Below are 56,568 nucleotides of genomic sequence, written 5' to 3'. Positions count from 1 at the left end.
GACGTGACCGTCCGCCGCTCGGGCCATACCCTCGTCGGTCCGGTCACCTGGCAGGTCGAACTCGACGAACGCTGGGTGGTCCTCGGCCCCAACGGCGCGGGCAAGACCTCGCTGCTACGGATGGCCGCCGCCGAGATGCACCCCACCGCGGGCGTCGCCCATCTGCTCGGGGAGCGGATCGGGAAGGTGGACATCAACGAGTTGCGTCCGCGCATCGGCCTGTCCTCGGCCGCGGTGGCCAGCCGGGTTCCGATCGATGAGAAGGTCAGCGACCTGGTGGTGTCCGCGGGCTACGCGGTGCTCGGCCGCTGGCGGGAGCGCTACGACGAGGTGGACACCGACCGCGCCATCGACATGCTGGAAAGCCTCGGCGCCGAACATCTCTCGGACCGCACCTACGGCACGCTGTCGGAGGGCGAGCGCAAACGGGTGCTCATCGCCCGCGCGCTGATGACCGATCCCGAGCTGCTGCTGCTCGACGAACCGGCGGCGGGCCTGGACCTGGGCGGCCGCGAGGAACTGGTGGAGCGGCTCGGCGATCTCGCCGCCGACCCGGACGCCCCCGCGATCGTGCTCGTCACCCATCACGTGGAGGAGATTCCCCCCGGCTTCACCCACGGCCTGCTGCTCAACGAGGGCGAAGTGGTCGCGCAGGGACTGCTGTCCGACGTGCTCACCTCGGAGAACCTCAGCGACGCCTTCCGTCAATCGATCGCGCTGGATCGAGTCGACGGACGTTACTTCGCGCGCCGCTCGCGCCGCGCGGGCCGGCACCGCACCCGCTGACTCGGACGGTCTTCGTCGCTCACCAAGCGCGCGTTAGGGTGCAGGGGTGAGTGAGAAAGAACCGCAGGCAGACTCTCAGCAACCGATCAAAGACGCGTCGACGGTGATGCTGGTGCGCGACGGCGCCGACGGGCCCGAGATCTTCCTGCAGCGCCGAGTCGGCGCCATGGCGTTCGCCGCGGGCATGACCGTGTTCCCCGGCGGCGGCGTCGACCCGTCCGACGGGACCGCGGACATCGCCTGGTCCGGGCCCGAGCCCGCGTGGTGGGCCGAGCGGTTCGCCACCACCGAGGCCAGGGCCAAGGCGCTGGTCTGCGCGGCTGTCCGGGAGACGTTCGAGGAGTGCGGCGTGCTGCTGGCAGGCCCGACCGCCGACAGCGTCGTCTCCGACACCACCGGTTACCGGGACGCGCGCGGCAGGCTGGAGCGCAGGGAACTGTCGTTGGCATCCTTTCTCGCCGAGGAGGAACTCGTCCTGCGCGCCGATCTGTTACGGCCGTGGGCGAACTGGATTACCCCGGTCATCGAGCCGCGCCGCTACGACACCCGGTTCTTCGTCGCCATCCTCCCGGAGGGGCAACTCGCCGACGGCGCCACATCCGAGGCGGCCGAGGTGCGGTGGAGCACCCCCGCCGAAGCGCTGGCGCGCTGGCGTTCGGGCGCCGACGTGCTGCTGCCGCCGACCTGGACACAACTGGTCGAACTCGGCGAATTCCACTCCACCGCCGACATCCTGGCAGCGCAGCGGGCGATCGATCCGATTCTGCCGGTACTGGCCGATTCGGACGGCAGACGGTTGCTCTCCTTCCCGGACAACCACCGCTACTTCGCCGATCTCCCCGACGCCGGGCGCCTCAAGGGTTCCGCGCGGCCCTGACGGGCGGGGTGGGCGAATAAGTGCCCCTGCCCCATATGGAGGGTGGGCGCGTTCTTGCCTCCGGCGAATGCCGCGTGCCGCCGCTCGCCGTCGTCGGGCCTGACCGCTGGTGCCGGTGCGCACCCGGTAGCGTGGCCTGCCATGGCCGAATTCGTGACCCTGGAGCTGCCCGAGGGCGATGCCGCGCGCGGCGTGGCCGTCCTGCGGTTCGCCCGCCCGCCGATGAATCTGCTGAACGCGCAGCTGGTGCGGGAACTGGCCGAGGCGGCCGACGCCGTCGCCGCGGACCCGGGCGTTGCCGCGGTGGTCGTGTACGGCGACGAACGGGTGTTCTCAGCGGGTGACGACGTGGCCGAACTGTTCGGTCTCGGCAGTGATCAGGCCGCCGCGATGGCGGCCGACCTGCAGCAGGACCTCGGTTGCCTGGCCCGAATCCCGCAGCCCACGGTCGCGGCGATCAGCGGTTACTGCCTCGGCGGTGGGCTGGAGCTGGCGCTGGGCGCCGACCGCCGCGTCATCGGCGACAACGTCAAGCTGGGTCTGCCGCAGATCAAGACGGGCTTGATCCCGCTCGCGGGCATCCGTCGGCTCGCCCTGCTGATCGGACCGGGCCCGGCCAAGGACCTCGTCTACACCGGTCGTTTCGTCGAGCCGGACGAGGCGAAGGCGCTCGGCCTCGTCGACGAGGTCGTCGCGCCCGACGACGTGTACACCGCCGCGACGCGGTGGGCGCGCCAGTTCGCCGACGGTCCCGCCCGCGCGCTGGCCGCCGCCAAAGCGGTCTTCGAAGCAGGTCCGCACGGCCTCGATCGCGCCCGTGGCGAATGGTCGGCCCTGTTCACGACGGAAGATCGCCTGATAGGAACAGGTTCCTATCTGGCCGACGGTCCGGGGTCGGCGGAATTCGTGGGGCGATAGCAGGCGTCAACTGCGGATTTGGGTAGGCTTGCCGACCATGACGGTACGTCCCGACGACCCCGCGCCGAACCCGCACGCCACCGAGGCAGAGGTCGAAGCAGCGCTCAAGGATACGAAGCTGGCCCAGGTTCTCTACCACGACTGGGAGGCCGAGACCTACGACGACAAATGGTCCATCTCCTATGACGAGCGCTGTATCGAGTACGCGCGCGGCCGGTTCGACTTGGCCGTGGGTCCCGCGCCGCTGCCCTACGGCAAGGCGCTGGAACTGGGCTGCGGTACCGGCTTCTTCCTGCTGAACCTGATGCAGGCGGGCGTGGCGAAGTCCGGCTCGGTCACCGACCTGTCGCCGGGCATGGTCAAGGTCGCGCTGCGCAACGCGCAGCACCTCGGTCTCGACGTGGACGGCCGGGTCGCCGACGCGGAGACCATCCCCTACGACGACGACACCTTTGATCTCGTGGTCGGCCACGCGGTGCTGCACCACATCCCCGACGTCGAGCTGGCGCTCAAGGAGTGCCTGCGCGTGCTCAAGCCGGGCGGCCGCTTCGTCTTCGCCGGTGAGCCGACCACGGTCGGCAACTTCTACGCGCGCTGGCTGGGCCGGATCACCTGGAAGGCCACCACCACGGTCACCAAGCTGCCGATGCTCAGCGACTGGCGGCGTCCGCAGGAGGAGCTGGACGAGTCCTCGCGCGCGGCGGCCCTGGAGGCGGTTGTCGACCTGCACACCTTCGATCCGCGCGCCCTGGAGGCGATGGCCCGCTCGGCGGGCGCCGTCGAGGTGGCCGCCAAGACCGAGGAATTCGCGGCCGCGCTGTGGGGCTGGCCGGTGCGCACCTTCGAGGCGGCCGTGCCCGCCGAGAAGCTCACCTGGCGCTACCGGATGGCGATGTACCGCGCTTGGCTGGGGTTGAGCTGGGTGGACGAGAACGTCATGCGCCGTGTGGTGCCGCGCCAGTTCTTCTACAACGCCATGATCACCGGCGTGAAGCCGAGCTCCACCGGAAAGTAGTGGGCCGCGCTACCTGTCGCGACCGCGTCGCCGACCTGGGCAGCGACCATGTTGCCCAGGTGAAACGGCCCGCGTCTGCGCGTCGGAACCCGGAGATGGGGCGCCACCGCAACGGTGACCGGACCGAGGCTCACGGGATCGCCACAGAAATGCGGGAACAGGTCGCCGTTGAGATGACCCGCGCCGGAAACCCGAGCCGGGTCGTCGCGACAACTCGGGTGACGGTCCCGACACCCGGACCAAGGCTGGTCGGTACGGTGCGGACAACTGCGGGAGCTCGGTAGTGGGCTACCGCTTCACCCGTGATGATGTCGGGTACCTCGGTAGCGCGATCGGCCGGGACGCGCTGGCCGAGGCGGAGCGGCTGGCGCTCACGCCGGCGACGCACCTGCGGGATCTCGAGCTCGTGCGTCGCGCGCACGGCGACCGGGCGGCGGCCCTGATCGAGACCGTGCGATTGCGGCGCAGAGCCGCCGCGAAGCTCCTCGACGCCGGACAGTGGCTTTTCACCGACGACGCGCTTCAGCAGGCCACCCCGACGCTCGTGGCACGGCAGCGGGCCACCCGGCTGGCCGGGCGGACGGTGCACGACGTCACCTGCTCGATCGGAGCCGAACTCGTCGAGCTGGCCCGGGTGTGCCCGGCGGTGCTCGGCAGCGATCTCGACGAGGTGCGGCTGGCGATCGCCGCGCACAATCTGGGGGCGCACCGGCTCGCGGCGGGGGAGCGGGACTCGCTCGCCTCCGTCGCCGATCCCTCGGCGCGAACTCGAAATGTCCTGTTGCTAAGGGCGGATGCGCTGCGCCCGAGCAGTCGCGACACCGTGATCATCGCCGACCCGGCCCGGCGCGCCGACGGCCGCCGCACGCACGACCCGGCCAAGCTCCAACCGCCGCTGCCGGATCTGCTCGCGGCCTACGCCGCCCGTGATATCGCCGTGAAATGCGCTCCCGGTTTGGACTTCGACCGGCTCGACTGGTCCGGCGAGGTCGAGGTGGTCTCGCTCGACGGCTCGGTGCGTGAGGCGTGCCTGTGGTCTCCGGGGCTCGCCGAGGCCGGAGTAACCCGTCGTGCGAGGGTGCTCTCGTCCAAGGGCGGCGCGTGGACCATCACCGATGCCGAACCCGACGTCATCGAGGAGCGCCCGCCGGGGCAATGGATCATCGACCCGGACGGCGCCGTGGTGCGTGCCGGACTCGTCCGTCATTACGCCGCGAAACATCGCTTGTGGCAATTGGATCCGCGCATCGCCTACCTCACCGGCGACACCGTCCCCGAGGGGGTGCGTGGCTTCCGTATCCTCGACCGCATGGACTTCCGCGAGAAATCCCTCCGCGCCGAACTCCATCGCCGCGACTGCGGCCCACTCGAAATCCTCACGCGAGGCGTGGATATCGACCCCGACGCGCTCCGTTCGCGCCTCAAACTCCGTGGCACTCAACCGCACACGCTGGTGATCACACGCATCGGCCGCGCCGCGACGGTCTTTCTCTGTTCCACCCCGTGACGATCCGGCTGCGTCGCGCTACGCCGGGAGTTTCGCGACGGCGAGTCTCGCTGCGGCGGCCCACCTGTGAGAGAACCGACGGTGCTTACTTCTCCGGCGCGAACGCGAAGATCTCGCCGATGCGGGTGGCGACCACGACCTCGCCCTTCGCGCCGACCGACGTGCCGGTGGTGGTGCCCTTCGCGCCCGGCAGCACGTCGGAGTCGAGGGTGGCCCCGGTCTGCGTGTCGAAGGTGACGAGGTTCAGTCCGTCGCCGATCGCCGCGACGGCGTAGCCGGTGTCGCCCGCGGTCTGCGCCGCGGAGCCGCGCAACGCCAGATCCTTGCGCTCCCAGACGGTTTCCACCGCGTCGCCGTTGTCCCGCAGCCCGAGCAGGTAGCCGTCGTCGCCGGAGGGGATGATCAGGCCGTCGTCCGACACCGAGATGCCCCCGCGCGGCGTCCAGTCCAGCCGGTGGACCCACTTGGTTCGCCCGTCGGCGGTGTCCAGGGCGATCAGGCGGTTGTTGTTGTCGCCCACGTAGAGGGTGGCGCCGTCGGCGGACAGGGCCGGGCTGGTCGCGCTGCCGCCGAGCAGCAGTTCGGCGCTCCACTCCCGCACGATCTTCTCGCCGGTGTAGCGCAACGCGACCACGGCCGCCGCGGGCCGCCCCGGCTGCCAGAGCGTCACATAGAAGCGGCCACTGTCGGCGTCGACGGCGGAGATGGTCGCGACGGGGCACTGCGGCCCGCCGGTGGCGCACTCGTCCAGGCCCTGGCTCGCGTCGGGCCAGCTGAGGCCCGCGTGCACGAGGAAGTCCGGTTCGCCGAGCAACTGTACGGTCGGCACCGTCCGGTCGCCTGTCTGCCTCGACAGCACGTCGACCTGGCCGGATCGCGTGACGGTCAGCAGCTTTCCGTCACCGGTGAACTGCACCGAGGCCGGCGTTCCCGCGACGGGCGTGGCCCACCGTGGTTGCCCCAGGTAGTTGAACGAGATCACCCTGCTGTCGTCGCCGACGTAGACGTTGGTCATCCCGTCGACCGACGAGGGCGCGGAGATCGCGCTCGGGCCCAAGGCGTTGCAGAACCGTTTACGGCCGGTGGCCATCTGGAAGGAGAAGATCGAGCAGTTCTGCAGGCGGGTGGTGACGAACAGCTGGCTGTCGGGCCCCAGCGTGATCGGCTGGGCGATCGGGCCGCCGACCGGCCGCTGCCAACTCAGCTCCAGCTCCCGCGATCCGGTGACCGGACCGGTGCCGCTGTTGCGGCCGTCGTGATACGCGGCGGTCCAGCCCTTGCCGGTGCCGACGGTGATGTCGTCGTAATCGGTGCCGCATCCGGCCAATGCCAGCGCGCCGACCGCGGCCAGCGCGGCCAGCGCGGCCACGGCACGTTTCCGGGACGGTCGCCACATGGAAGTAGCCAGTACGCCGCCGCTTCGCACCTGCCGCACTCCTGTCGTCGTTGGCGTTCGCCGTCGCCCTCTCCGGCGCACGAGTCACTGTACGGGAGGCCCGCGCGCGGGTGCACGCGTCCCGGCGTTCTCGTCGCGGGTGCTCGTCGTGGCGCTCACCGCGGGCGATAGGCTCTACACGTCGCCGGTGAGGCGGGCGACGGCCGGTAGGACCACGACAGGAGAACCGTTCGTGACGAGCATGTGGGGCGCACCGTTGCGCTCGCGCTGGCGGGGATCGCGCCGCCGGGATCCGCAGCAGGCGCGTTTTCTGACGCCGGCGTCGCTGCGCTGGGTGCTCGCGAACCGGGCGTATACGCCCTGGTATCTGGTGCGCTACTACCGGCTGTTCAAGTTCCGCCTGGCGAACCCGCACATCGTGCTGCGCGGCATGGTCTTCCTCGGCCGTCGCGTGGAGATCCACGCCACCCCGGAACTGGCCCGCATGGAGATCGGCCGCTGGGTGCACATCGGCGACGGCAACGCGATCCGCTGCCACGAGGGTTCGCTGCGCATCGGTGACAAGGTGGTGTTCGGCAAGGACAACGTCGTGAACACCTATCTCGACATCGAGATCGGGGAATCGACCTTGGTCGCCGACTGGTGCTACATCTGCGACTTCGACCACAAGATGGACGACATCAACGTTCCGATCAAGGACCAGGGGATCGTGAAGAGCCCGGTGCGCATCGGCCCCGACACCTGGATCGCCGCCAAGGTGACCGTGCTGCGCGAGACCAGCGTCGGCCGCGGCTGCGTGCTCGGCGCGCACGCCGTGGTCAAGGGCGAGATCCCGGACTACAGCATCGCCGTCGGCGCACCGGCCAAGGTCGTCAAGAACCGCAAGGCGGCCTGGGAGGCGGGCGCCGAGCAGCGTGCCGAATACCTCGCCGCGCTCGAGGACATCGCGCGCAAGAAGAACGGCGCCACGCAGACCGCCTGACGGGTAGAGCTGGATGAGTGTCGCCTGCTCGGGTTCCCCACGCCCGCACCTCCGATCCGAGCGCAGACCTGAGGCTGCCCGGTCGAGGCCCGGATTCGTCGGTGCGGGCGAGTAGGTTCGGCGCTATGACTGCCTACGCCGCGCTGTTGCGCGGGATCATGCCGAGCAATCCGAACATGAGCAACGCCAAATTGCGCGGGGTTTTCGACTCGCTCGGCTTCGAAGGCGTCGGTTCGGTACTGGCCAGCGGCAATATCGTGTTCCACACCGCGGAGTCCGACGTGCCCGAGCTCGAGGATCGCATCCAGCAGGCGCTGATCCGGGAGCTGGGGATCGGCGGCGGCACGATCATCCGCAGCCACGACGAGCTGCGTGCGCTGCTCGACACCGACCCGTTCCACGGTCTGACCCACGGGCGAGGCACGTACCTGATCGCGACGTTCCTCAAGAACACCGCCGAGCCGCCGACCAGCCTGCCCGAGCACTCCGATCCGCTTACCCGGGTCGTCGGCTACGACGAGGCCGCGCGCGCCTTCCTGGCGATCATCGACAACAGCGAGCCGGGCAAGACGCCGGACTTCATGGCGTGGCTGGAGAAGACGTACGGCAAGGACATCACCACTCGCACCTGGCTCACCGTCGAGCGCATCGTCAAGAAGTTCGCGGCCTAGCCGGGCCGAGATTACTTCGGATCGCGTTCCGGCAGCGGACGTTCCACGATCGAGGGACGGCCCAGCGGGTTGCGCACCCGCCGCTTGGCCGAGTGATACACCTGGGCGGTCTCCGCGGCCACCACGTCCCACGCGAAATCGGCGGTGAGCCGTTCCCGGGCGGCGTAGGCCCGCTGCTGCGCGGCGGCCGGGTCGTCGAGGGTGGCGCGGACCGCCTCGACCAAGCCGTCGACGTCCGCGGGCGCGAACGAGGCGCCGGTGACGCCGTCGATCACCGCCTCGCCCAAGCCGCCCGCCGTCGAGGTGATCAGCGGGGTGCCCGCCGCGGCCGCCTCGAGCGCGACGATGCCGAAGGGTTCGTACCGGCTGGGCAGCACGATCGCGTCGGCGCCGTGCAGCCAGCCGAGCAGTTCGGAGTGGTCGAGCTGACCGGCGAAGGTCACCGCACGGGCCACGCGGTGCACTCGGGCGCGCTCGCGCAACCACTCGAACTGGGTGCCGACGCCCGCGACGGTCAGGGTGGTGCCGGGATGGGCGCGGCGGATGCGGGGCAGCGCGGCGATCGCGTCCTGAACGCCCTTCTCGTACTCGAGCCTGCCCACGTAGAGCAACCGAGGCGGACCGCTGCGCGGCGAGCGCGGGCGGAAAGTCCACGCGCCCACATCGATTCCGTTGCGGATCACCGTCATTGGGATCCGCTCCGGACCGTAGAGCCGTTCGACCTCGTCCTGCATGGACGACGAACAGGTGATCAGCGCGTCGGACTCGTTGGCGAGCCACCACTCCACCGAGTGCACCTGCTTGTTGACCTTGCCCGCGACCCAGCCGCTGTGCCGCCCCGCCTCGGTGGCGTGGATGGTCGACACCAGCGGCACGTCGTAGTACTCGGCCAGGGCGATGCCGGGGTGGGCGACCAGCCAATCGTGCGCGTGCACCACGTCGGGCGTCCAGCCGTCCCCGATGCCCGGCTTGCCGAGCGCGACGCCCGCGCGCACCATCGCGTGCCCCATGGCCAGCGTCCAGGCGAGCATGTCCTCGCCGAAGTCGAAGACCGGAGGGTCCTCCGCGACCGCCACCACCAGCACGCCCTCGGCGATGTAGGAGTGTGTGGGATGGGTCGCGGCGTCGGTGCCGGAGGGACGCCGGGACAGCACGACCACCTCGTGACCGGCCGCGGCCAGTTCGACGGCGAGGTGATGCACGTGCCTGCCGAGCCCGCCCACCACGACCGGCGGGTACTCCCACGACACCATCAAAATCTTCATGCAAGTCCTTCTGCGGCCGAGCCCGGGTCCGCCGGAACCGGCCCGTGGTCCGCGGTGGCGGAGCCCGGTCCTGGCACGGCGGCGGATACTGCCCCGGTGGCGCTGGGTACGGACCCCGCGGAGGTGAGTCGTCGCGCGTCCACGCCGGGGAAGAGTCCGTCAGCTGCCCCCCATCCTGCCGCCAACTGCCGTGCTTTCGCGAGTTGGCCCGCCCCGACGGCCGCGGCGATTTCCCGGACCGCGTGCGCGTGGCGGTGCGCCCGGTCGCGCGCGTAACCCGCGGCGGAGTCCTTGCTCACCATGAACGCCCAGTCGCTGGAGACGGTGAGGATCGCCTCGCGCAACAGCTGATCGGCGACGTGGTCGCGCAGCCCGGGTGCGCCGCCCTGCGCGGCGCGCATCTTATCGATGGTGTCCAGGGTCAGTCGCACGATGTCGTCGTTGAGTTCGACCAGATCACGCACCTGCTCGCCGGCCCACACCCGCCAGTCCTTGCCCGAACCCCAGGACGAGTCGGCCAGTGGTACCGGTTCGCCCAGGTAGCCGCGTGTTCGCGCGTCGGCGAGGGTGCCCACCGTGACGCCCGCTTCCGGCAGCGCGCGCAACACCTGCGCCAACCACTGCGGCCCCTCGTGCCACCAGTGGCCGAACAGTTCGGTGTCGAACGCCGCTACGACCAGGGCGGGCCGGCCGATCCGGTCGGACTCGGCGATCAACCGCTCGCGCACGGTCCGCACGAAGTCGTCCACGTCCCGCGCCACGGCCGCGGCGGCCAGTTCCGGATCGTAGGGAGCCTTGTCCGGGCCCGCCACGGTCTTGCCGGTGACCCGCGCTGGTTTGAGACCCGTCGCATGGTCGTAGTGATGAAAGTCACGGTAGGCGCCGTGGCCCGGGTAGCCGGATTTCGGGGACCAGACCCGGTAACTCACCTGCAGATCGCGGCCGAACGCGACCACGTCGGAATCCCGAACCGGACGACCGAGCGTCGTGTCGCCGCGCAGCGCGGGGCCATCGACCATGAAATGCGTCACACCGGCGGCGGCGTAGCCGACCTCCATGCCGGGCGTGTATCCGCATTCCGGCGCCCAGATGCCCGTCGGTGTGTGACCCCACCGGTGCCGCGCGTCGGCGAGGCCCTCGGTGAGCTGGAACCGGCGCATCCGCGGATCCAGCAGCGGCTGGAACGGGTGGGCCAGCGGGCCGCCGAGCAGTTCGATGGTCTCCGCATCGATGAGCGCCCGCCAGACCGGCGCCGCGCCGTGCCGCCAATGCTGCTCGAACTCGGCCAGGGCGGCGGCGGCCAAGCGGTGTTCGTGCCTGCCCAGCGCGACATTGCCCGCCATGGCGGCTTCGTCGGCGCGCAGCTGCCAGTTGCCCAGCCAGTGGTGCATGCCCGCCAGGCAGTGCGGGTCGTCCAGCTGGGCCGCGAGCACCGGCGTGATGCCGAGGCTGAGCAGATGCGAACGTCCTTCGGTCGCAAGGGTTCGCAGGACCTCGACGAGGGGCAGGTAGGACGCTGCCCAGGACTGGTAGAGCCATTCCTCGCCGACCGGCCAGCGGCCGTGGTGGGCCAGCCAGGGCAGGTGGGAGTGCAGGACCAAGGTGAACTGGCCCGGCACGGGGCTCACGGCGTGCCCGCCGGGCACGGTACTGCGATCGGTCAAGGCTTCACCGCGATGGCGACCAGATCCAGACTCGCGTCGATGTCCGCGGCGACCAGCACGAAATCGTCCACCGTGACGCTCGCGACGTCCGCGGTCAGTTGCGCGGGCCACGGTTCGCCCGCCAGCGCCCGTTCGATCTGGGCGTCGATGAACGACCCGCCGTGCTTGGCGTCCAACGCTTTCAGGCCGGGACCGTGGTGCACACCGACCATCTGCGCGACTTCGAAACCGGCGTCGACCAGCAATTCGGTCAGCTCGGCCGCGTTCAGTTCCCTGGTGTGGAACGGGTTGAGCGGAGTGTCGCGACCCGGGGAGAAGGTGATCCGGTTGGGCGTGCTGATCAGCAGCTCGCCGCCGGGGCGCAGCACCCGCAGGCACTCGCGCAGGAACTGGGACTGGTCCCAGAGATGCTCGATCACTTGGAAGTTCACCACGACGTCGACCGAGGCGTCCTCCAGGGGCAACTCGGCGAGGTTGCCCTGGATCATCTCCACGCGGGGGTAGCGCGCGCGCACGTGCTCGACGGCGCTGGTGTCGTAGTCCACGCCGATCACCTTGGTGGCCACGCTCGCGATCATGTCCGCGCCGTAGCCCTCGCCGGAACCAGCCTCCAGCACGGTCTTTGCGGCGCAGCGGTCCAGCAGGCGGGCGTAGGCGATCTCGTGCCTGCGGAACCAGTAGTTCTCCTCGGCGATGCCGGGAACAGTGCGCTCGCCGGTCAGCGGCAGTGGTTCGACGGCGCCGACGGCGGCCTCGGTGTCCACGGAGATGCCGGACGGGTCGCCCACTGCGGCAGGGATCACAGCCTCGCTCATCACTCCGACGTTACTGGCACCGCCTCCGCGGGAAACACCCCACCCGGTCGACCCGGAAGGGCGGCTCGGGCAGGCCGGACCCGGGGTCGCCGAACCGGGGCACTGTAACGCGTGGTACCCACTTGTGAGAGAGAAGCCACTAAGTTACCCACGGGTAACTTAACGTAAGGTAATGTCACGGCCTGAGCCACCCACCCGGGCGTACGGCGCAGCTCGTGCGACCACCATTTACGTGTAACCAGAACAGGAGGTCGACGAAGACCGATGCCGAACATCGTCGTACTCATCAAGCAGGTTCCCGACACTTGGTCGGAGCGCAAACTCACCGACGGTGACTACACGCTCGATCGCGAGGCCGCCGACGCCGTCCTCGACGAGATCAACGAGCGTGCGGTCGAAGAAGCGCTGCTGATCAAGGAAGCCCAGGGCGGTGAGGTCACCGTGCTGGCCGCCGGTCCCGACCGCGCCACCGAGGCCATCCGCAAGGCGCTGTCCATGGGCGCCGACAAGGCCATCCACATCAACGACCCGGCCATCCACGGCTCCGACGCCGTGCAGACGGCCTGGGTGCTGGCGAGTGCGCTCGGTCAGGTCGAGGGTGTCGAGTTGGTCATCGCGGGTAACGAGGCCACCGACGGTCGCGCGGGCGCCGTGCCCGCGATCATCGCCGAATACCTCGGCCTCCCGCAGCTGACCCACCTGCGCAAGCTGACCGTCGACGGTGACAAGGTCACCGGCGAGCGCGAGACCGACGAAGGCGTGTTCAAGCTGGAGGCGACCCTGCCGGCCATCGTCAGCGTCACCGAGAAGATCAACGAGCCGCGCTTCCCGTCCTTCAAGGGCATCATGGCCGCGAAGAAGAAGGAAGTGCAGACCTTCACGCTGGCCGACCTGGGCGTCGACCCGTCGACCGTGGGCGTCGCGAACGCGGGCTCCACCGTCACCGCGGCCACGCCGAAGCCTCCGCGCACCGCGGGCGAGAAGATCGCGGACGAGGGCGACGGCGGCACCAAGATCGCCCAGTACCTGATCGGCCAGAAGATCATCTGATCTCGGTAGCGCCTGCAGACTTCCTAGGAGAGAACAAATGGCTGAAGTACTCGTGCTCGTCGAGCACGCCGAGGGTGCGATCAAGAAGGTCAGCACCGAACTGCTCACCGCGGCTCGCGCTCTGGGCGAGCCCGCCGCCGTCGTGCTCGGCACGGCGGGCACCGGCGAGAAGCTGGCCGACGCGCTGGCCGCCGCGGGCGCCGAGAAGATCTACATCGCCGAGTCCGACGATGTGGAGAACTACCTGGTGACCCCGAAGGTCGACGTGCTGGCCGCGCTGACCGAGTCGGTCTCGCCCGCCGCCGTCATCGTCGCCGCCACCGCCGAAGGCAAGGAGGTGTCGGGTCGCCTGGCCGCCCGCATCGGCTCCGGCCTGCTGGTCGACGTCATCGACGTGAAGTCCGACGGCACCGCGGTGCACTCCATCTTCGGTGGCGCGTTCACCGTCGACGCCAAGGTGACCGGCGATGTTCCGGTGATCTCGGTCCGCCCGGGCGCCGTCGAGGCCTCGGCGCAGGCCGGTGCGGGCGAGAAGGTGACCGTCGAGGTGCCCGCGCAGGAAGACGGCGTGGTCAAGGTGACCTCGCGGGAGCCGGTCGTGGCCGGTGACCGTCCGGAACTCACCGAGGCGGGCATCGTGGTCTCCGGTGGCCGCGGCGTCGGCTCCGCCGACAACTTCTCGGTCGTCGAGGCGCTGGCCGACTCGCTCGGCGCGGCGGTCGGCGCTTCGCGCGCCGCCGTCGACTCGGGCTACTACCCGGGCCAGTTCCAGGTCGGCCAGACCGGTAAGACGGTCTCGCCGCAGCTGTACATCGCCCTCGGCATCTCCGGCGCGATCCAGCACCGCGCGGGCATGCAGACCTCGAAGACCATCGTCGCGGTCAACAAGGACGAAGAGGCGCCGATCTTCGAGATCGCCGACTACGGCATCGTGGGCGACCTGTTCAACGTCGCCCCGCAGCTGACCGAAGCGGTCAAGTCGCACAAGGGCTGACACGCTCGGAGCGATCGAAGTGGCCCCGACCGAATGGTCGGGGCCACTTTCGTTTTCTCATCCGAACATGAGCTCCGGCAACGGTTTTGAGCTACAGTTGGCGGGCGTTGCTGCACTGCAGGATGGGGGCAAGGGGGGCGATGAGCGACGTCGTGGACAGCGGCAGTGTTCAGTTAGCGACCAGCGTGGACGGCGGTCTGCCGATCACGGCGCGGCAGGAACAGTTCAGTATTGCCTTCGTGCGCATGGTCGCCGCCGCTGCGGGCTGTTCGATCAAAAGTCACGAGACGGACTACGACGGGGTCGACATCACGATCGTAGCTTCCGCGAGCTATGCGAGATACTACTGCCCTGAAATCGAAATGCAGCTCAAGTGCACGACGCAGCGGCGCTTGCTCAGAACGCGCTATATGGCATGGTCGCTGGAACGAGACCGATTTCTGAAGCTGGTGAATCCCAAGCGGTTCGTTCCGGCGTTGCTCGGCGTGTTGCTCATACCGGATGACCCGGACGAACTGCTCGACCTTTCCGAAGACGGGCTCAGAACTTCGAGCCGCATGTATTGGGAACATGCGGCGAACCTCGGTGAGATCGAGGACGATAAAGCAAGCAAGACGGTCCACCTACCCAGAAGTAATCTATTCGATGTGGGCGGGCTGCGGGGAATCATGCAGTCGATCGGCGAAGGAGGTCAGTGGTGAACAGTGCTCCGCTCGACAGCCTCCGGGAGGTCGCGTCCGTGCTATCACCCCCAGCTGTGTCCCAGTACCTCGCTACCCATGACTGGCAGCTCGAGGTTCGCGAGCAAGACGTCAGGGAGATTTGGCGGCTTCCGGGTGAGCACGGCCTTCTGGGCCGGATCATGTTGCCCTTGGCGACCGACTACGTCGACTTCTCCCGGCGTTTTCGGGACACACTTCAAGCTCTCGCCACTATCTATGACTGGGACCCGGCGCAACTGGTCGAACAAATAGCGGCTGCTCGGGCTGACTTGTTCTTCGTGCGACTCGACCAGGAAATGACTGACGGCACTATCCCGTTCCGGCAGGCCGAAACCACCTTGGAGGCCCTGTTCACGATGATGAAGGCCGCCGCGACCACCGCCGACGACCCAACCCACTCGCACCGGGGGCGCAGATCAGCCGTGGTCACGAACTTTCTCGAAGACGACATTCGTCTCGGACACACCAAGCGCGGCAGTTTCGTGTTCACCGTGGTCACTCGTCTCGGCGAAATGCCGTCATCGGAGACGATCGGGATGCCAGCGGTGCCTTTTCCGCGCAAGGTGATGACAACGCTGGCGACAGGTCTGCAGTCGGCGCGGCAACTCGCACTCGACTGGGACGAGCGCGCTCTCGATCATGCGGGGCAGTTGGGTCTGAGCGGCAGTTTGGTCGAGTCGGTGCTGGACCTGACGCAGCCCGAAGCCTTACGCGCACTCGATCTATCTTTCGACTGGGCAGCCGGCGAGCGGCCACCCGAGGTCGAGACCTCACGGATTGTGATCGACCGCAACGCGATGGCGGGATTGCCACGTGTCCGAGAGCGATTGGTTCGGCGTGAGGAGCCGCCGCGTCATCTGACCTTGATCGGTATGGTGCGCACCCTGAACCGGGATGACCTCGATGACGAGGATCAAGAAGCCACGAGCATCGTGCTGTCGACACATGTGGACGGACGTCTGCGCAAAGTGCACGTACCGCTCGTCGGCGAGGACTACCAGTGGGCTATCCGAGCCCACCAGGGCAAGCAGCCGATTGTGGTGTCCGGCGATCTGGTTTTCGAACGCGGTGCTTGGCGCTTGACCGGGATGATCAGCGTGGACACGAGTTATCTACACCGCGAACACTGACGTCGGGGTGTGAAGTACTCCGCCAGGTGCTGATCGATCGAACGTCGCGCCGCAGCTGACCGAAGCGGTCAAGGCGCAGCTGATCCGCGGCACGTCGTCGAACGGCCCCGGACTCGCCTCCGGGGTCGTTCGCATTCCTGGGCATCCCGTTGGCTGCGTGATTGTGGTGGTTCGGAAAATATCGCCGCGATGCTGGTGACAATTCTCGAGGCGAGTCGGACGGAATTCGTGATCGGTGCGAGTGAAATTCCGCCGCAATCCATTTCGCGTCGAAATCGCAGCATGCGGACGTACACTCGCCCGGTGAGCATCCCCACGGAACCGATCGGTAGCATCCCTCGACCTCACGATCTGCTGGCCGCCATGGCCGACGATTCCGGCGACGCCGCCGCGCTCGCCGAACTCCAGCGGCGCGCGGTCGCCGAGACCATCCGTCGTCTGGAGGAACTCGGCTCTCCCGTCGTCACCGACGGCGAGCAGTCCAAGCCGAGCTTCGCCACCTATCCGATCGCGGGCCTGGACAATTTGGCCCCGGACGGGGCGGTCATCCCGTTCGCCGACGGGCACCAAAGACAGTTGCCCCGGCTGGCCTCCGGCCCGTTCCGTTATGCCGCGCACGCGGCGGACTATCTGCGCGACGCGCGGCAGCACGCCACCGTTCCGGTGAAGCAGGCCGTCATCGCGCCGTCGGCGCTTAGTCTGCTGTATCCGGCCGACGGGATCGAGGGTTACCCCCGCGAGCAGTTCCTCGCAGACCTCGCCGACGCGGCCGAGGCCGACATCCGCGGCTGTTTGGAGGCGGGCGCGCACCTGGTGCAGCTGGACTTCACCGAGGGCCGGCTGTCGCTCAAACTCGATCCGAGCGGCGGCGTGCTCGACCAGTTCATCGAACTGAACAACACGGTGCTCGACCGGTTCTCGGACGAGGAGCGGGCCAGGATCGGCGTGCACACCTGCCCGGGCGGCGACCAGGATTCCACGCACAGCCTGGACGTGGACTACGTCGAATTGCTGCCGAAGCTGCTGCAATTAAGGGTGGGCGCGTTCTACCTCCAGTTCGCCAGCGAGCCGGACCCGGAGAAGGTGCTCGCCGTGGTGGCCGAGCACCTGCCCGCCGAGGCACGGGTGTTCATCGGCGTCACCGACCCGATCGACCCGCAGGTCGAGACACCCGAACAGGTGCGTGACCGGGTGCTGCTCGCCGCTCGCTTCCTGCCCGTCGAACGGTTGGGTACCTGCGACGACTGCGGTTTCTCGCCGTTCGCCGACGACACCTCCACCTCACGCGAGACCGCGTTCGCCAAGATCCGTGCGCGCATCGAGGGCACGGCACTGGCATCGATGGAATTGGGCGTCTGATTCGCGCAACGAGACTCGATCGAACGGCCCTGGCAACTCGGGGCCGTTCTCGATCGGGTCGGCACGCTCGGAATGAGATGCCGCCGACGCACAGCGGAGTCGTCGCGCTGTAGTGGTATTCGACGGTCGCAGCGGGAGCGGCCCCGCTCGCGGTCGTGTGGTGGGCGGGCGGGGCCGGTCGATTCGGTTACGGGTAGGACTTGCGATCAGGCGGGGTGATCGAATTCTCCGTCCTGCACGCCTGTGGTGAAGGCGTCCCACTCGCCTGGTGCGAACACCAACGCTGGACCGGTCGGGTTCTTGCTGTCGCGGACGCCGATCATGCCGCCGCCCAGCCACGCCACTTCGACGCACTGCGAACCACTGGCGCTGCGGCTGCTCTTGAACCAGTTCGCCTCGGATAGGTCACCGTTCACCGCTCGTAACTCCTTGCCACCCGCCGGAGCAGGTCTCGCGATTCCACTTCGCCCAGGCATGTATCCCGGATGGCCGAGGCGAGTTCGCTATAGAGCCGAATTTCCCCGGCCTTCTCAAGGTATACGTCCTGCGCCGGTCCGCCCTCCAAATAGACGATCGGCGGTTCGACCGGAACGCCTTTGGCGTTCGAGTCGAACTCCATGATGATGAACAGGCCGTGCGGCATGCCCCAGGCCAGCCCCGCGCTGAAGGGGTGTATCCGCAGTGTGACGTTCGGCAGCTTCGAGATCTCGGCCATGTGTCGGTGCTGGGTCGACATGATCTTCGGTCCGCCGATCATGCGGTGGAGCGCGGATTCGTGCAGCAGGACTTCCAAAGCGACCGGCTTGGTCTTGCGGGTGACGATGGCCTGCCGCCTCAGTCGGTGCTCCACACGCCGCTCGATGTCCTCGCTACTGAATCCCGGATATGCCCCGATCACCGCGCGTGCGTAGTCTGCGGTCTGAAACCAGCCAGGGACATGCTCGTGGTACGTGGTCAGTCGCCGCGCGGCCGCTTCCAGCCCGACGTACATATTGAAAGCGCCGCTGTACAGACCGCCATACGCGTGATACCAGCTCTTGGCTTTCGCCTGCACCGCAAGGTCTACCGCCGCCTTGGTGTCCGCGGCATCGACGCCGTACACCTCGCATAGCGCCTGTGCATCCTGTTTGCGGACTTTCTGGATCTGGCCGGTCTCCAGGCGCTGGAGTACCGCCCTGGACAAGTCGACGAGTTTGGCGGCCTCGGCGATGGTGAAGCCCGCCGCTTCGCGGCGGTCGCGCAGGAAGCGTCCCAGTTGGCGACGCGGCAGGGTCGATGAGGGGCCTTCTTCATCAGGGTTGGTCACGCAGGTCTCCTTGAAGTGAGTCGTGCGGGATTGCGAATCGATCTCGTTCGCTTCGAGAACCGAGCACCGTCCTGGGCAATTGAGCGGATCGGGAATGGGTGCTCGTTTTTGAGCGTATTCGCTGGTCACGGGTGGTGTGCTGAGTTTCGGCGTTCGAGGCGGAAACCCGCGAAGGCGGACGTCTCAGCGAAACGAATACGAAATACGCATGCTGTCACCATGATCCGGGAGCAACGATGCACACCCATGAGATCGGCACGACCGTCCGGCTCGCCACGCAAGGGAGGCGGCAGCCGAATGCCGTAGGACTGGTACGAACCGATGTATCCGGACCGCACGAACCTCGGCACGCAATCGAAATACGCTGCCACGCCGAGCAATTGGGATACAACCTGCTCTACACCGTCCGGCCTCCGGAAAGAGACCCCGATCCGGTCGGATACGCGCTGGCCATCGCGGTCGGCGTGCACGCTGCCGCCCTCGTCGTCCACGACCTGACCACCGTGGACAACACCCCCGCCCGCGTCTGCGAGACATTCGACCTCGAGACGGTGTGCCCCGCGATGACCTGGGCGCGCGCTCGGCCCGGTGCGATCGCTCCCGGTCACACCCACCCGGATTACGCCCTGACGATCGCCGAGTCGCAGCGCATCATGCAGCAGCACAGGGGATGTCGCGCCGCCAACTGTCCACGGAAGGCATCGGCGCTCAGCTGCCTGGTGCGGGCGGGCAAGCTCGTCCCGCCGGTCTCGAGCCCACGCGAACGTGCCGCCGCCCGTGGCCTGGCGTTCGATCCGCCTGCCGATCACCTTCCGGTATCGCCCGGCCCCGACCTGGAAACACTGCTGCATGTGCTGGACGCGCTCACCTCCTCCGGCGCGGATTCCCGCACCCCGGCATCCCGTCCGTTCGACGGCATGCGGAGCGAGCGGGACTGATGTGGAATGCGCGACATCCATCACACCGAAGCCGAGGGCTTCCAAGCGGTGTGGCGGCTGGAAGGCCACCGCATCGCGATCATGGTCGTGCGCGGCACCTCCGGCGTGACGCCGATCGCCTCGTACGGCCCCAGTTTCTACCCCGACCTCGCGCGAGCCCGCGAACTGCTGCCGCGATTGACCGGACTGTGGGATGCGGTACGCCACGACTTCTGGTCACAACTGCTCCCGCGCCATCGACCTACGTCGACGGCGAGGCGTGAGCGCGGGCCTCTCGACGGGTAGAGGTCCGCGACCCGGACAGATCATGTGCCACTCGGAGGGCCGCTGTATTGCCCCATGCCTGAATCAGCAGCGGTGCAGCGCCAAGAGCAGAGTGTCCAGGATCGGTGATCGCCGGGCGTCGGCGCGCAGGACCGCTGACACGGGGATGCGCAGTTTGGACTCGGCCAGCCGCAGCACCACCAGTCCCTCGGTGGTGCTCTCGGCGTACAGGACCGTCCACGCGTCGGGCCGGTTGATCAACTCCATCGTCGCCGTGTGATCGGGCGGGATCGGCGGTCCGAACGTGGGGCCGGTGGGCAGTTCGGCGAAGGCGTTGCGGATCACGGTGTGCAACAGCACCTGTTCCTGCTCCGGAGGCAGCAGCAGGGGATACGAACTCAGGTCCGCCAGGGTCACCGTGTCCTTGGACGCCAGCGGATGCGCGCTGGAGGTGGCGATGACGAGATCCTCGACCCAGAGTTGTTCCACCACGAGGCCCGGCTGGTCGACGCGGCCGCGGATCAGCGCCAGATCGCAGTCGCCGTCCGAGACCGCGGTGATGCGCTGGCGGAAGGGTTTGATCACGAACTCGATCTCCGCCTCCGGATGCGCGGCGCGCGCTCCCGCGATCGCCGACAGCGAGCGGGTGGCGAAGGACATATTCGCGGCCAGCCGGATGCGCGGCCCCACCGTCCGTACAGCGGCCCGGATCGCCGATTCCAGGCTCAGCATTTGTTTCGCCAAGGGAAGTAGCCGAGCGGTGGCGTCGGTGGGCACGACCGAGCGGGTCGAGCGCTCGAACAGTTGCACGCCGAGGTCGCGCTCGAGCCGGGAGATCTGGTGGCTGATCGCCGACTGCGAGATGAAGCACCGCGCCGCCGCGCCGCTGAAGCTGAGCTCCTCGCACACCGCGACGAAGTAGGTGAGCTGCCGAAGTTCCACAGCGACCTCCTATTAATTACGAATCGAGATAAGACTCATCTGAATTATGCGCCCACACACCTGAAATATCCGCCCTCCGGATCGCGGTTGGTAATGAGAGAAGGAGGCTGTCATGCAGTACGTGGAAGCGGGAATCGAAACCGCGGGTGTCGTCATTGTCGGATCGGGGTTCGGCGGGCTCGCCGCCGCCAAGCAGCTGGCCAAGTCGGGGGTGGACTATGTGCTGATCTCCAGCACGCCCGAGCATCTGTTCCAACCGCTGTTGTACCAGGTAGCGACCGGTGTGCTCGCATCGGATGAGATAGCGCCGCCGATCGCGGGCATTCTGCGCCGCCATCGCGAGGCGGACGTGCGCCTGGGCACGGTGGTCGACATCGATCCCGACCGGGCCGTCCTCACCTACGAGCACGAGGGTGAGCGCCACCGCATCCGTTACGGATCGCTGATCGCGGCCACCGGGGCCAGCCAGTCCTACTTCGGCCGGGACGATTTCGCCGAGAAGACCTTCTCGCTCAAGACCATCGAGGACGCGCGGCGGCTGCGCGCGCAGATCCAGCGCGTATTCACCGAAGCCGCGCGGGCCGACGAGCAGACCAGGCGCAGGCTGCTGAGCTTCGTCGTGGTCGGCGCGGGGGCGACCGGCGTCGAGGTGGCGGGCCAGCTGAAGGAACTGGCGAAACGGTATTACCACCAGGAGGTTTCGGTCACGCTCGTGGAGGGCGCGGGCGAGGTGCTCCCGCCGTTCGGGGGCGGGCTGTCGGAATACGCGAAGAAGTCGCTCACCCGCAGCGGCGTGGACGTGCTGCTCGGCACCTTCGTCACCGACATCGAGCACGGCAAGGTCACCGTCAAGGGTGCCGACGGCGTCGAGCACGGCATCGCGGCGGAGACGGTGGTCTGGTCGGCGGGCGTGCAGGCGGGCGGGTTCGCGAAGATCCTGGCCGAGGCCACGGGCGTGGCGACCGACCGGGCGGGCCGACTGCTGATCAACCCGGATCTCACCGTCGGCGGTTACGCCGACATCTACGCCATCGGCGACATGACCTCGCTCAACGGCTATCCCGGTCAGTCGCCGGTCGCCATGCAGGAGGGCAGGCACGCCGCCGACATCATCCGCCGCAAGAAGCGGCCCGGTACCCCGTTCACCTACTGGGACAAGGGCAGCATGGCGGTGATCAGCCGGTTCAGCGCCGTGACGAAGCTCAACGAGCGCATCACCTTCCGTGGCGTCGTGGCCTGGGTCATATGGCTCGCGGTGCACTTGTTCTATCTGGTCGGCTTCCGCAACCGCTTCGCCGCGGTCGCCTCGTGGTTGGTCGCGTTCATCGGCACCGGGCGTCCCGGTTTCGCCGAAGAGGAGACGACCGCGCCGACGGTACGCGCGTCGGCAAGCCGCGCGGCCTGAGTACTTCCCGCACCTGACGAATCGCGCTGCTTCCCGCCGGAAGCGGCGCGATGCTCGGTGTGCGGCGCACCGGCCGAAAACGGCGAGCCGCGCGACAAACCGCATGTCGGAAGCGTTTGCGATGCCGAGGGACGAACACGGTGGAACCGTTCGGTGAACGCTCGGTGTGATCGCCGTCTCGTTAACCCAACCGGCATCGCGGCGACACTTCGAGGTTGCTGAGGCGCATTGTCGGACTGGCTTCATCATGGATATGACTATTTCGTCCGTGTTGACAGCCCCGGCTCGAGCGACGGACTCCGGGGAGAGGCGGTCGCGCTACTCGCTGGTGGTCTCCTCCGACCGCGACCACCGTGTCGCCGCACAGCGCCTGCGCTACAACGTGTTCGCGAACGAGCCGGGCTTCCAGATACCGGACGCCGGAACCGGCCTGGACGCCGACCGATTCGACGAGCACTGCGACCACATGCTGGTGCGCGACGACGCCAGCGGCGAGTTCGTCGGCTGCTACCGGATGTTGCCGCCGGACAGAGTCGCCGCCGCGGGCGGGTACTACACGGCGACGGAATTCGATCTCGCCCAGCTGGATCCGGAGGGGATGCGGATCGTCGAGATGGGCCGCGCCTGCGTGGTGCCCGACCACCGCAACGGCTCGGTGCTCACGCTCATGTGGGCGGGCATCCTGCACTACATCCAGCTCACCGGCTACGAGTGGGTGATGGGCTGCGTATCGGTGCCGATGCGGGACACCCCGGCCGACCCGCCCGGGGTGAACGTGCGCGGCGTGCGCGACATGCTGCTGGGCAGGCACGCCTCCGCCCCGCAGCGCCGGGTGCACCCGTACAACCCGGTGATCGTCGACGGCAAGTCCCTGGACGAACTGACGCCGCCGTCCCGGCCGAAGCTGCCGCCGCTGGTGCGCGGGTACCTGCGGCTGGGCGCGGAGGTGTGCGGCGAGCCCGCTCACGATCCCGATTTCGCGGTCGCCGACTTCGTCGTGCTGCTCGGGTTGGACACCATCAACACCCGGTATCTCGACCGACTACAAGACGCGGCCGCGTCGCTCGACGGGGGACGGTGAGGAACGTGGTTTTCGACGCGCCGCCCGCTATATCCACCGCGCACGCATGGATGCCGTCGACCCCCTGCGGGCCCGGCTGCCTGGATTCGATCGACGGGGTCGGACCGGCGCGGGTTGCCGCCCGATTGGCCGGGGTCGCCGGACTGCTGCTCAGCTTCCCGGTCGCGAACGCGGTGACACCACGTGGCAAGCGCGTGCCGTTGCAGCGCGGCTACGCTCGCCTGCTGCTCGGTTGCCTGGGCCTGCGGCTGCGGATCGTCGACAATCGGGGGGTCGCGAACGGGCGCGGTGTCGTCGATGAGGGCGACGCCGCGGTCGCACGCGCGGGCTTCGGTACAGCGGGCCGTGGCGTGCTCGTCGTCACCGGGCACATCGGCTGGACCGACATCGTCGCTCTGGCCTCGGTGCAGCCCCTCGGCTTCGTGGCCCGCGCGGACATGGTGGACTGGCCGCTGATCGGCAAGCTCGCCAAGCTGATGCGGGTGATTCCGATCGAGCGCGAGAGCCTGCGGCAGCTGCCCGGCGTGGTGGCCGCGGTGGGAGCGCGGCTGGCCGGGGGCGAGCGGATCGGCGTCTTTCCCGAGGGCACCACTTGGTGCGGCCGCGCCTACGGCACCATGCGTCCGGCCCTGTTCCAAGCGGCCGTGGACACCGGTACCCCCGTGCAGCCGGTGCGATTGCGGTACCTGGACCGGCACGGCGTGCCGTGCACGGTGCCCGCGTTCGTCGGCGCCGACACCTTCTCCTCTTCCGCGCGGCGGGTGCTGCGGTCGCGCGGGATGGTCGCCGAGGTGGTGCTGGAACCGGTGCTGGAGCCCGGCACGGACCGGCGCGAGCTGGCCCGCCGCTGCGAGACCCTGGTCCGCGGTACCGCGGTGTCGCGCCGTGGCGCAGTCGAAGCCACCGAGTGGATCGAGGCCGGGCACACGCGGGTGCAGGATCCGTCGCTCGCGGTCGACGCCCCCGAGATACGCAGGCCACGACGCCGCCCGATGCTGCGCGCCCGCCGGAGCGCCGCCGCCGCGCAGTAGGCGACTCGGCAACTCGATGGCCGGGACGCCCTGGGCCGCGACACCTCTCTTCCCGAGATGCTGCCGCTGCTCTGCGAGCCGGGTCCCGCACTCGCGCCCATCCGGATCTACCGGTGCTGCGCCGTGCTCAGCCGGATGTGCCGGTAGCGCCTCGCGGCCACACACGGGGTGGCCGCGACGCGCTACCAGCGGACTACGGCCCCCGGTGTTCGGGCCACGCCATTGCCGAGACACTCGGTGGAGCCGCGTCAGGAGCTGACTTCCACACACTTTCCGGGGGCGAGCCTATGCCGGCCCGCCCCCGGAAACAGTGGAAGAACTCAGAAGCCGCTTCCGGTCGGCGGCCGGAACCCGTGGTGCCAACCCGGCCTGCCGTGGTCCCAGTCGTCGTGGCGGTCGCGGCCGCGGAACCAGTCGTCGTGACGTCCCCGGTCCCAGTCGTTGTGCCGCCCGTTGTTCCAGCCGTCGTGCCGGTGGCCGCCGTGGCCGTGCCCGGGGCGGCCGTGGGCCGCGTCGACCTGGTCGGCGGGCTCGAGCACGATCGGGTCGGCGAGCGCGGGCACCGCGACGGCGGTGAGCGGCATCAGGGCGAGTACGGACGCGGCGGCGGCGCGTGCCAGTACACGTCGCGTACGTCCATGGGTGCGTGGGTCCATCGGAACTTCCTCACTGATCGATTCGTCCGGTAGTCGACCGCCCGGCGTCCTGGTCCTGGATCCGGCTTCGCGAACGGACCGACCGACGATCAATACGTTGAACAACGTACCGCTATTCAGCGGCACATTCAATAGGTGAAAACCCTGAGATCCGGCCGGTCACATGGCATTCGCGGCCCCGCGCGGGCGCGCGAGCAGGGGGGAATAACCGGCTCACCGTCACGGCTATCCTTAACTGGTCATGAAGTCGGCTTTTTCGGGTCCGGTCAACGGTGCTGCGCCCCACACGGTCTACCTCGATCACGCGGCCACCACACCGATGCTGCCCGCGGCCATCGAGGCGATGACGGCTGCCCTGCGCACCACGGGCAATGCCTCATCCCTGCACGGCTCGGGGCGCGCTGCCCGGCGGCTGCTCGAGGAGGCGCGCGAGTCGATCGCCGCCGACCTGGGCGCCCGGCCCTCGGAGGTCATCTTCACCTCCGGCGGTACCGAGAGCGACAACCTTGCGGTGAAGGGCATCTTCTGGGCGCGCCGCGACGCCGATCCGCGCCGGAACCGGATCATCGCCAGTGCGATCGAGCACCACGCGGTGATCGATGCGGTGGAGTGGCTGCAGCGCCACGAGGGCGCCGAGGTCATCTGGCTTCCGGTGGACGCGGAAGGGATGGTCGCGCCCGGCGCGCTGCGCGCCGCGCTCGCCGCGCATCCCGAGGACGTCGCGCTGGTCACCGTCATGTGGGCGAACAACGAGGTCGGCGCCATCCAGCCGATCACCGAGCTGGCCGCCGTGGCAGCGGAATTCGGCGTACCGATGCACAGCGACGCGGTGCAGGCGGCGGCGCAGCTGTCCATCGACTTCGGCGCGAGCGGCCTTTCCGCGGCGAGCTTCGCCGGGCACAAGGTGGGCGGACCGCACGGCGCCGGGGTGCTGCTGCTCGGCAGGCAGGTGCCGTGCGTGCCGCTGCTGCACGGCGGCGGCCACGAGCGCGACCTGCGGTCGGGGACCTCGGACACCGCGGCCGCGATCGGGCTGGCCGCGGCGCTGCGCCAGACCGCGATCGAACTGCCCGCTCGCACCGCCGAACTCGTCGCCTTGCGGGACGCGTTGATCGACGGGATCCGCGCGACAGCGCCCGACGCGGTGCTCAACGGCCCGGCGGGCGAACGGCGTCTGCCCGGCAACGTGCACGTCACATTTCCCGGCTGCGAAGGGGATTCGCTGCTGATGCTGCTGGACGCGGCGGGGGTCGAATGCTCGACCGGTTCGGCGTGCACCGCGGGCGTCGCCACGCCCAGTCACGTGCTGATCGCCATGGGCGTCGAGCCCCGTCAGGCGCGCGGCTCGCTGCGCTTCTCGTTGGGGCACACCTCGACGCGCGCCGACGTGGACGCGGTGCTGAAAGTATTGCCGCAGGTAGTAGAGCGGGCCAAGGCCGCGGGCCTGGCCGGTGCGAAAGGAGGTGTCTGATGCGGGTACTCGCCGCGATGAGCGGTGGTGTGGATTCGGCCGTGGCGGCGGCGCGCGCCGTCGACGCCGGTCACGAGGTGGTCGGCGTGCATCTGGCGCTGTCGGCGACACCGGGCACGCTGCGCACCGGCTCGCGCGGCTGCTGCTCGAAGGAGGACGCCGGTGACGCCCGGCGCGCCGCCGACGTGCTGGGCATCCCGTTCTACGTCTGGGATTTCGCCGACCGCTTCAAAGAAGACGTCATCGATGATTTCGTCGCGGCCTACGCGGCGGGTGAGACGCCGAATCCGTGCCTGCGCTGCAACGAGAAGATCAAGTTCTCCGCGTTGGCCGACCGCGCGGTGGCGCTCGGCTTCGACGCCGTGGTCACCGGGCACTACGCGCGGCTCGAGGACGGCGTGCTGCGCCGCGCCGTCGACGCCGACAAGGACCAGTCCTATGTGCTGGCGGTGCTGACCGCACAGCAGCTTTCGCGCGCGATGTTCCCGGTGGGCGACACCCCCAAGCCGCGGATTCGCGCCGAGGCGGCCGAGCGCGGCCTGGCCGTCGCGAACAAGCCGGACAGCCACGACATCTGCTTCATCCCCTCCGGCGACACTCGCGCCTTCCTCGGCGCGAAGATCGGTATCCGGCCCGGCGCGGTCGTCGACGCCGACGGGCAGGTGCTCGGGCGGCACGAGGGCGTGCACGGGTTCACCATCGGCCAGCGCAAGGGATTGGGATTGCCGGGTCCGGCCGCCGACGGCAAGCCGCGGTACGTCACCGGCATCGATCCCGAGTCCGGCACGGTGCGCGTCGGTTCGGCCGAGGACCTGCGGGTCCGGACGATCGAGGCGGAACGCGCGATCTGGACCTCCGGGTCCGCGCTCGCGGGCCCGATCGAGTGCGTGGCGCAGGTGCGCGCCCACGGCGGCACCGCGCCCGCCGTCGCCGAGGCGGTGGGCGACGGACTGATCGTGCGGTTGCTGGAGCCGCTGACCGGCGTGGCGCGCGGCCAGGCCGTGGTGCTGTACCGTCCGGATCCCGAAGGCGACGAGGTGCTCGGAAGCGGCACCATCTGCGGCACCGTGCGGGAAACGGTCGCGAGCGAAGCAGGGGCCGAGGCCACGCGGTGATCCGGCCCGCGCGGCGCGGCCTCCGGCACCGTCCTTCTCCAGCCCGTGGCGGTGTGGAGACCGAAGACCTTGGTAGGACGGTGCGTCCCGTAATGGCGGAATCGAACGGACGGAGTGCGGCAGCGGTGGACGAGACCGGCACGGATGACGGGGCGCAAGACGGCGGAACGGACGTGGCGACCGAGCCGGTACGCCTGCCGGGCGGAATCGCCACCGGGGTGGGCTCCTGGCCGGGTGCGGACCCGCGCGAGGCGGCCGCGACCATCGTCGGCGAACTCGGAGACCTGCCGCACCTGGTGGAATTGCCTGCTCGCGGTGCGGGCGCGGACCTGCTCGGCCGGGCGTCGGCGCTGCTGGTCGACTTGAGATTCGACACGACGTCCCGGGGTTACCGGCTCGCGCCGCGACCGGGCGCGGTCTCACGGCGAGCCCACGACCTGCTGCGCACCGATCTCGACGCGCTCGAGGAAGCGTGGGAGAACGCCGGTCTGACTGGTCGCGGCCGTCCGGTGAAGGTGCAGTCGGCGGGCCCGCTGACCTTGGCCGCGCAGGTCGAATTGCCCGGCGGTCATCGCGTGCTCACCGATCCCGGCGCGGTGCGCGACCTCGCGGAATCGCTGGCCGAGGGGCTGGCGCAGCACGTGGCGGAGGTGCGCAAACGGCTCGGCGCGCAGGTCGTCCTGCAACTGGACGAACCGTCGCTGACCGCGGTGCTCGACGGCTCGCTGCGCGGAGTGAGCGTGCTGAACACCGTGCGCGCGCTGCCCGAACCCGAAGCGCTGGCCCTGCTGGACACGGTGATCACCGCCCAATCCGCGCCGGTGCTGGTGCACAGCTGCGCCGAGCCGCCCGCGCTCGGCCTCGTGCGCCGCAGCGCCGCCGCCGCGATCGGCTTCGACCTGAGCACGATCGGCACCGGGCAACTCGACGAGGTCGGGGAGACCCTCGAAGCGGGTAAACAGCTCGTGCTCGGTGTCGTCCCGACCGAGGTACCGGCCACCGCGGTCACCTGGCGAACCTTCGCCGAGCCGGGCGTCCGGCTGATCGATCGGCTCGGCTTCCCCCGCCGGACGCTGGCGCAACGGGTGGCGGTCAGTCCGTCCTGCGGTCTAGCGGGCGTCTCGCTGGACTGGAGCCGGCGCGCGCTGCGGCTGGCGACGGACATCGCGCGCGCGTACGCCGAGGAGCCGGAAGAGCTCTCGTTCTCCTGACCTTCTCGCGGGGCCACGAACCGTTGCGTGGACCGAACACATTCAGGCGCGGAATCACGGGCGGTCGTGGGCTCCCGCACGGGAATCCGCAGTGCTGGTGGTGAACTACGGTACGAGTGATGTTCGGGCCGGCCATCTACTCGGGCGGCTATGAACTTCTCACCGACGGGGCCATGGATTACTGCGAGAGCGCTGCACGCGAAGGGGCATTCCGAGCGGCTCAAAGTTTCCAGATCACCGGCGCCGGCATCATGTTGGTCGCCGGGCTCGTCCTGCCGGGCATGCCGCGCGCGGACGGTGCCGCATCCTCGCGACGCGGGACTCGTACCAGGGAAACGGACCGGCCGGAATTCGTGCCCGCGGGTGCGGCGACGTGCGCGAACGTCGCGCTGCGGTGTCGGTGGCCTCCGCTAATGTGCGTTGGGTGAGTGACAGCGACAGCGCGGCGGCCCCGGCGACGGCACAGCAGCGGGTGGAGTGGCAGCGACTCGCGGACGAGGTGCGTGAGCATCAGTTCCGCTACTACGTCCGGGACGCGCCGATCATCTCCGACGGTGAGTTCGACGCGCTGGTGCGGCGGTTGCAGGCCATGGAGGACGAACATCCGGACCTGCGCACGCCGGATTCACCGACCCAGCTCGTCGGCGGCGGCTTCGCGACCGACTTCACCGCCGTCGACCACCTCGAGCGGATGCTGTCGTTGGACAACGTGTTCGACGTCGACGAGCTGCGCGCCTGGGCCGCGCGGGTGGAGGCGGAGACCGGGCCGGACCTGCACTACCTGTGCGAGGTGAAGATCGACGGCGTCGCGCTGAATCTGGTCTATCAGAACGGGCGGTTGGTCCGCGGCGCCACCCGAGGCGACGGACGCACCGGCGAAGACGTGACGCTCAACGCGCGCACCATCGACGACATCCCCGGCGAGCTGACCCCCAGCGAGGAATTCCCGATCCCGCAGGTGCTGGAGGTCCGCGGCGAGGTGTACTTCCGGCTGGAGGATTTCGAGACGCTCAACGCCGCCATCGTGGCCGAGGGCAAGCCGCCCTACGCCAACCCGCGCAACACCGCGGCCGGGTCGCTGCGGCAGAAGGATCCGTCGGTCACCGCGCGGCGCAGGCTACGGATGATCTGCCACGGCTTCGGCCGGATCGACGGCTACATGCCGACCTCGCAGTACGAGGCGTACCGCGCGCTCGCCGCGTGGGGTCTGCCGGTGTCCGAGCACACCAGGCGGGTGCGGGGCATCGACGCGGTGATCGGACGGGTCGCCTACTGGGGCGAGCATCGGCACGACATCGAGCACGAGATCGACGGCCAGGTGATCAAGGTCGACGAGACCGCGCTGCAACGCCGCCTCGGCTCCACCTCACGCGCTCCGCGCTGGGCGATCGCCTACAAGTACCCGCCCGAGGAGGCGACGACCAAGCTGCTGGACATCCAGGTGAACGTCGGCCGCACCGGCCGGGTGACGCCGTTCGCGGTGATGGAGCCGGTGTCCGTCGCGGGATCCACGGTCGCGCTGGCCACCCTGCACAACGCCGCCGAGGTCAAGCGCAAGGGCGTGCTGATCGGCGACACGGTCACCATCCGCAAGGCGGGCGACGTGATCCCCGAGGTGCTGGGGCCGGTGGTGGACGCGCGTCCCGAAGACGCGCGCGAATTCGTCATGCCGACGCACTGCCCCGAATGCGGCACCGAACTGCGCCCGGAGAAGGAGGGCGACGCCGACATCCGCTGCCCGAACCAGCAGTTCTGCCCGGCGCAGCTGCGCGAGCGCGTGTATCACGTGGCCGGCCGCGGCGCATTCGACATCGAGGCCCTCGGGTACGAAGGCGCGATCGATCTGCTGAAGTCCGGCGCCATCACAGACGAGGGCGACCTGTTCGACCTGGACGAGGCGACGCTGCTGACCACCTCCCTCTACGCCAACAAGAACGGCAGCCTCTCCGCCAACGGCAAGCGGCTGCTGGAGAACCTGGCCGTGGCCAAGGACCGAGCTTTGTGGCGGGTGCTGGTCGGCCTGTCCATCCGGCACGTCGGGCCCACCGCGGCGCGGGCGCTGGCCGCCGAATTCGGCAGCCTGGACCGTATCGAGCAGGCGTCGGGAGAAGAACTGGCCGCGGCCGACGGTGTGGGCCCGACCATCGCGGCAGCGGTGGCGGAGTGGTTCACGGTGGACTGGCACCGTGCCGTGGTGGCGAAGTGGCGGGCAGCGGGTGTGCGGATGGAGGACGAACGCGACGAATCCATCGAGCGCAACCTGGAGGGCCTGTCCATCGTGGTGACCGGCTCGTTGCAGGGCTTCACCCGCGACGGCGCCAAGGAGGCGATCCTGATGCGCGGCGGCAAGGCCGCGAGCTCGGTGTCGAAGAAGACCGCGTTCGTGGTGATCGGTGACGCGCCCGGATCCAAGGCCACCAAAGCGGAGGAACTCGGTGTGCCGATCCTCGACGAGGAGGGGTTCCGGCGGCTGCTGGAGGGCGGCCCCGTAGCGGTCGCGCCGGAGACGGTCGCGGAGGATGCCGAAGCCGAGGAGTGATCGGCGCTTGACCTGAAGGACCGTTGAGGTATGAGGATCGACTGGTAGGCGACTACCAGGAGGTCCATCATGTCTCGTCCTACCGCACTGGTCACCGGCGCGTCGGCCGGATTCGGCGCGGCGCTCGCGCGGGCGTTGATCGAACAGGGGTGGCAGGTGCTGGGGACCGCGCGTCGATCCGACCGGTTGACGCGGATGGCCGCCGAACTCGGACCGGAGTTCCGCGCGATCCCCGGTGACGTCACCGATCCCGCGGATCGCGCGCGGCTGGCGGATGCCGCGCGCGGTGCGGGAGAACTCGGCTTGGTCGTGAACAACGCCAGCCGCCTCGGGCCGAGTCCGCTGCCTCGCCTGGCGGACTATCCGCTCGATGAATTCGAGCGTGTACTTCGCACGAATGTGCTTTCGCCACTGGCGATTCTGCGGTTCACACTGCCCCTGCTGGGCGCAGGCGGCGCCGTGGTGAACATCAGTTCCGACGCCGCGTCGGAGCCGTATCCCGAATGGGGCGGATACGGGTCGTCGAAGGCGGCGCTCGACCAGCTCACCGCGATCCTCGGCGCGGAGCATCCGGACCTGTCGATCTACGCGTTCGACCCGGGTGACATGCGCACCGAGATGCATCAGGCGGCGTTTCCCGGCGCCGACATCTCCGACCGGCCGGAGCCGGCGACGGTGGTGCCCGCGCTGCTGCGGCTGCTCGCGGAGAGACCCAGGAGCGGGCGGTATGTCGCAGCGGATTTCGTGGCCGGACGGGCGTCATGACGGTGCGCGCCACCCTGCCGTCCTTCGACTTGTCCCCGGAACGCAATGCCGCCGTCCCGCCCGAGGCGCGGGGGATCGCGCGCGACGACGTCCGCCTGCTCGTCGCCGATGGGGAACTGACCCACTGCATGTTCCGTGAGCTACCGGACCGGCTGCGCCCCGGCGATCTCGTGGTGGTGAACAACTCGGCGACCATGTCGTCGGCAATCGACGCCGGGTTGGAGGGTGCGCCGGTGGTGCTGCACTTCTCCACCTGGCTGGACGACGGGCGCTGGGTGATCGAGGTCCGGACGAGGCAGCGCACTCCCTATCCGGCGCAGCGGCTCTCATCCGGGACCGTGCTGCGATTACCGGGCGCCACGGCGACGCTGCGCACGCCTTGGCTGCCCGGTGGACGACGTCTCTGGAGCGCGGACGTCACCACCGACGTGCCTCGGTTACTGGCCGCGCACGGCAGGCCGATCACGTATTCGTATGTGCCGCAGCGATGGTCGGCCTCCTATTACTCGACGGTCTTCGGCCGGGTGCCGGGCAGCGCGGAAATGCCCAGTGCGGCACGCCCCTTCACCGAGCGTCTGGTATCGGATCTGATCGCCGCGGGTGTCGCTCTCGTGCCGATCACCCTGCACACCGGCGTCTCCTCGCCGGAGGCGGGGGAACCGCCGAGCCCCGAGCGTTTCGTCGTGCCGCCCGCTACTGCGCGGCTGGTGAATGCCGCGAAAGCCGCGGGCGGACGCGTGGTCGCGGTCGGTACGACGGTGACGCGGGCGCTGGAAACCGCGGCCGACCCCTCGGGCCTGGTGCACGCCTCGCGTGGATGGACGGACGTGGTGCTCGGCGTGGAACGCCCGGCCCGGGTGGTGGACGGCCTGATCACGGGCTGGCACGCGCCCGGCGCGTCACACCTGGATCTCCTGGTCGCGGTGGCGGGGGAGGAAACCGTCGCCGCCGCCTACACCGCGGCCGTGGACACCGGCTATCTGTGGCACGAGTTCGGAGACAGCGCGCTGCTGTTCGGCCCGGGCGGCCGACTCAGCTGACCGTGACCGTCGCGCCCAGCTGACCCGCGATGTCGAATCGTCCACAGCGGCCGCTGCTCAGGTCGAGCTTCTGGGTGATCAGCTTGCCGCGGCGATTCTTGAACGTCGCTTCGGCGGACACATCGGCGCTCGCGGTCGAGCACACTTTCGACACCACGCCGGGCGGGTCGTAGCTGACCGTCCCCCCGCCCTGGCAGGTATTCGTGCTGTCGGCCAGGAATACGCGCGCGGAGCCCTCCGGGCACGGCGCGTCCGCCACCGCTTCCGGCGCCACGACCAGCGTGCCCAGCGCGAGCGCGGCGATCACCGAGCTACCAACCACAAGACGACGAACCGTCGGTTCCATCGATACCCTCATCCCATCGAACATTCCGGCAGTACGCCGCGAAACCACCGCAGCGTGCAGGCATGCTAACCCGCTATCACCGGGCTTGTCCCGGCGACCGATGCGCGGCTACCGCGAGTCCAGGGGGCGTTGACGGCGCTCGTCGTGCCGAGTTGTGCCGGGACATAGCAGCTCTCGGCAACAGCCGGTCGAGGTCCGGCGAGGAGCCGATCGAAGGCCCGTTTCCCGGCCGAGGCGACCCTCACGAGAACTGCTCGGTCGTCCCTGTCGACGTGCACAAAGCGCGCTGCGCGGTGGCGGAAACGTCGTCGCGGAGGGAGGAGCGGGACACGCCGGCGATCCTGGCCACCTTGTCGAGGCTCAGCTGCTCTGTGGGGGCCTCCCGTGACCGCTGCGCGACCGCGTCGAGAATACTCCGCCTGGTCTGCCGGGTGTCGACACCGAACGAGTCGAAGCCGTCACCGATGAGTGAGCCGGCGCAGACGGCGGTGCGTGCGCCCGGCCCGGCGGCCTGCTCGCGCGCGGCAGGCGTTCGGCGCGGATCGCGGCGCCGACGGGGTGATGTCGCCTCCCACGGGAGCGGACGGAAGTATGGCGGTATGCTGCGCAGTTTTCAGGTGACCAATCACAGATCGCTGGCCGATGAGCAGGAGTTGCGGCTCACCAAGGGGAGCGGGCCGGTGGCCGTGCCGGTGACCGCTGTGCACGGCGGTGCGGCTGCGGGCAAGACGAATCTGATCGATGCGCTCGGCCATATGCGTGACGCGGTGCTGCACTCGGTGACAGGGTGGGATCCCTACGCGGGTCCGGTGCGTGCCCCGCATCTCGGATTCCCGGAGCGGCCCTCGGAATTCGTGGCGGCGTTCGTCGCCGAAGGCGTGCCGTATACCTATGGTTTCCGGCTGGACAACGCCGACGTGACGGCCGAATGGCTGCACACCCACCCGCGCTCGCGCAAGCGAATCGTGTTCGAGCGCAGCGGGGAACAGATCAAGATCGGCCCGATGTTCGAAGCGGCGCGGTACGGGATCGCCGCGCTGGCTCCGCTGGTCCGTCCGAACGCCCTGCTGCTCAGCCTCGCAGGTCAGATGTACTCCGACGCGCTGGTACCCGCCTACCGATGGTTCGAGTCCATGCTCGAGGTGCAGCGCGGTCCCGCCGAACCCGACGCCATCGCCCACCGGCTGGGCAGCCACATCTCCCGCTCCCCGGACAACGCGGTGCGGCTGCTGATGCTGCTGCGTACGGCCGAGCTGGGCATCACCGATCTGCTCGTCGCCGAGCCCGACCCCCGGTACGCCGATTACCTGCGTGAACTGGACGCCGACATCATCGGCCTCGGCAAACAGATCGATCTGTGCGCCACCTCGCCCGGCTATGCCGACCAATTGCTGCGCGACAACGGCCTGACCGCCGTGCTGCTGGAGCGCGAGCTGACCAACCTGAAGGCCGCGCGCGACGCCCTGTACGCGCGGATGGTGGCACGACGCGGTGTCGGCCTGAGCCTCGTGCACGACGGCATCGACACCCCGTTCGGGATCGGCGACGAATCCTCCGCCACGCTGTCGTTGCTGCGGGTGCTGCCCGCCATGCTCGACGCGCTGGACGCGGGCCGCGTGCTCGCCGTCGACGACATCGGCGCGTGCCTGTCGGCCGAGGAGACCGATCGGTTGATCCAGCTGTTCCAGAACCCGGAGACGAATGCCCGTGGCGCTCAACTGATCTTCACCACCGACAACCGGATGCTGATCGATCGGGGCAACGGGCGCTCGCAACGCACCCGCATGTCGGTCTGGCAGGTCCGGCGCACCGGCCGGGGCACCAGCGAGCTCGCCCCGGTGTGACGCGCGCCTAGCATGGGGACATGCTGGAGTTCGTCGCGCTGGTGACCCTGACCGCGGTGCTCGTGTCGCTGATCGTGTTCGTGATCCGCGGCAGGCGGGGCTATCGACCGGCGAACCCGGAGGAGGGGACCCTCTACATCACCGGTGTGAGCCCGCGCCCCGATGCTCCCGGCGAGCAGTACGTGACCATCACCGGGAACCTGACCGGTCCTTCGGTCTCCGGAAAGGTCGTGTACGGCCGCTTCGTGTGGGACACGAGTTCCTGGCCGGAGACCGGCGATCTGCTCCCCGTCGTCTATCCGCCGGGCAAGCCCGATCGCTGGCAGATCGCGCGGTCCGGCTGAGCGTCCTCCGCGCACCGAGGCCACGCCGCACTCGGGGCCGCGCGGTCGTGCGAGGTGGACGTGCCGCAGCCCGCGTGATGCGACGGGAGATACCGGCTACGGATCCGCGGGACGCCGATGCGGCCCGGCGGGAGGGGTACGCCGCAGTCGAGTCGCTACGACAGCCAGGTGGCGACCGGTGAGCACACGGCGGCGCGGATGGCTGGGTCCCACGACGATGGCGGCGGCCGTCCTTCTCGCCCTGACCGGGTATGGCAGCGACGAAGCGGACTCACCGAGTCCGGAGTGCCGGGCATCGCGGAGTCGACGGGCAGGGTGCCGCCGCGGTGCTCGTGGCGTACCACCTCGCAGGAGGACGGACGTGCCGTAGCCCACGTCATGGTCGATGGCATCATGCCGGGTATGGATGTGCGGGACGCGGGCGTCGTCGTCCGGGAGGCGCGGCCGGACGAGTACGACGCGGTCGGCGAGCTGACGGTGGAGGTCTACGTCGGGGAGGGCTTCGTGGAGGCGGGCAGCTGGTACGCGGGCGAGCTGGCCGACACCGCCCGCCGTGCCGGCTCGGCCCGGATCCTGGTCGCCACGCACGCGGGCCGGATCGTCGGTTCGCTCACGGTCGCACCGGCGGGCAATCCGTACGCGGAGATCGCGCTGCCGGGTGAACTGGAGTTCCGCATGCTCGCCGTCGCGAAGTCCGCGCGCGGAGTCGGCGCGGGAACGGCATTGGTGCGCACGGTGATCGATCAGGCTCGCGCGGAAGGCCGCGCCGCGGTCGCCCTCACCACCATGCCCGCCATGGTCGACGCCCGCCGGATATACGACCGCTTCGGCTTCCGCCCCGTGCCGATCCGCAACTGGCGGACCAGCGCGGGGGAGTTGCTGCACGTGCTGCGGCTACCGCTCGACCCTTCCAGCGAATCCGTCTGAAGATTTATCGAGTTTCCGCGGGGGTGCGGGCCACGGCGTTCGCCCGAAAGCGCTCGGCCGTGTCGGGCAGCGGCTGCGCTCTCCGGCGTGCCGTCCGGCGGAACGAAACCCGCGGCGCCGCTGCGGAATCAGCCGAGGACGGTGGCGACGATCCCGGACAGGTAACCCAGCCGGGCCACCTCGGAGGGCCGGAAGTCGGGGCCGCCCGGCCGGCCGAGCAGCAGCACCTTGCCGGTGTTGCCGAGCGGGGCGGCGGCCAGTTTGGTGTCCATGTCGCGCCAGATCTCCGGCACCCAGTCGGCTTCGGGATCGAGCACCGATGGCTTCTCCAGCGGCATCCATGGCGCCGAACCGGCTTGCGTCTGCGGCGCACTCGGGCTGCCCACCACCCGATAGGCGCCCTGCGGCCCGATGTCGATGATGGTGCTCCAGCCCACCCGCAGCACCCGCGGCACACCGTCCACCAGCACTTGCATCCGGTCGTCGCGAGCACTGGCGACCTGATCGATGAGTTCGAGCTCACGGTGGGTGTCGAGTACGCCGGAGTACGGGCGGATCGAGTCCACGTGCACGTCGCCGATCGATTCGGCGGCGGTGATGAGGGTGTCGGGGAGCGCTCCGGAGGGCACCTCGACGACCAGATCGTCGACGGCATAGCCGGCGCCGCGCTCGACCACATCCAGGGAGAGGATGTCGGCGCCGACGGAGCCGAGTGCGAGAGCGAGAGAGCCGAGGCTTCCCGGTCGATCCGGAAGTTGCACGCGGAGCAGATACGACACGTGCGTTTCCTTTCTTAGAGCGGCCGAGGCTCTGAACGAATACCCGGGTCACGCAATACTTACACCCCTTAGGGCCGGTTATCGAGTCGAAGACCGTCCAGTGACGCACGCCACTCGGCGAATTCGCGCCAAAGCGGCGTGTCGGGCTAGTCGGAGCGGACGTGTCGCGGGCGGGAAGCGGGCGCGGGACGCCGCCCGCGCCGCCGCGCCGACGAAGCGCGGGTGCCGGATGGTGACCTGGTCGCCGGTGGCTAGGCTGTGTGGGTTGAGCACAGTCGATAGTTGATACCGAAGCCGAAAGGGGTCCCGCGGTGCCCGCCATCTCCCGCGACGAGGTCGCACACCTCGCCCGGCTGTCCCGGCTCGCGCTGTCCGATGCCGAACTGGATCAGTTCGCCGGACAGCTGGATTCGATCTTGAGCCACGTGCGGACCATCTCCGAGGTCGCCGCCGCCGACGTCCCGGCCACGGCGTCGCCGAACCCGGCGACCAACGTGACCCGGCCCGACGAGGTGGTGCCCGGCCTGACCCCGCGCGAGGCGCTGTCCGGCGCGCCCGCGGTGGAAGAGCAGCGGTTCATGGTGCCGCAGATCCTGGGAGAGGGCGAATGAACGCAGCATCGCATCGCGACTCCATGGGTGGCGGTGGCCGGGGGACGGGTGGGTCCGACCTGACCACGCTGTCCGCGGCCGAGCTGGCCGACAAGATCCACGGCCGCGAGCTGTCGTCGGTGGAGGTCACCCGGGCGCACCTGGACCGGATCGCCGAGGTCGACGGCGAGTACCACGCCTTCCTGCACGTCGCGGGGGAGCAGGCGCTCGAGGCCGCGGCCGCGGTGGACGCCGCGATCGGTTCGGGCGCCGCGCCCGCCTCGCCGCTGGCCGGAGTTCCCTTGGCGCTCAAGGACGTGTTCACCACCACGGACATGCCGACCACCTGTGCGTCGAAGATCCTCGAGGGCTGGGTCTCGCCCTACGACGCGACGGTCACCAGGCGGCTGCGCGAGGCGGGCATCCCGATCCTCGGCAAGACCAACATGGACGAGTTCGCCATGGGCTCCTCCACCGAGAACTCCGCCTACGGCCCGACCCGCAACCCATGGGACACCACCCGCATCCCGGGCGGTTCGGGCGGCGGCTCCGCGGCGGCGCTGGCCTCCAACCAGGCGCCGCTGGCCATCGGCACCGACACCGGCGGGTCGATCCGCCAGCCCGCGGCCGTCACCGCCACCGTCGGGACCAAGCCGACCTACGGCACGGTGTCGCGATTCGGCCTTGTCGCGTGCGCGTCGTCGCTGGACCAGGGCGGTCCGTGCGGCCGGACGGTGCTCGACACCGCGCTGCTGCACGAGGTGATCGCCGGATACGACCCGCGCGACTCCACCTCGCGCGACGTGCCGGTGCCGCCGGTGGTGGCCGCCGCCCGCGCGGGAGCGCAGGGCGATCTGCGCGGCGTCAAGGTCGGTGTGGTGAAGGAACTGCACTCCGACAGCTACCAGCCCGGCGTGCTCGCCTCCTTCGACGCCGCCGTGGCGGTGCTGAAGGATCTCGGCGCCGAGGTGGTAGAAGTGTCCTGCCCGCACTTCGAGTACGCGCTGTCGTCCTACTACCTGGTGATGCCGTCGGAGGTGTCGTCCAATCTCGCGCGGTTCGACGCCATGCGCTACGGCCTGCGCGTCGCCGACGACGGGCAGCACAGCGCCGAGCAGGTCATGGCGGCCACGCGCGCGGCCGGTTTCGGCCCGGAGGTCAAGCGGCGCATCATGATCGGCACCTACGCGCTGTCGGCGGGCTACTACGACGCCTACTACGGCCAGGCGCTCAAGGTGCGCACCCTCATCGCCCGCGACTTCGACCGGGCCTACGAGCAGGTCGACGTGCTCGTCTCGCCGACCAGCCCGTTCACTCCGTGGAAGCTGGGCGAGAAGGTCGACGATCCGCTGGCCATGTACCTGTCGGACCTGTGCACGCTGCCGACCAACTTGGCGGGTCATCCCGCGATGTCGGTCCCCTCCGGTCTGAGCAAGGACGACGGCATGCCCGTCGGCCTCCAGATCATGGCGCCCGCCCTCGCCGACGACCGCCTCTACCGGGTGGGCGCGGCCTACGAGGCCGCCCGCGGCCCGATCGCCTGACGTTCTTCGCGGGAGCCGCTCGATCCCCGCACGGGTTGTGCGGAAACCGAGCGGCTCCGCGAATCGCTATGCGGGCCAGGTGAATTCGGGGTCCTCGGCGTAGTCGCGGCGGCGTTGATCCAATGCGAGCGTGACCATGTGGTGTGCGCCAGGCCCGATGATCTTGCGTAGCGGGGGATTCGGCATGTCCACCAATGCGATCAGGCCTGCCGCGCCGACTTCGGGCGGAGCTTCGGTCCACTCGGGTCCATCTTCCGGCGCGGATTCCGCTGTGGGCGATACCGGTTCGTTCGCCTCCGGCGCTCCGGTGGACAGGTCCGCGCTGCCCTGGGTGGCTGCCGGGTAGTCCGGCATGCCGAGGACGGCGGCGCGCAGCTGCGCGTAGGCGGGGATGGCGGAGGCGAACCGCATGCTCGACTTGGCCCACTCGGTGTCGAAGCCGCCCAACTGTGCGAGCGTGACCCGGATGCCGAAAGGGCGCAATTCGTCGGCGAGCGCGGCGCTGAATCCCTCCAGGGCCCACTTGCTCGCGTTGTAGAGGCCGAACAGGGGCAGGCTGCCCACGGCGCCGACGGTGGAGATCTGCACGATGTGCCCGGAGCCCTGCGCCCGCAGGTGCGGCACGGCGGCTTGGGAAACCCAGAGGGCTCCGAAGAAATTGGTCTCCATCTGGTCGCGGATCTGTGCTTCGGTCAGTTCCTCGACGGCGCCGACCAGACCGTAGCCCGCGTTGTTCACGATTACATCGATCGTGCCCAGCGCCGCGAACGCTTCGCCCACGGTGGCGAGGACGCTCTCGCGGTCGCGAACGTCCAAGGGCAGCACGGTCAGGCGGTCGTCGGCGAGAGCCGCGAGGGACTCGGTATTCCGCGCGGTCGCGACGACGCGATCGCCCTGCGCGAGAGCGGCCGTCGTGAATGCGCGGCCGAGTCCCCGGCTTGCGCCGGTGATGAACCAGGTTCTGGTCACGGGAGATCCTTTCGTCACGAGACGCTCCGTCTCGTTGGATACCGTGCCAATGTCGGTCCGCTCTGTCAAGACGAGACGTTTCGTCTCGTCTTCTGTTACGGTGGCGGCATGCCCGACACCCCCACTGCCGCGCGCCGCAGCGAGCGTGCCCGCGCTGCCATACTCGCCGCGACAGCCGAGCTGATCCACGAGGTGTCCTACGCGAAGTTGAGCATCGAGGCCATCGCGGCCCGCGCGGGGGTCGGCAAGCAGACGATCTACCGCTGGTGGCCGTCGAAGGGCGCTGTCGTATTCGATGCCATGCTCGAATCCGATTCGGGCCCAACGGGTCTCGTGCTACCCGACACCGGCGACATCGCCGCGGACCTGCGCCCGTTGCTGCGCGGTTCGGTCGTCGCGCTGACCGATCCCGGGTTCGAATCCTTCCTCCGCGCGATGTACATCGAGATCCAGCAGGATGCCGAATTGGCGGTCGCCTATCGCGAGCGCCTGCTGTTGCCCCAGCGCGCCGCTGTAGCCGACCGGCTGGCCGCCGCCGTCGCCGCCGGGCAACTGCGCGCGGGCCTGGATCTCGAGCTCGCCGTCGATCTGCTGCTCGGTCCGACGCAGATGCGGTGGTCGCTGGGGCTCGGCGGGCTCACCGAGGCATATGCCGACGCCGCGCTCGAGGCGGCGCTGGCCTATCTGCGCGGGTGAAGCCGCTCGGCAGGCCGCTCATGCGTTCGCTTCGACGCCTTCCGGTCGATTGCGCTCAGGAGGCCCGCAGCGATTCCGCCTGCTTCTGGACGCCGTCGGTCATGGCCTCGAAACCGCGCCGCAGGTTCTTGCCGAGTAGCGCGACGACCACGGGATGCAGCCATCCGCCGAGTTCGAAGTGCGACTCGTAGCGGGTGCGACCGTCCGGGAGCGGCGTCACCGTGTGCGAGCGCAGGCTGTGCAGCGCGCCGGGAGGCACCGGGTTCATCGAGTAGCTGAGCTCCCGGCCCTGCGTGTGCGAACGAATCCATTCCCGCTGCTTGCGCGGGCTCGAACCCGAGATCCGGACGAGCATGTCGATCGGCTCGCCGGGCACCAGCGAACTGCGGCACTCGGTGACGAAGGGATTCCACTCGCCGTAGCGGGGGAAGTCGGTGATCACCTGCCACACCAGTTCGGCGGGGGCGTCGATGTCGGCGGCGAGATCGATGACGAAGGCCATGCGGAAATTAGAACATGTTCTATGAGGGTCCCGCGCGGGCGCCGCGCCGAACGGCTCAGCAGGAACCCATGGCGGTGCCCTGATCGATGCCGTAACGGTGGCCGTGGCCCGGCGGAGCGTGTAACGCGCCCAGCAGATCGGCGGTCGTCTGCGCGAAGCTGATCACCGGAAGCCACTGCGGAACCGGGGCGTCGACGCGTGCCCCGGCGAGGTCGGGCGCGCGCCACAGCTGCGCGAGCGACCAGTGGATCACCGGGTCGGAGCTGTTCGCCAGCACTGTCGCGCCGCCACGGTGGACGCGGTTGGCGGGAGGTCCGGCCCACAGCGCCGCGCAGGTCCGGCCGTCCTGCTCGGTGTCGCCGGCGAAGACGGCATTGCCGCCGAGTGCCCCCAGGCTCTGCCCGTACAGGTACAGCTTCGGCGGGTGTGCCAGTTCCCGGATATGGCGTTCCACGGCGGTGAACAGCGTGCGGGCGGCGGTGACGGCCGCGTCTCGGCCGAACACGAACGTCGCCCAGCTCGGGAGATAGGAGTACTGCAGCCCGACCAGCGCCACGTCGCCGTCGAAGCGCTGATCGAAGCCCGCCACGGCGTTCGCGTCGATCCAGCCCGATCCGGTGGGTACCGTGACGACCAGGTGGGAGCGCGTGAAGCCGCCCGAGCGCTCCAGCTCCCGGATCGCCAGGGCGACGCGAGTGTCCAGGTCGGGCGCCGAGGCCACCCCGATGTAGACCCGCACGGCTCGAGCCGGCGGATCGCTGACGAACTTCCGGCCCTCGGCGCCCAGCGACGTCCAGCTCACCGCGGATTCGGCGCTACCGGACCCGGAGTGCGCAACCGGGCGCACCAGAGCGGGATCCAGCTCGGCGTTGGCCCGCGCGTACACCGACTCCCGCCATCCGACCATCGCGGGTACGCCGACGAGATACAGCAGAACCGCGACGACGGCGGCCAGCGAGACACCCCGCGCCCAGCCCAGTCTCCGCGCTGCCCAGGCGATCGAGCGGGTGGCGCAGGCGAACAGTCCGATGATCAACGCGGCGCCGAGCGCACACCGCACCCAGTAGCCCGTGCCGATCGGCGGCGTGTTCATCGCGGCGCGAAGCCGGTTCTGCCAGTGCCCCGCGTTCGCCGTCGCGCCCGCCACCAGCACCACCGTCGCGATCAGCAACGGCACTCGTGCCCATCCCTGGCGCTCGTTGATGTCGAATCCGCAGCGCCGCAGGGTGATCCGCAGTAGCCCGGCCACGCCGAGAGCGAGCGCCGCGAGGAGCCCGGTCAGCACGGCTTGCGCGCTCGGCGTGCGAGGAAGCAGTCCGGGCGCCAGCGAGGCCAGGACACCGGTCCCGATGCCGAGCGTCGTGCCGATCCGCGGCGGCACGACCCGGCGGACCCCGGCGGCGAACCACGGGCGGCGATCCGAGAACTCCGGGACGGGCCAGGTCATGGCTGTACCGTGCCCGTGGCGTACGACATGCCCGCCGCGGGTATCGGGCCTCGCCGCCGGTTGCGCATGACGAGAACCGCCGTCAGCCCGGCGATCCCGGCGCCGAGCACGCCCAGGAGCTGCCAACTCGTCGTCGAATCGGCATCCGCCGCGCCGAGCAGGGGCTCGACCACGGGCGCGCCGTAGTCCTGCCTGCGCGAGTTCAGATCGACGGCGGTGTTCGCGATCGATGCCATCGCATCGCAGCGGGCGCGGGAGAACGAGTCGACGCGGGCCGCGCAGGCCTGGTGCATCTGCCGGTCCAGCGTCGCGTCCAAGGCTTGCCGCGCCCACGGGCCCAGCGGTTCGCCGCGCCGGTCGGCGTAGCGCAGCAGGTCGTAGCCGAGGTCATGGGCCTTGCACGCGGTATCGAACTCGACCGGCAGCGTCACCGGAGAAGAGCAATCGCCGCGCGGATTGACCAGCAGGCCGTCCATCGTGCTCGGCCGGTAGCCGAACGACGCGACGAAGTCCGCCGGGATCGCGGTGAGCGCGCCGGGGCCGCCCGCGGCCAGTTCGGCGACGGCGGCACCCGCCTGTGCGCTCTCGATCGGCGCGGCCGCCGCGGCGGCGTGCGGAGCGGGGGCGAGAAACACCGTCGCCGCCACGGTGGTCAACGCCGTCGCGGTGAGCGCCGCGTAGCGTCGCGTCTGCGCGGTGACGGAAGGATCTGCGGCGGAATGGATTCGGGCTCCTGCGGCCGAGGCGGACCGGGTCTCGCGCCCGGCGCTGGTCGGTGTGCTCATGGCGACGACGTTAGGGAATCGCTTCCGGCGGCCGCCTCACGCCCGGGGAGGTTTCCCGTGCCGTGCCGCCGGGGGAGCCGCCGCCGGGTCTCCCACCGGGGTAGCGGACCGGAAATCACCCGTGGGTATGAGGCCGCGATGAACTGGGAGTTCCTAGTGTCGTAGGCATGAACGGAGAAAGTCGCGCCTGGACGCGACGGCTGGACGCGCGGACCTGGTTCGACGTGGGCACGGTGCTGGTCGCGCTGATCTGGTACTCGGTGGCTTGGCCGACGCTGCACCTGACCCATGCCGTCCCCACCGCGGCGCAGCCGTTCATCGCCGCGCTCGCCGCGCTCCCGGTGCTGCTGGTACGGCTCAACCCGGCGTTGGGCTGGTCGATCTCGGCGGGCTCCGCGCTGGTGATCGCGCTGGCGATTCCGCATCAACCGAACAACGACCTGCCGTTCCAGGTCGTCCACATGCTGTGCCTGCTGGTGTTGCTGCTCGCGGTGGCGGTGCGCGCCCCGGGGCAGATCGCGGCGGTGGCGTGGGCGGCGACAGCCCTGCTGTTCGCGACCACCATGCCCGGCGAAGGGGAGGCGTTCGCGAACGCCGCCTGGGGCTGGCCGATCGCGCTGGCCGCGCTGGTGCTGTTCGGCCTGCTCATCCGCTGGCTGGCGCTGTCGCGGCGGCAGCTGGTGCGCCAGGAGGAGGCCAACGAACTCGAGCGGGCCCGCCGGGCCATCCTGGAGGAGAAGGCTCGCATCGCCCGCGATCTACACGACGTCGTGGCCCACCACATGTCCCTGGTGGTGGTGCAGGCGCAGACCGCGCCGTACCGGGTGGAGGGCGTCACCCCGGCCGCGCGCGCCGAGTTCGAGTCCATCGGCGCCACGGCCCGTGAAGCGCTCAACGAGATCCGCGGCATGCTCGGTGTTCTGCGCAGCGACGGCCAGCTGCCGGAACACGCGCCCCAGCCGAAGGCAGCCGACGTGATCGCCCTGTTCGAGGGCGCGCGACGCGCGGGCGTCCACATCGAGTGGACCGTCGACGGCGCGCTGGACACGATCGCGGAGACCACCGGCCTCGCTCTCTATCGCGTCGTGCAGGAATCACTGTCCAACGCTTCCCGGCACGCCCCGGGCGCCCCCGTCCAGGTGCGCATCACCCACGCCGCGGAACTGCGGCTCGACGTCGAGAACGGGCCGGGAGCGACGCCCGCCCGGCCGGTCGGCAACGGCGGCCACGGCATCGCGGGCATGCAGGCGCGAGCCCTGGCAGTCGGCGGTGAGGTGACGGCGGGGCCGCGGGCGGACGGTGGTTTCGGAGTCCACGCGCGCTTCCCGCTCACCGCGCCGGACGCCACTGCCGCCGCTGTCGATGCCGTCGTATCCGCGCACGGCGAATCACGTCGCTGAGTGTCGGCCTGTCGCCGCGCCGGGCGCAGGAATCCGGTGTCCTACCCCTCGGTACCGAGGAAACGGGCTCGGCGGGCGCAGGCCCGGGGCAATTAGGGTGAGCGGGTGGCAATTACGGTGTTGATCGCCGACGACCAGGCGATGGTCCGGCAGGGTTTCGGGGCGTTGCTCGCGGCGCAGCCGGATATCAGTGTGGTGGGCGACGCGGCCGACGGGAAGGCCGCGGTGGCCGAGGCGAGGCGGCTGCGCCCGGATGTCGTGCTGATGGACGTGCGCATGCCGGAGATGAACGGGCTGGACGCCGCCCGCGCCATCCTGGCCGCCGGATTCGAGCCGCCGGTGCGCGTGCTGATGCTCACCACCTTCGACATCGACGACTATGTCTACGAGGCGCTCGGTCTCGGCGCCAGCGGGTTCCTGCTCAAGGACGCGCCCGCCGAGGAACTGGTGCGCGCGGTGCGCGTGGTCGCCGACGGCCAGGCGTTGCTCGCGCCCACGGTCACCCGCAGGCTCATCGCCGACGTCACCCGCCGCCGCGGCGCGGCCCGCGCCAAGCCGGCGCCGCAACTGTCCGCGCTGACTCCCCGCGAGCGGGAAGTGCTCGAACTGATCGCGAAAGGCATGTCGAACTCCGAGATCGCCGAAACCTTGTTCGTGGCCGAGCAGACCGTGAAGACCCATGTCTCCAAAGTCTTCTCGAAACTGAACCTGCGGGACCGGGCGCAAGCGGTGGTCCTGGCCTACGAGACCGGCCTGGTCACCCCGGGCTGAGCCGGATCACAACGGCGGGCAGGACCCGCCGTGCAGCTCGCCCAGATGACGGCCGAGCATCCGCGCCATCCGGCTCAGAATCGTGGTGGAGTCGTCGAAGCTGCCGGAATCGGCCGTCGCCGCCATGGCCACGGCGATCATGCCGTTGCGCGCCGGCACCAGCCCGAACTGGCGGACGGTGTAGACGCCGGTCACGTCATCGGGGCCCCAGCCGCCCTTGAAGGCCGTGCCCTCCAAGACGCCCAGCCCCCAAGCCTGGTCGGGGGTGATCTCCGTCATCAGTTCGGTGACGTGGAACGACTCGGGCAGGCAGGGCAGCCGGGAGGCGAAGCGGGCCTGGTTGGCCAGCGTCCATTCGGTGCCGCCGAAGGAGGTGTAGTCCAGGGTGGTGCGCGGGCCCGCCACCCCGGTCGTGGCGTCGCCCGCCTCATCGATCACGTCCTGGACCGCCTTGGCCGCTGCCAGCCCGTCGCCGAGCGATTGCCACAGCGCCTCGGCGGCGTCGTTGTCCGACCAGGTGATAGCGGCCTCCACCTCCTGCTGGATCTCCTCTTGGGAGTCGTGCCGCAGCGCCGCGATCGCGAGCGGCACCTTGATGGTCGACCACGCGATGCCGCTGACCCAGTCGCCGTAGACGGTCATCCGGCCACCGCCCACGGGCATGATCGCCATGCCGACCTGTCCGCCCAGCTGCGGCTGCAACTGGGTGAAGTCGGCGGCCAGCGAGTCCGGCACAGACACCGCGAGGTTCGGCCGCCAGGCGCCCGCCGTGTCGACGACCACGGCGGGTGTCTCGGTGGCGGCCCGATCGACGGGAAACAGAGTGCATGAGGTCAACGTGAGCAGCGCCACCATCGCTCCGGCGCGCAGCGCCGCACGACACGTCGAAGCGGATCTCGTCGACCTCACCACCGAGTCCTCCCCACCACCGGTGACGCGGTCACACTGTAAATCGGCGGTGCAAAATAGCTCATCGGGCTCGTCCGGCCGGTGACCGGACGAGAGACATCGCCGCGGCGCGCGGCGGCGTCGACGGAGCGATGTCTCGACCATAGTTTTGCCGATCTTCCCGGAGAATTCGAAACTCCGTGGCCACGGCGTCACCCGGTAGGCTCCAGGATCGGTATGAAAGCGACCGGACGTGCCGTCCGGCCGCTGCGGTCACCTGAAGGGGGCGTGTTGCTCAACAGCGGTGCGGTGTTCGCCGGGTTCACCATAGAAAGGCTGCTCGGCCAGGGCGGCATGGGATCGGTGTATCTCGCCCGGCACCCCAGGCTGCCGCGGCAGACCGCGCTCAAGCTGCTCAACCGGGAGTTGTTCACCGACGCGGAGGTCCGGGCCCGGTTCGAGCGGGAGGCGGACCTGGCGGCGCAGCTGGACCATCCGAACATCGTCGCGGTGTACGACCGCGGCACCGAGGACGACCAGCTGTGGATCTCCATGCAGTACGTCGACGGGGTCGACGCGGCCACGGTGAACCCGCAGAGCCTCCCGCCGGAGCGGGCCGTGCAGATCATCGAGGGCGTCGCGTCCGCACTGGATTACGCGCACGGGATGGGCGTGCTGCACCGCGACGTCAAGCCCGCGAACATCATGCTGGCGCGGGCGGTGGGCGGCCAGGGCGAGCGGGTCTTCCTCACCGATTTCGGCATCGCCCGGCTGCGTGAGGATTCCACCCACCTGACCCAGACCGGCATGTTCACCGCGACGCTCGCCTACGCCTCGCCCGAGCAGATGACCGGTGCGCACCTGGACCATCGCTCCGATCAGTACTCACTGGCTTGCGCGCTGTATTGGTTGCTGACCGGCGTCGCCCCGTTCGACGCTCCCGCCCCGGCCGACATCATTCGCGGACACCTCCAGTTGCCGCCGCCTTCTGTCGCGGCCCGGCGGGCAGGTCTGTCGCCCGCTCTCGACGCGGTGATCGCGAGGGCTATGGCGAAGCGGCCCGACGATCGATTCGCCTCCTGTGTCGAATTCGCCTCGGCCGCACGGCGCGCGCTCACCGAGCCCGCTCCGACGGTGGTGGCCGCGCAGTATCAGCCGCAGCCCGCGCCCACCGTCCTCGCGCAACCGGCGTACCCCGGGCCGGAGGCGAGTACGCCCACCTACGTCCCCACCGCCTCCACCCCGGGCTACACCGCGCCGCCGCAGTACCATCCGAATCCGACCGGCGGACAGCAGTTCCCGGCGTCCAACGGCTACGCCGCGGCAGCTCCGCAGCCGAGTTATCCCGTGGCGCCGCCGCATTCCGCCCCGCCGCCGATCGGTTACCCGTCGCACCAGCCGCCCGGCTACCCGTCGCAAGGCCGTTCCAACACCGGCCTGATCGTGACGATCGTTCTGGTGATCGTGGCGCTGTTGGTCGGGGCGGGCATCATCGTCGCGAAGGTGGGATTCTCGGACTCCGCGTCGCCGCTGGACCTCGGCACCAAGACGCCCGCGGGCCCCTCCGATGCGGACAAGCTCGCCAAGGCGTTTCCGGAACTGCTGCCCCAGGGTGTCGACACGAAATACGACATCGGCTCCGGCCCGGGTTATGGCGGTAAGACCTGTTTCCTCGGCACCGCCAAACCGGGCGGCAAGGTGTCCAGTGCCAACGGCGTACCCGACTTCCCGAACTGGGCGAGGGCCTGGAACTGCTGGGGCACGCCGATCGCCGACCCCGATTACGTCCTCATCGGCTTCACCTCGCCGCAGGACGCCCAGGCCGCGGTGCGGGACCTGCCGTCGAACACGGCGGCGACCGAACGCAACGGCGGCAAGTCTTATTCGACCTACCGCTGGCAGGAGAAGGCGAGCGGGTTTCCGGATGGCTACCTCGTCGTCGACTTCGACGACGATCCGGCCCGGTCGAGCTACCTGCTGTTCGCCACGGTGACCCTCACCGACAGCAATCCGGGCTCCGGCTTCGGCATCACCGCGGCGAAGTTCAAGACGTGGTTCGCCGACCTGCCGCTGTGAACGCTCAGTCGACCGCGAGCGCCTCCACGATGGGCAGCCGGGCCGCGCGCAACGCGGGCGGGATCGACCCGAGCAGCGCCAGCGCCAGCGCGATCATGCCGTAGACCAGCAGCATCGGGCTCGGCCGGTAGGCGACGTCGATGGTCAGGGCGTGCCCGATGGCGACCGTGCCCAGGAACTGCACCGCCGCGCCGAGCGCCAGACCCAGTACCGCGCCGACGATCCCGATTCCGGCGGCCTCGGCCAGCACCGAACGCATCAGGAATTTGCGCCCGGTGCCCATGGCGCGCAACACGCCGAGTTCCCTGCGGCGCTCCAGCACCGAGAGCATCAACGTGTTGAGCAATGCCACCGTGGCCACGAGCACCACGATCCACAGGATGGCGTTGCTCATCGCCATTCCCTGCTCGATGCTCGACGACGCGGCCACCACGGTGTCCGCGCCGGTGTCCACGTTCAGTTCCGGCGGCACCACCTGCCGGATCGCCGCGAGCACCGCCGCGCGATCGGCGCCGGGCGCGATGTCGGCGGCGATCACCGTCTCGCCGGGCCGCTCGTACCAGGTGCGCAGCAGGTTCAGGTCCATCATCACCACGCCCGCGATAGCGGAGAAATACGGGATCACCTGTAGCACCCGCACCGTGTGCGGGCCGGTGGGCGTCGGCAGGGTGAGTTCCGCGCCCACACCGACGCCCAGCGAGCGCGCCACGTCGCGGGAGATCGCCACGCCCTCTCCGGCCGACAGCCGGGCGACCGAATCGTCGGTGAGCATGCGCATCCGGGTCTCGCGCGCATCCGGCGGGAACCCTTGCAGCATCACGCGAGTGCCGCCGAGGGTGGCGAAGGCCATCTGGGCCGGGCTGAGATGCGCGACGCCGGGCACCGCCGCGAGCTTGTCCCGCAGATCCGCGGGCAGCAGCGGCCCGGTCGGGAACTGCGCCATCGAGGCGGGGCTGATGTAGACGTCGTTGCGCGCCAGATCCGTGAAAGTGACCGTGGCCGAGTCGATCATGTCGCTCGAGGCGCCGCTCATGCCGACGGTGGCCCCGACGCCGATCATCACCGTCATCGCCGTGGCCCACACGCGCCGCGGCGCGCGTTCCAGGGTGGTCGCGCCCAGTGCGCCGGGAGCGCGGAACCAGCGCGCGATTCCCGCGGCGGCCCGCACGATCGGACCGGTGGCGGCGAAACAGAGCAGGATCGCGGCGATGAACGAGATCGAGATGGCGGTCAGCGAATAGCGGCCGAGATCGCTGCTCGCGATCAGCACCGCGGCCCCGGCCAGCCCGCCGCCTGCCACGACGGCCAGCCAACGCAGCAGCGGGCTCGCCGTATCGGTCCGCCCGGCCCCGACCGGTGCCAGCGCCTCGATGGGCCGAACCTTGTACACCTGGCGCGCGGCCAGCGACGCCGCGAGCACACTGGTGAACACGCAGGCCGCGACAGCGAACGGAATCACATACCAGGGCACCGAGTATTCGGTGCGCGCCTCCACCGACTCCACGATCGCGGTGGGCAGCGTGCCGATCGCGACGCTGCCCATGAACACGCCCACCGCCGCGCCGACCGCGCCGCCCAGCACGCCGAGCAGCGCGGCCTCGGCCAGCAGATCGCGCACCATCGGTCCGCGTTTGCCGCCGATCGCGCGCAACAGCGAGAGCATCGGTCTGCGCTGGGCGATCGCCATGCTCATCGCGTTGTAGATGAGGAACGCCGAGACGATCAGCGCGGCGGCCGACGCCATGGTGGTGGAGTAGCGGACCATTTGAATCGCCCCACCCGCCTGCGCGGTGCGCAGACTCGGCTCGGCCACCACGGCGCGCCCGTCCACCGCTTCGGTGAGCGCCGCGCGCACCTGCGCGAGGTCGGCCCCCTCGTCGGGAATGATCTGCACGGAGTCCAGCCGTCCCGCGCGATCGGTGACCTTCTGCGCGAGCCCGAGCGGAGCGGCGATGAGGTGACCGCCGTTGAGCTTGCCGGAAGTCTGCTCATCGAGGACGCCCGCGACGGTGACCGTCGTACCGCCCAGCGTGAACTGCTCACCCTCGGCACGGCCCAGTCCCGTGCCCACCAGCACCCCGTTGGGCACCGACAGCAGCTTTCCCGTGAAAGCGCTCATCGGCGTGGTCAATTCGCTGCCCAGTGCGCCGATATTCGAATCGGCGCCGATCAGCAGCGCGCGGTCGGCGCCGGCGCCGATCTGCGTCCGCAGCATCGGCACCGCCACCGCGACGCCGGGTGTGGTCGCGATCCGCCGCAGCAGTTGCTGGTCGAAGCCCGCGTCGGTGATACCGCTGACCTCCAGCTGCGCCTTGCCGCCCAGGCCGCGGGTCAGCTTGTCCACCGAACCGGTGACCGAGCCGGAGATGCTCAGCACCGCGACCAGCAGCGACGCCGAGACGCCCATCACGACCAGCGACATCAGGGTGCGGCCGCGATGGGCGAGCAGTTCGCCGATATTGAACAGCCGCAGACGATCCCACGCTGCGCCGATCACGCGGTGACCTTCCTCGCCTGAGCGGGGTCCTCCGGGGTTACGCTTCGCTGCCGCCTCCGGCCCTGACCGCTCATGCGGTGACCGTCCGCTCGACCTTGTCATTGGACCCGATCCGGCCGTCGCGCAGCGTGATCACCCGGTCGCAGTAGGTCACCGCGCCCATGTCGTGGGTCACCATCACCACCGAACTGCCCGATCCGGCGATCTCGCCGAGCAATTCGAGGATGGCGGCGCCGGTCTTGGAGTCGAGGTTGCCGGTGGGCTCGTCGGCCAGGATCAGCGGCGGGTCCATGATCAGCGCCCGTGCCACCGCCACTCGCTGCATCTGCCCGCCGGACAATTCGGCGGGACGGTGTTCGGCCCGCGCGGCGAGCCCGACCCGGTCGAGCAATTCCAGAGCGCGCGGCTTGGCCTTACGCAAACCCGTGCCGTCCAGCAGTTTCGGTATCGCCACGTTCTCCCATGCCGAGAGCGTGGGCAGCAAATTGAAGAACTGGAACACGAAACCGACCTGGTGGCGCCGGAACGCCGACTGCTGTTCCTCGTCCAGCGCGCCGATCTCCTCGCCCCGGAACCGGATCGAGCCCGCGTCGGGACTGTCCAGCGCGCCGAGCAAATGCAACAGAGTGCTCTTGCCGGAACCGGAGGGCCCGATGATCGAGGTGAATTCTCCCGTCTCGATACGCAATCCGACGTCGTCGAGCGCGCGGACCGCCTGGCCGCCGACCCGATACTCCTTCGTCACGCCCGATAGTTCCAGCATCGCCGGTTCCGGCATCGTTTTCCCCCGCTCCGTACGGTCGATCAATTCTTCGTTCCTCATCGCGCGTTACCGCGCCATGGCCTCCGACGCGAGTTTGCGGCGACGATACTGCGCGTCGAGCACCGCGCGCAGCACCGGCTGCTCGGCCGCCAGTTCGAGATAGGCCTCCATCGCCGTCAGCCCTTGGTCGAGTTTCGCGGCGAAATGCAGGTTCCACCGGTAGCGCAACGTGAGCAGGAGCCCGTCCGCGCCACCGAACAGCCGATCCAGGTCGGGGAACCCCTCGAACAGGCCGGGATCGGCCGGGTCGAGCGCCGCGCGGGTGAGCACGATGTGCACGATGTCGGTTCGAGCGTGCTGATCCGTCCAGGACATGGCCATCGCCTTCCTCTGTGAACTATCGCCCACGCTACGGACGCGACGGTCTTGTTGTCGTCGTGCCAGGGACCCGAATGCGTCTCCGCCCACGGTAGGAGCGGCGGCCCGCTCGCGGGACGATGTACCGGCCCGGATGCGACGGCTAGCCTTACAGAATGGGTTCGACCGGCGTAGCCGAAGCACCGCCCGGTACGCCTCGTGCGGGCCGCGTGCGGGCCTCGATGCGGCGTGTGCGGGAGCGGTGCGCCGAGTTCGCGCGCGATCCGATCGCGGCGTTCCGGCGCAGCGTCGAGGAACTGCCCTACGACTATCCGCCGTCGGTCATCGTCAGCGTCGACGTCGCGGTCTTCGCCGTGGCGGTCGCGGCGGCGGTGCAGCGGCACAGCTACTTCCCGACGCCGATCCCGGTCATCGCGGTCCTGCTGACCTGCGCCTTCGGTCCGTTGCACGCGTTGCTCGGCGTGCTGCCGCGCCCGCTGCTGCTCGGCGTGCTGGCCATGGCGGCCGAGGCGCTGTTCCTCGCCCAACCGGTCCCGGCCGACTTCGCGCCGTTCGTCCTGGTGGCCGCCGCGGGGGAGATCGCGGCGATCGCGCCGAAACGGGTGAGCATCCCGGTCACGGTGGCGATGATGCTGCAGTTGGTGGCCTTCGATGCCATCGGCCACGTCCCGGAGGGGTTGCCCACCTATCTGGTCGGCATCGCGTTCGGCTGGATGGCCGGGCTGATGTTGCAGTATCAGCGCCGCTTCCTCTACCAGGAACGCGGCTACCAGGACATCCGCGCGGCGCAGGCCGCTGACGAGGAGCGCCACCGGATCGCCAGGGAAGTGCACGACGTGATCGCGCACTCGCTGAGCGTCACGCTGCTGCATCTCACCGCCGCCCGGCACGCGCTGCAGACCGACCGCGATGTGGACGAAGCCGTGGAAGCGCTGACCGATGCCGAGCGGCTCGGCAGACAGGCGATGGCCGACATCCGCCGCACCGTCGGCCTGCTCGACGCGCGACCCTGGAAGCAGGTTCCGGAACCGGGCGTAGAGGACATCGAGGACTTGGTCGGCGATTTCGTGCGGGCGGGTCTGGACGTGCGTTACGACCGCGACGGCGATGTGGGCGCGGTGTCACCCGCGGTCGGGCTCGCGCTGTACCGGATCGGTCAGGAGTCGCTGGCGAACGTCGTCAAGCACGCGCACGGCGCGTCCGCCCGGGTCCGGCTCGCGGTGGACGCGACGATGGTGACCCTCACGGTGGACAACACGGTGCCCGGCGGACTGCACACCCATCGCGGCGCGGGCATGGGGCTGTCCGGCATGCGCCAGCGCGCCGAACTGCTCGGCGGCCGCATGACCGCGGGTCCGTCGGACCACGGCTGGTCGGTGCGCGCCGGTATTCCGCTCGCGCCCGGCCGCGGCGGATTGTCGTGTCCGGTGCTGCCCGGGTCCGCGACGAACGGACGGGAGGGTTCGTGAGCGAGCGTCATCGAGTCGACCGGGAGTACAGCGCGTCGTCGCGCACGGCGGAGCGGTGCGTCGGCGAGGTTCGGTCGTGAGCCTGACCTCGCCCGCGAGTGGCGAAGATGCCGTGACGGTGCTGGTGGTGGACGACCAGGAACTCGTGCGCGGCGGCCTGCGGCGAATCCTGCGCAGGCGAGACGGATTCGTGGTCAGCGAGTGCGCCGACGGCGACGAGGTCCAAGCCGCTGTGGCCCAGGCCCGCCCCGACGTGGTGCTGATGGACCTGCGGATGAAACGGGTCGGCGGCATCGACGCGACCAGGATGTTGCGGGCGCGCGACGGTGCTCCGCCGGTTCTCGTGCTCACCACCTTCGACGACGACCAGTTGCTGTCCGGAGCGCTGCGCGCGGGCGCGGCCGGATTCATCCTGAAGGACTCGCCCGCCGAGGACCTCATCCGCGCGGTGCGGATGGTCGCGGGCGGCGGAGCCTGGCTCGACCCCGCGGTGACCGGCCGTGTGCTGTCGGCCTACCGCACGGTGCGCCCGGTGCGCACCAGCACCGATGCCCGCCTGTCCGACCTGACCGCCCGCGAGTACGAGGTGCTCGAACTGATCGGGCGCGGCCGGGTGAACGCGGAGATCGCCCGCGAACTCGGCATCTCGGAAGTGACCGTGAAAAGTCATGTGGGACATATCTTCGGGAAGCTCGAACTCCGGGATCGCGCCGCGGCGATCGTGTTCGCGTTTGACCAGGGGGTGGTGACACCCGGAGAATCCACTCTGTGACGGGTGGGCTCCGGTCGCGTACCGCGGATCTCGGTGTGCGATCCCCGCCCGGGATGCGGAGGATGACGGGTGCAGGAACCTGGGCCGAGAACCGGCACGCGTTTCGGGCCGTACGAACTGCGGTCGCTGCTGGGCAAGGGGGGAATGGGGGAGGTCTACGAGGCATACGACACGGTCAAGGACCGCGCGGTCGCGGTCAAGCTGCTGTCGGAAGAACTCGCCAAAGACCCGATGTACCAGTTGCGTTTCCGGCGCGAATCGCAGGCCGCCGCCCGGCTGGCCGAACCGCACGTCATCCCGATCCACGACTGGGGCGTGATCGACGGCGTGCTGTTCATCGACATGCGGCTGGTCCGGGGCGCCGACCTGCGCACCATGTTGCGCGGCCAGGGGCCGCTGAGCCCCGCCCGCGCCGTGGGCATCATCGAGCAGATCGCCTCCGCCCTGGACGCCGCGCACGCGAGCAATCTGGTGCACCGCGACGTGAAACCGGCGAACATTCTGGTCACCGACGCGGATTTCGCATATCTCGCCGATTTCGGCATCGCGCACACCGAGGGCGACAGCGCGGTGACCCTGGTCGGCATGGCGGTCGGCTCCTATATCTACATGGCCCCCGAACGCTTCGACGTCGGACCGGTGACCGGCCGCGCCGACGTCTACTCGCTGGCCTGCGTGCTGCACGAATGCCTGACCGGAGCGACGCCGTTCCCGTCGGCCAGCATGAACGTGCTGATCAAGTCGCACATGTCCGATCCGCCGCCGCGGCCGAGCGCACAGGCCGCCGGCATTCCTGCCGCGTTGGACGAGGTGGTGAGTCGCGGTATGGCCAAGGACCCGGCCGACCGCTTCCCGACCGCGACCGCGTTGGCCAGGGCGGCGCGCGCAGCGCTCACCGCGGCGCCTGCCACCGGGCCGATGCTGGTGGTGCGGGCACCCGACCGGTCCCAGCGCCCCGGTGCGGCGGCCGCGCCGGAATCGACGGGCGAACTCTCGCTTCCCGCAGTGATCCATCCGAGCGCGCCGACGGTGATCCGGCCGGCGGAATTCCAGTTCACGCCGCTCCCGCCTGCGGAAACGACCCCGCCCTCCCCGGGGCCGCGAGCGCCGTTCACGCCGGAGGTGGAATTGCCTCCGATGCGCCCCTTCCCGGACGCGCACCTGTACCCGGAAACCCAGGCGTACCTGGAGTCCTCGGGATACCCGCAGGCACCGGAGCATCCGGCCCCGCCGACTCAGGTGTATCCGCAGAATTTCGCCGAGCCGGCCGCACGGGACTACGTCGAATCCGGGCAGTCGTATGCGGGACAGCCGGAGGACTTCACGTCGGCCGATCCCGCCGCCACGCGCAGCTATGCGGAACCGACCGAGTTCCAGCCGTATTCCGATGTGCCGCCGCAGGCTTACCCCCAGGCGCCTGATTACGCCTTCGCCGAGGGGCCGCATCCAGGAGTCGAGAACTACCCGGAGACCGCGCACCACCCGGATCGAGGACCCGGCTCGGCCGCCCCGCGGGGCACATCCGGTTATCTTCCCGCACCGGACGCGGCCCCGACCCAGTATCTGGAACCGGCAGGGCAGGACGGCTACGCGACGCGTACCGACTATCCGCCGCACGGTGACTACCCCGCGCGCATCGGCCATCCGGTGGGCCGCGACGAGCCGGAGTACGGCTACGACGATTACGACGAGTCCGATTACTCCTCGTCGCGTCCGAGTCGCTCCATAGCGCTGCCCATCATGGTGGCCGTCTTCGCCATCGTCGCGCTGACCGTCGGCGGCGCGATCGCCTGGCAGTCGTTCGGCTCCGGCGAGGTCGAGCAGACCTCCTCCGCCGCCCATTCCGAGGCGCCCGCGCCGGCCGCG

Annotated in this window: 52 protein-coding genes and 1 pseudogene (1 of these 53 only partly in view); 35 read left to right on the top strand and 18 right to left on the bottom strand. The window is 69.7% G+C overall.

Going from position 1 to position 56,568, the window contains the following annotated elements:
• The 5 genes from NA8_RS01855 to NA8_RS01835 form a co-directional block, all read left to right on the top strand.
• Positions 1–786, top strand: partial view of an ABC transporter ATP-binding protein gene (locus NA8_RS01855; protein WP_063048592.1) — the 3' portion only. It extends 48 nt beyond the left edge of the window; only the last 786 of its 834 coding nucleotides appear in the window; its start codon lies beyond the left edge, outside the window; the stop codon is at positions 784–786.
• 106 nt (positions 787–892) lie between these two features.
• Positions 893–1,663, top strand: a complete 771-nt coding sequence (locus NA8_RS01850; RefSeq protein ID WP_169810446.1) for an NUDIX hydrolase — start codon at positions 893–895, stop codon at positions 1,661–1,663.
• Positions 1,664–1,804: 141 nt separating this feature from the next.
• Entirely contained in the window at positions 1,805–2,581 is a 777-nt protein-coding gene (locus NA8_RS01845; RefSeq protein WP_063048590.1) for an enoyl-CoA hydratase-related protein, read from the top strand.
• 37 nt (positions 2,582–2,618) lie between these two features.
• Positions 2,619–3,596 (top strand): class I SAM-dependent methyltransferase, encoded by a 978-nt coding sequence (locus NA8_RS01840; RefSeq protein ID WP_063048589.1) that lies wholly within the window; start codon positions 2,619–2,621, stop codon positions 3,594–3,596.
• A gap of 283 nt (positions 3,597–3,879) precedes the next feature.
• Positions 3,880–5,103 (top strand): THUMP-like domain-containing protein, encoded by a 1,224-nt coding sequence (locus NA8_RS01835; RefSeq protein ID WP_063048588.1) that lies wholly within the window; start codon positions 3,880–3,882, stop codon positions 5,101–5,103.
• A gap of 85 nt (positions 5,104–5,188) precedes the next feature.
• Here the strand turns inward: NA8_RS01835 and NA8_RS01830 are convergent, their stop codons facing one another.
• Positions 5,189–6,499, bottom strand: a complete 1,311-nt coding sequence (locus NA8_RS01830) for an outer membrane protein assembly factor BamB family protein (RefSeq protein WP_063048587.1) — start codon at positions 6,497–6,499, stop codon at positions 5,189–5,191.
• A 232-nt stretch (positions 6,500–6,731) separates the two neighbouring features.
• On the opposite strand from NA8_RS01830, the gene NA8_RS01825 reads away from it, so the two are divergent.
• Together NA8_RS01825 and NA8_RS01820 are read left to right on the top strand one after the other, a co-directional pair.
• Positions 6,732–7,481: an acyltransferase gene (locus tag NA8_RS01825; RefSeq protein WP_063048586.1), complete on the top strand. Its 750-nt coding sequence runs from the start codon at positions 6,732–6,734 to the stop codon at positions 7,479–7,481.
• Positions 7,482–7,606: 125 nt separating this feature from the next.
• Positions 7,607–8,152 (top strand): DUF1697 domain-containing protein, encoded by a 546-nt coding sequence (locus NA8_RS01820; protein WP_063048585.1) that lies wholly within the window; start codon positions 7,607–7,609, stop codon positions 8,150–8,152.
• Positions 8,153–8,163: 11 nt separating this feature from the next.
• Here the strand turns inward: NA8_RS01820 and NA8_RS01815 are convergent, their stop codons facing one another.
• From NA8_RS01815 to NA8_RS01805, 3 genes are read right to left on the bottom strand one after another with little or no spacing between them, the layout of a single operon-like run.
• Entirely contained in the window at positions 8,164–9,417 is a 1,254-nt protein-coding gene (locus tag NA8_RS01815) for a glycosyltransferase family 4 protein (RefSeq protein WP_063048584.1), read from the bottom strand.
• On the bottom strand, positions 9,414–11,081 hold the full coding sequence (locus NA8_RS01810; protein ID WP_245663636.1) for a 1,4-alpha-glucan branching protein domain-containing protein: 1,668 nt from the start codon (positions 11,079–11,081) through the stop codon (positions 9,414–9,416). Before NA8_RS01810 ends, NA8_RS01815 begins: the two co-directional genes overlap by 4 nt.
• Positions 11,078–11,896 carry a class I SAM-dependent methyltransferase gene (locus tag NA8_RS01805; RefSeq protein WP_245663635.1) on the bottom strand — a complete coding sequence of 273 codons (819 nt, stop codon included), beginning with the start codon at positions 11,894–11,896 and terminating at the stop codon, positions 11,078–11,080. Before NA8_RS01805 ends, NA8_RS01810 begins: the two co-directional genes overlap by 4 nt.
• Before the next feature lie 264 nt (positions 11,897–12,160).
• Between NA8_RS01805 and NA8_RS01800 the strand changes: the two genes are divergently transcribed.
• From NA8_RS01800 to NA8_RS01780, 5 genes are all read left to right on the top strand, one after another.
• The gene (locus tag NA8_RS01800; RefSeq protein WP_063048582.1) at positions 12,161–12,946 is read left to right on the top strand and encodes an electron transfer flavoprotein subunit beta/FixA family protein; all 786 of its coding nucleotides are present in this window, start codon (positions 12,161–12,163) and stop codon (positions 12,944–12,946) included.
• A 37-nt stretch (positions 12,947–12,983) separates the two neighbouring features.
• The gene (locus tag NA8_RS01795; RefSeq protein WP_040868613.1) at positions 12,984–13,940 is read left to right on the top strand and encodes an electron transfer flavoprotein subunit alpha/FixB family protein; all 957 of its coding nucleotides are present in this window, start codon (positions 12,984–12,986) and stop codon (positions 13,938–13,940) included.
• A 140-nt stretch (positions 13,941–14,080) separates the two neighbouring features.
• Positions 14,081–14,641, top strand: coding sequence for a DUF4365 domain-containing protein (locus tag NA8_RS01790; RefSeq protein WP_063048746.1), 561 nt, complete (start codon positions 14,081–14,083; stop codon positions 14,639–14,641).
• Between the two features lie 56 nt (positions 14,642–14,697).
• Positions 14,698–15,792 carry a hypothetical protein gene (locus NA8_RS01785; RefSeq protein WP_063048745.1) on the top strand — a complete coding sequence of 365 codons (1,095 nt, stop codon included), beginning with the start codon at positions 14,698–14,700 and terminating at the stop codon, positions 15,790–15,792.
• Positions 15,793–16,095: 303 nt separating this feature from the next.
• Positions 16,096–17,151 carry a cobalamin-independent methionine synthase II family protein gene (locus NA8_RS01780; protein WP_063048744.1) on the top strand — a complete coding sequence of 352 codons (1,056 nt, stop codon included), beginning with the start codon at positions 16,096–16,098 and terminating at the stop codon, positions 17,149–17,151.
• A gap of 206 nt (positions 17,152–17,357) precedes the next feature.
• Here the strand turns inward: NA8_RS01780 and NA8_RS01775 are convergent, their stop codons facing one another.
• Together NA8_RS01775 and NA8_RS01770 are read right to left on the bottom strand one after the other, a co-directional pair.
• Positions 17,358–17,567, bottom strand: a complete 210-nt coding sequence (locus tag NA8_RS01775; protein ID WP_063048581.1) for a DUF397 domain-containing protein — start codon at positions 17,565–17,567, stop codon at positions 17,358–17,360.
• Complete coding sequence (locus tag NA8_RS01770; RefSeq protein ID WP_157106467.1) at positions 17,564–18,586, bottom strand: helix-turn-helix domain-containing protein; 1,023 nt, start codon at positions 18,584–18,586, stop codon at positions 17,564–17,566. The genes NA8_RS01775 and NA8_RS01770 overlap by 4 nt, the downstream gene beginning before the upstream one ends.
• Before the next feature lie 251 nt (positions 18,587–18,837).
• Here NA8_RS01770 and NA8_RS01765 point away from each other — a divergent pair, with 251 nt between their 5' ends.
• Positions 18,838–19,395: a hypothetical protein gene (locus NA8_RS01765; protein ID WP_063048580.1), complete on the top strand. Its 558-nt coding sequence runs from the start codon at positions 18,838–18,840 to the stop codon at positions 19,393–19,395.
• A 6-nt stretch (positions 19,396–19,401) separates the two neighbouring features.
• Positions 19,402–19,680 (top strand): hypothetical protein, encoded by a 279-nt coding sequence (locus NA8_RS01760; RefSeq protein WP_063048579.1) that lies wholly within the window; start codon positions 19,402–19,404, stop codon positions 19,678–19,680.
• A gap of 63 nt (positions 19,681–19,743) precedes the next feature.
• Here NA8_RS01760 and NA8_RS01755 read toward each other — a convergent pair whose 3' ends face one another.
• A complete protein-coding gene (locus tag NA8_RS01755; RefSeq protein ID WP_063048578.1) occupies positions 19,744–20,601 on the bottom strand; it encodes a LysR family transcriptional regulator in 858 nt (285 codons plus the stop codon).
• 112 nt (positions 20,602–20,713) lie between these two features.
• On the opposite strand from NA8_RS01755, the gene NA8_RS01750 reads away from it, so the two are divergent.
• The 3 genes from NA8_RS01750 (at position 20,714) to NA8_RS01740 (ending at position 24,118) form a co-directional block, all read left to right on the top strand.
• Entirely contained in the window at positions 20,714–22,006 is a 1,293-nt protein-coding gene (locus NA8_RS01750) for an NAD(P)/FAD-dependent oxidoreductase (RefSeq protein WP_063048577.1), read from the top strand.
• A gap of 253 nt (positions 22,007–22,259) precedes the next feature.
• Positions 22,260–23,087, top strand: coding sequence for a GNAT family N-acetyltransferase (locus tag NA8_RS01745; protein WP_063048742.1), 828 nt, complete (start codon positions 22,260–22,262; stop codon positions 23,085–23,087).
• A gap of 5 nt (positions 23,088–23,092) precedes the next feature.
• Positions 23,093–24,118, top strand: coding sequence for a lysophospholipid acyltransferase family protein (locus NA8_RS01740; RefSeq protein ID WP_245663634.1), 1,026 nt, complete (start codon positions 23,093–23,095; stop codon positions 24,116–24,118).
• A gap of 320 nt (positions 24,119–24,438) precedes the next feature.
• Here NA8_RS01740 and NA8_RS01735 read toward each other — a convergent pair whose 3' ends face one another.
• The gene (locus NA8_RS01735; RefSeq protein WP_063048575.1) at positions 24,439–24,774 is read right to left on the bottom strand and encodes a hypothetical protein; all 336 of its coding nucleotides are present in this window, start codon (positions 24,772–24,774) and stop codon (positions 24,439–24,441) included.
• 241 nt (positions 24,775–25,015) lie between these two features.
• Between NA8_RS01735 and NA8_RS01730 the strand changes: the two genes are divergently transcribed.
• The 6 genes from NA8_RS01730 (at position 25,016) to NA8_RS01700 (ending at position 32,915) form a co-directional block, all read left to right on the top strand.
• A complete protein-coding gene (locus NA8_RS01730) occupies positions 25,016–26,245 on the top strand; it encodes a cysteine desulfurase family protein (protein ID WP_063048574.1) in 1,230 nt (409 codons plus the stop codon).
• On the top strand, positions 26,245–27,360 hold the full coding sequence (gene mnmA, locus NA8_RS01725; RefSeq protein ID WP_063048573.1) for a tRNA 2-thiouridine(34) synthase MnmA: 1,116 nt from the start codon (positions 26,245–26,247) through the stop codon (positions 27,358–27,360). Before NA8_RS01730 ends, mnmA begins: the two co-directional genes overlap by 1 nt.
• A 92-nt stretch (positions 27,361–27,452) precedes the next feature.
• A complete protein-coding gene (locus NA8_RS01720; RefSeq protein ID WP_084466438.1) occupies positions 27,453–28,571 on the top strand; it encodes a methionine synthase in 1,119 nt (372 codons plus the stop codon).
• A gap of 424 nt (positions 28,572–28,995) precedes the next feature.
• Positions 28,996–31,110: an NAD-dependent DNA ligase LigA gene (gene ligA / locus NA8_RS01710; protein ID WP_063048571.1), complete on the top strand. Its 2,115-nt coding sequence runs from the start codon at positions 28,996–28,998 to the stop codon at positions 31,108–31,110.
• Between the two features lie 69 nt (positions 31,111–31,179).
• Positions 31,180–31,875, top strand: coding sequence for an SDR family NAD(P)-dependent oxidoreductase (locus tag NA8_RS01705; protein ID WP_063048570.1), 696 nt, complete (start codon positions 31,180–31,182; stop codon positions 31,873–31,875).
• Positions 31,872–32,915, top strand: a complete 1,044-nt coding sequence (locus NA8_RS01700) for an S-adenosylmethionine:tRNA ribosyltransferase-isomerase (protein WP_063048569.1) — start codon at positions 31,872–31,874, stop codon at positions 32,913–32,915. The genes NA8_RS01705 and NA8_RS01700 overlap by 4 nt, the downstream gene beginning before the upstream one ends.
• Here the strand turns inward: NA8_RS01700 and NA8_RS01695 are convergent.
• Positions 32,908–33,261, bottom strand: a complete 354-nt coding sequence (locus tag NA8_RS01695; RefSeq protein WP_157106466.1) for a hypothetical protein — start codon at positions 33,259–33,261, stop codon at positions 32,908–32,910. The two genes, NA8_RS01700 and NA8_RS01695, sit on opposite strands and share 8 nt — an antisense overlap.
• 599 nt (positions 33,262–33,860) lie before the next feature.
• On the opposite strand from NA8_RS01695, the gene NA8_RS01690 reads away from it, so the two are divergent.
• From NA8_RS01690 to NA8_RS01680, 3 genes are all read left to right on the top strand, one after another.
• The gene (locus NA8_RS01690; protein ID WP_063048567.1) at positions 33,861–35,105 is read left to right on the top strand and encodes an AAA family ATPase; all 1,245 of its coding nucleotides are present in this window, start codon (positions 33,861–33,863) and stop codon (positions 35,103–35,105) included.
• A 20-nt stretch (positions 35,106–35,125) separates the two neighbouring features.
• Positions 35,126–35,449, top strand: a complete 324-nt coding sequence (locus tag NA8_RS01685) for a hypothetical protein (RefSeq protein WP_063048566.1) — start codon at positions 35,126–35,128, stop codon at positions 35,447–35,449.
• A 402-nt stretch (positions 35,450–35,851) separates the two neighbouring features.
• On the top strand, positions 35,852–36,376 hold the full coding sequence (locus tag NA8_RS01680; RefSeq protein WP_063048740.1) for a GNAT family N-acetyltransferase: 525 nt from the start codon (positions 35,852–35,854) through the stop codon (positions 36,374–36,376).
• A 128-nt stretch (positions 36,377–36,504) separates the two neighbouring features.
• On the opposite strand, the gene NA8_RS01675 is transcribed toward NA8_RS01680, so the two are convergent.
• On the bottom strand, positions 36,505–37,155 hold the full coding sequence (locus tag NA8_RS01675) for an ACT domain-containing protein (RefSeq protein ID WP_062977055.1): 651 nt from the start codon (positions 37,153–37,155) through the stop codon (positions 36,505–36,507).
• Between the two features lie 311 nt (positions 37,156–37,466).
• Between NA8_RS01675 and gatC the strand changes: the two genes are divergently transcribed.
• Both gatC and gatA read left to right on the top strand, forming a co-directional pair.
• The gene (gene gatC / locus NA8_RS01670; RefSeq protein ID WP_063019684.1) at positions 37,467–37,766 is read left to right on the top strand and encodes an Asp-tRNA(Asn)/Glu-tRNA(Gln) amidotransferase subunit GatC; all 300 of its coding nucleotides are present in this window, start codon (positions 37,467–37,469) and stop codon (positions 37,764–37,766) included.
• Positions 37,763–39,289, top strand: coding sequence for an Asp-tRNA(Asn)/Glu-tRNA(Gln) amidotransferase subunit GatA (gene gatA, locus NA8_RS01665; protein ID WP_245663632.1), 1,527 nt, complete (start codon positions 37,763–37,765; stop codon positions 39,287–39,289). Before gatC ends, gatA begins: the two co-directional genes overlap by 4 nt.
• Before the next feature lie 66 nt (positions 39,290–39,355).
• On the opposite strand, the gene NA8_RS01660 is transcribed toward gatA, so the two are convergent.
• Entirely contained in the window at positions 39,356–40,258 is a 903-nt protein-coding gene (locus NA8_RS01660; RefSeq protein ID WP_063048564.1) for an SDR family NAD(P)-dependent oxidoreductase, read from the bottom strand.
• A 108-nt stretch (positions 40,259–40,366) separates the two neighbouring features.
• Between NA8_RS01660 and NA8_RS01655 the strand changes: the two genes are divergently transcribed.
• Positions 40,367–40,954, top strand: a complete 588-nt coding sequence (locus NA8_RS01655; RefSeq protein WP_063048563.1) for a TetR/AcrR family transcriptional regulator — start codon at positions 40,367–40,369, stop codon at positions 40,952–40,954.
• Between the two features lie 55 nt (positions 40,955–41,009).
• Here NA8_RS01655 and NA8_RS01650 read toward each other — a convergent pair whose 3' ends face one another.
• Genes NA8_RS01650 through NA8_RS01640 form a run of 3 tightly spaced genes read right to left on the bottom strand, consistent with a single transcriptional unit; the run spans position 41,010 to position 43,688 of the window.
• The gene (locus tag NA8_RS01650) at positions 41,010–41,456 is read right to left on the bottom strand and encodes an SRPBCC domain-containing protein (protein WP_063048562.1); all 447 of its coding nucleotides are present in this window, start codon (positions 41,454–41,456) and stop codon (positions 41,010–41,012) included.
• Positions 41,457–41,511: 55 nt separating this feature from the next.
• Positions 41,512–42,903 carry an alpha/beta-hydrolase family protein gene (locus tag NA8_RS01645; RefSeq protein ID WP_084466437.1) on the bottom strand — a complete coding sequence of 464 codons (1,392 nt, stop codon included), beginning with the start codon at positions 42,901–42,903 and terminating at the stop codon, positions 41,512–41,514.
• Positions 42,900–43,688: a hypothetical protein gene (locus NA8_RS01640; protein ID WP_063048561.1), complete on the bottom strand. Its 789-nt coding sequence runs from the start codon at positions 43,686–43,688 to the stop codon at positions 42,900–42,902. The genes NA8_RS01645 and NA8_RS01640 overlap by 4 nt, the downstream gene beginning before the upstream one ends.
• 167 nt (positions 43,689–43,855) lie before the next feature.
• Between NA8_RS01640 and NA8_RS01635 the strand changes: the two genes are divergently transcribed.
• Together NA8_RS01635 and NA8_RS01630 are read left to right on the top strand one after the other, a co-directional pair.
• Positions 43,856–45,088 (top strand): sensor histidine kinase, encoded by a 1,233-nt coding sequence (locus NA8_RS01635; RefSeq protein ID WP_063048560.1) that lies wholly within the window; start codon positions 43,856–43,858, stop codon positions 45,086–45,088.
• Between the two features lie 105 nt (positions 45,089–45,193).
• Positions 45,194–45,859: a response regulator gene (locus NA8_RS01630; protein ID WP_063048559.1), complete on the top strand. Its 666-nt coding sequence runs from the start codon at positions 45,194–45,196 to the stop codon at positions 45,857–45,859.
• A 6-nt stretch (positions 45,860–45,865) separates the two neighbouring features.
• On the opposite strand, the gene NA8_RS01625 is transcribed toward NA8_RS01630, so the two are convergent.
• Positions 45,866–46,768, bottom strand: coding sequence for a serine hydrolase (locus NA8_RS01625; protein ID WP_157106465.1), 903 nt, complete (start codon positions 46,766–46,768; stop codon positions 45,866–45,868).
• A gap of 216 nt (positions 46,769–46,984) precedes the next feature.
• Between NA8_RS01625 and NA8_RS01620 the strand changes: the two genes are divergently transcribed.
• Complete coding sequence (locus NA8_RS01620; protein WP_063048557.1) at positions 46,985–48,823, top strand: serine/threonine-protein kinase; 1,839 nt, start codon at positions 46,985–46,987, stop codon at positions 48,821–48,823.
• Positions 48,824–48,827: 4 nt separating this feature from the next.
• Here NA8_RS01620 and NA8_RS01615 read toward each other — a convergent pair whose 3' ends face one another.
• From NA8_RS01615 to NA8_RS01605, 3 genes are all read right to left on the bottom strand, one after another.
• A complete protein-coding gene (locus NA8_RS01615) occupies positions 48,828–51,320 on the bottom strand; it encodes an ABC transporter permease (RefSeq protein WP_063048556.1) in 2,493 nt (830 codons plus the stop codon).
• 70 nt (positions 51,321–51,390) lie between these two features.
• Entirely contained in the window at positions 51,391–52,098 is a 708-nt protein-coding gene (locus NA8_RS01610; protein ID WP_063048738.1) for an ABC transporter ATP-binding protein, read from the bottom strand.
• Between the two features lie 51 nt (positions 52,099–52,149).
• Entirely contained in the window at positions 52,150–52,458 is a 309-nt protein-coding gene (locus NA8_RS01605; protein ID WP_063048737.1) for a hypothetical protein, read from the bottom strand.
• A gap of 158 nt (positions 52,459–52,616) precedes the next feature.
• Between NA8_RS01605 and NA8_RS01600 the strand changes: the two genes are divergently transcribed.
• The 3 genes and pseudogenes from NA8_RS01600 to NA8_RS34805 all read left to right on the top strand — a co-directional run.
• Positions 52,617–53,930, top strand: coding sequence for a sensor histidine kinase (locus NA8_RS01600; protein WP_063048555.1), 1,314 nt, complete (start codon positions 52,617–52,619; stop codon positions 53,928–53,930).
• A 118-nt stretch (positions 53,931–54,048) separates the two neighbouring features.
• A complete protein-coding gene (locus tag NA8_RS01595) occupies positions 54,049–54,702 on the top strand; it encodes a response regulator (RefSeq protein WP_063048736.1) in 654 nt (217 codons plus the stop codon).
• Between the two features lie 69 nt (positions 54,703–54,771).
• A pseudogene (locus NA8_RS34805) lies at positions 54,772–55,686 on the top strand (serine/threonine-protein kinase); the annotation flags it as partial.
• Positions 55,687–56,568: the final 882 nt, after the last annotated feature.

Source organism: Nocardia arthritidis NBRC 100137 (assembly GCF_001612765.1).
GTDB classification, from domain to species: domain Bacteria; phylum Actinomycetota; class Actinomycetes; order Mycobacteriales; family Mycobacteriaceae; genus Nocardia; species Nocardia arthritidis.
This window is presented reverse-complemented; position numbering and strand designations above follow the sequence as displayed.

Excerpts from the sequence above, each read along its gene's own strand:
- NA8_RS01850 (WP_169810446.1), top strand. The coding sequence starts at position 893 with ATGCTGGTGCGCGACGGCGCCGACGGGCCCGAGATCTTCCTGCAGCGC.
- NA8_RS01845 (WP_063048590.1), top strand. The coding sequence starts at position 1,805 with ATGGCCGAATTCGTGACCCTGGAGCTGCCCGAGGGCGATGCCGCGCGC.
- NA8_RS01840 (WP_063048589.1), top strand. The coding sequence starts at position 2,619 with ATGACGGTACGTCCCGACGACCCCGCGCCGAACCCGCACGCCACCGAG.
- NA8_RS01830 (WP_063048587.1), bottom strand. The coding sequence starts at position 6,499 with ATGTGGCGACCGTCCCGGAAACGTGCCGTGGCCGCGCTGGCCGCGCTG.
- NA8_RS01820 (WP_063048585.1), top strand. The coding sequence starts at position 7,607 with ATGACTGCCTACGCCGCGCTGTTGCGCGGGATCATGCCGAGCAATCCG.
- NA8_RS01815 (WP_063048584.1), bottom strand. The coding sequence starts at position 9,417 with ATGAAGATTTTGATGGTGTCGTGGGAGTACCCGCCGGTCGTGGTGGGC.
- NA8_RS01805 (WP_245663635.1), bottom strand. The coding sequence starts at position 11,896 with ATGAGCGAGGCTGTGATCCCTGCCGCAGTGGGCGACCCGTCCGGCATC.
- NA8_RS01800 (WP_063048582.1), top strand. The coding sequence starts at position 12,161 with ATGCCGAACATCGTCGTACTCATCAAGCAGGTTCCCGACACTTGGTCG.
- NA8_RS01795 (WP_040868613.1), top strand. The coding sequence starts at position 12,984 with ATGGCTGAAGTACTCGTGCTCGTCGAGCACGCCGAGGGTGCGATCAAG.
- NA8_RS01790 (WP_063048746.1), top strand. The coding sequence starts at position 14,081 with ATGAGCGACGTCGTGGACAGCGGCAGTGTTCAGTTAGCGACCAGCGTG.
- NA8_RS01760 (WP_063048579.1), top strand. The coding sequence starts at position 19,402 with ATGCGCGACATCCATCACACCGAAGCCGAGGGCTTCCAAGCGGTGTGG.
- NA8_RS01750 (WP_063048577.1), top strand. The coding sequence starts at position 20,714 with ATGCAGTACGTGGAAGCGGGAATCGAAACCGCGGGTGTCGTCATTGTC.
- NA8_RS01745 (WP_063048742.1), top strand. The coding sequence starts at position 22,260 with ATGACTATTTCGTCCGTGTTGACAGCCCCGGCTCGAGCGACGGACTCC.
- NA8_RS01735 (WP_063048575.1), bottom strand. The coding sequence starts at position 24,774 with ATGGACCCACGCACCCATGGACGTACGCGACGTGTACTGGCACGCGCC.
- NA8_RS01730 (WP_063048574.1), top strand. The coding sequence starts at position 25,016 with ATGAAGTCGGCTTTTTCGGGTCCGGTCAACGGTGCTGCGCCCCACACG.
- mnmA (WP_063048573.1), top strand. The coding sequence starts at position 26,245 with ATGCGGGTACTCGCCGCGATGAGCGGTGGTGTGGATTCGGCCGTGGCG.
- NA8_RS01720 (WP_084466438.1), top strand. The coding sequence starts at position 27,453 with ATGGCGGAATCGAACGGACGGAGTGCGGCAGCGGTGGACGAGACCGGC.
- NA8_RS01705 (WP_063048570.1), top strand. The coding sequence starts at position 31,180 with ATGTCTCGTCCTACCGCACTGGTCACCGGCGCGTCGGCCGGATTCGGC.
- NA8_RS01700 (WP_063048569.1), top strand. The coding sequence starts at position 31,872 with ATGACGGTGCGCGCCACCCTGCCGTCCTTCGACTTGTCCCCGGAACGC.
- NA8_RS01695 (WP_157106466.1), bottom strand. The coding sequence starts at position 33,261 with ATGGAACCGACGGTTCGTCGTCTTGTGGTTGGTAGCTCGGTGATCGCC.
- NA8_RS01690 (WP_063048567.1), top strand. The coding sequence starts at position 33,861 with ATGCTGCGCAGTTTTCAGGTGACCAATCACAGATCGCTGGCCGATGAG.
- NA8_RS01685 (WP_063048566.1), top strand. The coding sequence starts at position 35,126 with ATGCTGGAGTTCGTCGCGCTGGTGACCCTGACCGCGGTGCTCGTGTCG.
- NA8_RS01680 (WP_063048740.1), top strand. The coding sequence starts at position 35,852 with ATGGATGTGCGGGACGCGGGCGTCGTCGTCCGGGAGGCGCGGCCGGAC.
- gatA (WP_245663632.1), top strand. The coding sequence starts at position 37,763 with ATGAACGCAGCATCGCATCGCGACTCCATGGGTGGCGGTGGCCGGGGG.
- NA8_RS01655 (WP_063048563.1), top strand. The coding sequence starts at position 40,367 with ATGCCCGACACCCCCACTGCCGCGCGCCGCAGCGAGCGTGCCCGCGCT.
- NA8_RS01650 (WP_063048562.1), bottom strand. The coding sequence starts at position 41,456 with ATGGCCTTCGTCATCGATCTCGCCGCCGACATCGACGCCCCCGCCGAA.
- NA8_RS01645 (WP_084466437.1), bottom strand. The coding sequence starts at position 42,903 with ATGACCTGGCCCGTCCCGGAGTTCTCGGATCGCCGCCCGTGGTTCGCC.
- NA8_RS01640 (WP_063048561.1), bottom strand. The coding sequence starts at position 43,688 with ATGAGCACACCGACCAGCGCCGGGCGCGAGACCCGGTCCGCCTCGGCC.
- NA8_RS01635 (WP_063048560.1), top strand. The coding sequence starts at position 43,856 with ATGAACGGAGAAAGTCGCGCCTGGACGCGACGGCTGGACGCGCGGACC.
- NA8_RS01620 (WP_063048557.1), top strand. The coding sequence starts at position 46,985 with ATGAAAGCGACCGGACGTGCCGTCCGGCCGCTGCGGTCACCTGAAGGG.
- NA8_RS01610 (WP_063048738.1), bottom strand. The coding sequence starts at position 52,098 with ATGCCGGAACCGGCGATGCTGGAACTATCGGGCGTGACGAAGGAGTAT.
- NA8_RS01605 (WP_063048737.1), bottom strand. The coding sequence starts at position 52,458 with ATGTCCTGGACGGATCAGCACGCTCGAACCGACATCGTGCACATCGTG.
- NA8_RS01600 (WP_063048555.1), top strand. The coding sequence starts at position 52,617 with ATGGGTTCGACCGGCGTAGCCGAAGCACCGCCCGGTACGCCTCGTGCG.